Genomic DNA, 56,202 nt, shown 5'->3' with positions numbered 1-56,202 from the left:
GGGCGAACGCCGGCATCCATTCGGACACAGGCAGCGGATCATCGTCCACAACATTGTATGTTCCGGGTTCGGCGGTGATCGCCGCGACGGTTGCCGCGACCGCGTCGTCAATATGGACGAAAGACCAGACCGCCGCGCCATCGCTGATAATTCTTGCCTCACCCTTGCGAAACTGCTCCGCGATCGCACCGTCGGGACGATACCAGGTGCCCGGTCCGTAAAAGAATCCATAGCGCAGCACGACACCCTGTAACGCCCTCGAGCCCAAGACCCGATCTTCATAGGCGCCCATCACGCGCGTACTCTCCCCGATCGGGCCGGGCGCATCGTAGCGAAGCCGGGCCGTCTCGTCGGCGAGTTGCCCCGACGGAGCGCCAAGATAGAAGCCACGCGATTGCAGGATATAGCGTGCGACGCCAAACTCCTGCGCTGCGGCGAACAGATTGCCGCCGCCCTCCTCGTGGAGCCGCGTGTCGTTTGGCATGGACTTGATGATGTCAGCGGGGTTCGCGGGCAGCCATGTAAGCTGGTCAATCACCACATCTGGCGCGGCGGCCGCGATCGCATCGCATACTGCCCCTCGGTCGAAAGCATCAGCGGTGGAAGCAGACGCGCCGACCTCACGCAGTCGATCGACGCCCGGGCCGCCGCGTGTCATGCCCGTGACCTCGTGGCCCAGGGTGCGCAGCGCGCGTACGAGCGGAAGGCCCACCGCACCGGTGGCGCCGGCAACAAAGATTTTCATGAGAGGATGTCCTTCCTTCGAGATATGAGCACCGCGGCGGGGTGCGCTTTGCTTATTTTTCGATGGCCGCGTAGGGCGTGTTGCGGAAGCTGATCGCCATGCGGTCGTAGGCATTCATCAGGCTGATCGCGATTGTGAGGTCGACCAACTCCTTCTCGTCGAAAACCGCGCGCGCCGCCTGGTAGGCGTCGTCCGGCACACCGGTCTGTGCCACGCGCGTCACCGTCTCGGCCCAGGCCAAGGCGGCGCGCTCGGTCTCGTTGAAAAGGTCGCCGCCTTCCTCCCAGGCCTGAACCAGGGCGAGCTTCTCGATCGGCACGCCCCTCTTCGTGAGATCGCGTGTGTGGATGTCGAGCCAATAGCCGCAGTTGTTGATCTGCGAAACGCGGAGATAGACAAGGTCGACCAGCTCGGCCGGCAGGTCGCTCTGCGTGATATAGCCATACACACCTCCAAGGGCCTTGGCTCCGTTCGGCGCGATTTGGTTATAATCCAGACGTCTGGTCATTGGCCTCTTGCCGTGAAGGCTATTTGATGGGCGTAGTCAGCGCTTTGTCATCGGTGTCGATGACGAACACGGCGAGCAGCTTTGCCGGCTCGGTCTTGCTCGCGTTGCGGCTGATCGAATGGGTCGCACCCGGCGCTTCGGACCAGCTCTCGCCTGCCCGATAGATGCGCGTCTCGCCGTCATTCACCTTCGACTCGATCGCACCCGAGATCACATAGGCGTAGATGAAGGCCGACTTCGCGTGGGTGTGGGAGGGGGACGCCGCGCCCGGCGCATAATCGACTTCTACGGCGATCAACGACTTGCCAGAGATATTGGGAATGGCCGCCTCGAAGTTCTTCGTGACGGTTTCCGCTTTGCTATCATGGGCGGATATGGGGCCGGCCATCGAGAGGGCGAGGACGGCGCAGGTGGCGGCGATGATGGTTCGGAACTTCACTGGCTTTTTCCTTCTTCAATATTGAAGCTGTCCTTGCGGGAGGCTCTGGACAAAACGTAAGCGGTCATCGCCTGGGCTTGTTGATCACCGGCGGCTGCATCGCGCAGTGTCGATGCGGCCCGCGACGGTCTGATCAGGCTCCTTTCTGCGAGCGCCGTAACCACTCCTCGAGACTGATGCGGCCGAGACGCGCCTCGCCCAAGGGTACGAGCGACTTCTCCTCGATCCGCCCGCCGCGATATCGGGCTTCGGGATCTTTCACGACCTTCCGTGGGTCGCCGATACCCTTCAAATAGCGGGCAATGATTTCGTTGAACTCCGCTCGTTCCGGGCCTGCGATCTCGATGACGCCATTTCGCGGATTATCGAAGGCCACTTCGGCGACGACGGCGGCAACGTCGTCAGCCGCGATAGGCTGAAGCAGGCCCGGCGCAAGCCTGACGACGCTTCCATCCGAACTCGCATCGGCGATGCGGCCGAGGAATTCCAGGAACTGGGTCGAGCGAATGATCGTATAGGGGATACCGGAAGCCTCGATCAGTTTCTCTTGGGCGACTTTGGCGCGGTAATAGCCTTGGTCGGGTACCCTGTCGGTCCCGACGATGGATAGCGTGATATGGTGCCGAATGCCCGCCGCGGCCTCTGCCGCGACAAGGTTGCGGCCGGAGGTCTCGAAGAATTCCAATACCGCCTGGGGGTCAGATGACGGCGCATTGGAGAGGTCGATCACCACTAGTGCGCCGGCCATGGCTTCTTTGAGCCCTTCTCCGGTGACGGTGTTGACGCCACCTTTGGGCGACGCCGCGATGACCTCCTGGCCGCCCCGGCGCAGAATGGCAACGGTCCTCGAGCCAATCAAACCAGTGCCGCCGATCACGACTATCTTCATGGTCTACTCTCCTTCGTCGGCCGCCGGACGCCGCTGATCATCGTTTCGATGCGCCGCGAGAGGAGACGCAGGGCTCTTTCGTGGGACGTCCGGCAGAAAGCCAGGCTCGCGTGGCGTCGAGACGACGGATCCCGTCCGTCCCGTCGAAAGTCATGCTGCTAAGGCAGAGACAGGAGACATACGGGCCGGTCTTTCCTGGCAGGACATATTGCATGCATCGGCCTTCGAATTGTTGGCGAGGACCGGAATATATGGCCAGCCTTTTGGCCGTTAAACATCGATATCGCGGACTCCTGTATCCAGGCGTCCAAAATGCGTGATCCTCTGTCTGATATCCTCAGAGCCATGCGTATCACCGGCTTCTTGGAACTGGATCGCACCACAAAAAAATAGGGCCGCGGACGCGCGTTCTCACTCAAGTCTGAGGTGGGATGCAGTGAAGTCGCGGTGACGGTCAACGTATCATGTCTGAGAGACTCGTACTGAGCACAGCCTTTGCGCGATAAGCCCAGTTTGCGTATCAGCAGGACTAACCGCAATTTTGCAGAACTGGTCCAGTAAAAATACTGCTCGCAAAAGGCTGATGTTGCGGCGAGGCTGAGCACTCAATTTTGATTATATCCCGACCCGCCTCCTTGACGGGCTTTGCCGCAGCATGGCGGAAGGACTGATATGGACGCGCATGTAATAGATAATCCTGCAGCCAAGCGCTTCGAGCTTGCCATCGGCGGTACCGTCGCCGTCGCTTATTACAAGATCGAAAGCGACAGATTTGTCCTACTTCATACGGAGGTCCCACAGGAGTTTTCGGGGCAAGGAATAGGCACGAAGCTCGCCGAAGGTGTGTTCGAACATCTGCACGCCGCCGGCCGTCGCGTGATCGCAAAATGTCCTTTCATGGCACGCTTCGCCAGCCGTCACCCCGAATATGCCAAAATGCTCGACGGCTGATGGCCGGATAAGGCCCGAGAGATTACGTCCCACCATCGGGATCCATTGCAATGCAGACTATGACATCCAGGAAGATCGGGATGAGTTCGGAAGACGCTAAAGGCTTTCGCGTGCACCCTGTCAAGCAACCGGCCGATCCCGGCCCTCGATCCACGGAGAGGATTAGCGTTGAGGAATTCGGCAGGTGCCACAGCCTCGACAGTTGCCAGATCCGGCAGTTGCAGCTGTTGTTCGGCCCGTTTGCGGACAAGGACGAGTTGTGGGCGAACGTCCGCTGGCCTCCCCGCTTCAGGTAACGAAAACGACCAATCCTTCACCCCACTGGCGTGAGATCCCCCAGATAGTCCTTCTTTCCTGCCGGAGCTCCAAGATGGCGCAGAATCGCGTGCGCCATCGCGATATGGAAAAAGAAATCCGCTAGTACGACGTGTCGAATGTAATCATCTCCGCCGAACCAGCCCCGTGCAACCGACGGAGTCAGTTCATAAACGTGCGTCTGAGCGCTCGACAGATCTTCCGGCTGGATTGTTTGCAGGAAGCTGCGCGTTTCTAACAGACGTCCTTGAAGAGCGGGATAGATCATCGCGACGTCACGCGGCGTCGCCTGGTTTCGATTCATAAGCTTGGTCATGTGCAGCTGGACCTTGTTGCAGTTGACCGCGAATTGTTCACCGAACGTCAGCATGTCGGGAGCGAGCCTGGATGTCAGTACGCTTCCCGGATCAAGGGAATTGGAGCGTTCCAGGTTTTGGGCATGAAGCAAATAGTCGTCCATAACCGTGAGCCCATGCAGCATCACGGGGACGGTGACGTCGTATATCGAAAAGGACATGTTACCCTCCATTCATGTCCGATACCGCCATGCGCCGGGCTTGTCAGCGCCGAAAGGAGCTCCCTCTTTAGCCGAAGTTTCGGCAATCCGCCCAAATTTCGGCGGTTTGTCTTTCGCCGTGCGCATCGCGAACGAAAGAGTATCAAGTGTGCCGGATGGAATTGAAAATTCCATTTGGCCATGCTTTCGATAGCCAGTGGATATCGTCGGCGCGACTCCGGAATCGCGCGGACGACCGCGAATTTTTGGGCGAAACAACTCCTCTTCTCCAACCACAATCATACAAGGACGGACTGTAGACAACGCGTTGCGTCGTCCACACGGACGATTGGAGACGCATTGTAGACTCGCTGTGCATGGCAAGAATCTATGGTGACGCACTTGGCCGTGACTTCATCGCGGCCGTCCTCTGTTGCGTCACCGAAAGCGGAAACTATGCATCATGTAAATAAGAGCATCGAACTTGTTGAAAATGAATTTGCCCGAGATGTGGTCGCCGGATTATCGGCTGATGTGAAGACATTGCCGAGCCGTTGGTTATACGACGAGCGAGGATCTGCGCTTTTCGAAGAGATAACCAAGCTCGAAGAGTATTACGTGACCCGAGCCGAAACCTCGATCCTGCGGGAGCGGCAGGCGGACATCGCCGATTTTATAGGCTCTGGCGCGACTCTCATCGAGTATGGTGCTGGAGCCGGCATTAAGACGGAGCTTGTGCTGGCAGGGCTGCGCGACCCACGCGGCTATGTGCCGATCGATATCGCCGACGCCTTCCTTGCGGAAACGTCGAAGAGGATTGCTTCGCGCTTCCCGTCGCTCTGCGTGCGCCCCATCGAGCGCAATTTCCTGGATGTATTTGAGGTTCCGTTTGATGGCTCCGATGGCCGCAGGACAGGTTTTTTCCCGGGCTCGACGATGGGGAATTTGAACACGATCGAGGCGCAGGCTTTGCTTATGCAGATGGGACGTCACTTGGGCGATGGCGGACGGGCCATTATCGGTGTCGATCTCCAGAAGAACGTAGATACGCTTCTGCGTGCTTACGACGACCGCGCGGGCGTGACGGCCGCGTTTAACCTTAATCTCCTCGAGCGGATCAACACCGAGCTTGGCGGCGACTTCCGTTTAGAGCAGTTCAAGCATGTGTCGCGCTGGAACGAGATCGAGAAAGCCGTAGAGATGCATCTGGTCAGCTTATGCGATCAGCGCGTTACTCTTTGTGCGCAGACGTTCCTCTTCAGAACGTCGGAAACCATCCACACGGAGAGTTCCAGAAAATATACTGCGGAGAGCTTCGAGCGGCTTGCTCGCGCTGGAGGATGGAAGGTTGCAGAGGCTTGGCAGGATGCGGACGCGTTATTCGGCCTGTTCGGACTCATTCGCTACTAAACCGCGAGCCTCAGATGGCAATTCATCCACTATGGGTAGCATAAACGGCCTATTTGCTGCCCATTCATGTGCTGACTGAAATTATCATATTCGGGCCTTGAGGCTACACCGAACCATCCAGCTGAGCGATTGTGCACCGGCCTTCATTTCGGGTGATGGCAATTATTGATGCTCAACAATCCAGTCGAGCCGGAGCGCATAAAACCGTTCACATGACGCGCTGCGCGGAGCGTCCGCGTCAGACAGTGGTGTCCTGAGCCTCCGACCGTCGAGCTGATGCACCGTGAGGCTTTCTGGACGTGGGATGCGAAGCGCTTTGGCGAATATCGCGAGCTGATCTCGACAAACTGATGGGCACGATGGAAGTAGCGTCGGCCCAGTTGTCCGAGTGCCTGTTCGCCGCAGGAGCCAACCTCCACATCGAGGGAGGCGATCTGCCGACCATATACTATGGTCTTACCGGCTCCGGCATGATCATCGTCGATGGCGAAGCAGCAATCGATCTCGTCCCGCACAGGCTCGTCGTGGCGCCGGCGAACAAGTCAATCGAGGTCGTCGCGGACGGTTCATCATTCGGGCGCTCCCGTTCTGCCGCCTGCAGCATCAAGAAAAGCACCTTCGTTCCCGGCTCCGTGCACCGCTACGAGATCGGAGAAGACGAGGCATCGTTTTCGCTTGTCTGCGGTAGCTTCCACGCGGTTTACGGTCCGGGGCTGGATCTCTTTGCTTCGCTCGCTTCGCCGGTAGTTGAAACCTTTGATGCGTATGACCAGCTCGACCAGGTGATGAGCTATGCGATGGTTGAACTCGCTACGGATGAGATCGGTCGGGGACCGATGGCGTCAGCGCTGTTCAAGCTCGTGCTGCTAACCCTGCTTCGTCGCTGTCTGACTTCGTCAAACGCTTGGGTAGAGCGCTTTTCGCTTTTGAGTGACCCGCCGATAGCGCGCGCGTTCGCGGAAATGGCATCACGTCCCGCGGCGGACTTCAGCGTTCAAACCCTGTGCAAATCGGTTGGGTTGAGCCGCTCGGCGTTCATGGCGAGATTCACGGCTGCATTCGGTGAATCGGCGATGTCTGTCCTGAGACGTCTTCGCATGCGGCATGCGGCGAGCCTGCTGGCTGCCAACGCACTGTCCATCGAGCAAGTCGCACTTCAGGCGGGATATCAGAGCCGCAGCAGCTTCACTCGAACCTTCCGGCAGCACTACGGGACCGACCCTTCAGACTATCGGTCAGAAGCGAAACGCGTCTTAGTTGCGTATGAGACCGAGGACGGCGGCGCGCCGAGTGATTAGCCGCCGTCGGGCCTTTGTCTTACTGATCTCAGGATCAGTGCCTCAGAAATTCTCGGTCAAGTCCGGAACATCAAGTTCACTTACATAGTCATAGGCGATCGAGCCCTGCCGCAGCTGGAAGCTGGTAGGCGACGCCTTACGTGTCGATGGCGTCAGGCGGTCAGTCTGGCCACCCACGAACGGTCTCATCAGAAAGCCAGGTGACGAAGGCGGTCAGTCTATCACCTTACATCCACACCTTTCCAGAATGCGATGTAACCTTTGATGGGCGCTGCAGCATCGGAGGGATCCGCGTAATACCATGCCGCGTCTTCATTGGTTTTGCCATCGACGATAAGCGAATAGTAGTTCGCAAGGCCCTTCCATGGACACCGGCTGGTCGTCGCACTCTGCTTAAGATATTGTGTATTGACGGATTCAGGCGGAAAGTAGTGGTTGCCTTCGACGACAACGGTCTTGTCCGATTTCGCTATCACTGTGCCGTTCCATGTCGCGACTGCCATTTCTCATTCCTCTCCATGCGATAATAGCCGATATAGCCCGGGCTGAAACCGTTCGGTTGGGGCGGTCGTCGCCTTATGGAACGTCCTAAGGCCGACTATTGGAGCTGCCTGCCAATTCGGGTGCGCAGTTCCTGCAGGTCTCGTGCGAATATGCGGATGCCCTCGGCCAATTTCTCGGTTGCCATCGCATCTTCGTTCATGATCCAGCGGAAGGTCACCTCATCGATCGGCGCATTAGGCGCCGGATGCTTGATGTCGACCGCGTCCTCGCTGACAAACCAGTGGCAAATGGCATCCGCCGGCTGCCGCAGCGGTTGCTCGGGATGCGCGCCGGGCGAAAGTGCTCTCTCAAGGTGATCGCTGTTCGATTCCAGGGCATCCAGGAGATTTGGCGCGATCGTAAGTCGGTCGCAGCCGGCAAGTGCCTGAATTTGACCGATATTCCTGAATGATGCGGCCATGACGATCGTTTCAATGCCTTCGGTCTTGAAATGATTGTAGATGTCACGAACGGATCGGACACCTGGGTCTTCCTTGGCCGTGAAATCCCTGCCTTCGGCTTTCTTGTGCCAGTCATAAATGCGCCCTACGAACGGCGAGATCAGGAATGCCCCGGCATCGGCGCTCGCGATGGCCTGTGCGCGGTTCAGCAAGAGCGTCATGTTGCACGACACGCCCTCCCGCTGCAGGATCTCGGCTGCGCGTATCCCTTCCCACGTCGCGGCGAGCTTGATAAGCACCCGGTCGCGCTGGACACCGCGTTGCTCGTAGTCGGCTATGATTTGGCGAGCCTTAGCGATTGAGGCCGCGACATTGAAGGAGAGGTTGGCGTCAACTTCCGTCGAGACGTATCCGGGCACGCGGCGCAAAAGCTCGATCCCGACAGAAATCGCCAAGCGATCTGCGGTAGCTGCCGCAATGCGCGACGGGTCGCCGCTACACTTACGTCCCCATGACAGCGCTTCTTGGACGACCTCCTTGTAAGGCTCGCTTTCTATGGCTTTGAGGACGATGGTCGGGTTCGTGGTGCAATCCACTGGCTTCAGCCGCGCTGACGGCCTCCAGATCACCGGTATCGGCGACAATCGTCGACATCGTGCGCAACTGTTCAAGTTTTGATGTCATGTTCATTTCCTTTCCGCGCCGTCGGTTTTGGTGCGAGCCCGTCGTCGGCCCCGGAAACCGTCGTTCGCGAATGCGCGGTCAAACCGGGTTACGTGATTTCTCTTCCTCGAAGGTGATGGCTACGGCTGCGTTCGCCGAAAGGCGGACTTGCTTGCCCTCCACGATGGCGACCAAGCCGAGATCGATAAAATGATCGTGCCCCTTGTGACTGCCCTCACCACTATCGCGCTTTGTCAGTTTGATGCGGCCATCGACAATAGCGTCGACGGTGCCTACATGGACGCCGTCGGCGCCGATCACTTCCATGGCGGGAACGATCTGTTGTTTGGTCATGGGTGTCTCCTTCAGATTGGATCAACACGTCTCGGCTCGCCGGCCTTTTACGCGTCCTCAGCGAGCCTCAGCCCCGAAAACTGCCATCGAGCATGCCCGGGGAAGAAGTTTCGGTAGCTCGCGCGCATATGCCCTGGCGGGGTTACGCAGGAGCCCCCGCGAAGCACGAATTGGCCTGACATGAATTTGCCGTTGTACTCGCCAACAGCGCCCTCTACCGTGCGAAACCGCGGATATGGCAAGAACGCGCTGCGGGTCCACTCCCAGACATCCCCGAACATCTGTTGAAGACCACCAACATGAGGTGATGCCGGCTTGGGACGAAGACGATGCGTGTCGAGGAAATTGCCCTCGATCGCGATCCCCTGAGCCGCGGTTTCCCACTCGACCTCCGTTGGAAGTCGCTTTCCGGACCATGTCGCGAACGCGTCCGCCTCAAAGTAGCTTATGTGAGTGACCGGCGCGGTGGGATCGAGGGGTTGGAAACCTCTGAGCGTCATCGTCCAGTTTTGTCCGCCGCGCTCCTCCCAGTAGAGAGGTTGGGACCATCCTTCGGCCTGCACTTTTGCCCAACCCTCTGACAGCCATAGGAGCGATTTCTTATAGCCGCCGTCATCGATGAAGTCCGCCCACTCGGCATTCGTGACAAGGCGATTGGCGAGCCGGAAAGGTTCGACCAGGGCGCGATGTCGCGGACCTTCGCTATCGTAGGCGAATCCAACGGATCCATGGCCAATCTCAACGATCGCCTCGTCGAACTCGGTGAAGGAGAGCGGAGGTAGAACAGCAGTCTCCACGGTGACAGGCCCAGGATCACGATAAGCCGGATGAAGTGGATTCTGAGCGAAGAGATGCAAGATGTCGGTGAGCAAGAGTTCCTGATGTTGCTGCTCATGATGACAGCCGAGCTCGACCAGCTCTGCAACGCGCCGGCCTGGGCTCGTGCGCAGTAACGCATCGAGGGCATCGTCGACATGCTTCCGATAGTCCAGGATGTGGCTCAACGCCGGCCGTGTGATCATCCCACGTCGCGGCCGTGGCTGCCGCGCCCCGAGCGTTTCGTAATACGAGTTGAAGAGAAAGTTGAAATCCTCATCAAAGGTTTTGTACGCCGGGACAAACGGCTTGAGCACCATCGCCTCGAAGAACCAGGTCGTATGTGCGAGGTGCCATTTAGCCGGACTCGCGTCGGGCATGGACTGTACTGTCGCATCGGCATCCGAAAGTGGTTCACCCAGTCTTTCGCTGGTCTGACGAACGTCGTGAAAGAAAGTCTGAAGGTCATCTGGCTCTAGCGCCGTCTGGAAGAGCTGCGAAGTTTTCATTGCAAGGCCTCTCAAGAGTTTTGCACCGACTACCGAAGACTGAAGGTCGCGATCCAACACGAGGTTAAAGCAAGCTCGCGTCAGAGGAATCCCGAAGCCGTGTTCAAGCGTCCAAAAGCAGTCGGCATCACATGCGGTTGGACCCAGTTACGATCGCTTTCCGAAACGCGCCGGCCTAGTCGATTTCATGTTGCGCCGCTTCACCGGCGCCGGACTGGACCAACCAGCGACGATCATCAACGAGGAGGGCGGAACTGCTCGCCCTCGCCAAGTCCTCACGGACGAACGCGGATGACCGTCTTTCCCGTGCGCCGCTCGGTCGGATTGAAAGCGGCGACGGCTTCGTCAAAGGTCGCGATGTTGCCGATGTTCGTCCGCAGTCGTCCGTCCCGCACCCGCTGGACGATCTCACTCAGTTGAGCACGATCGGACTCGACAACGAAATCGACCGCAAGGCCGTCGGCAGGCCGCGCCTCGGCTGGCCCGACGATGGTCACCAGCGTTCCTCCGGCTCGAATCAAGCCTGCGGACCGCTTCTGGATGTCGCCGCCAATGACGTCGAAGACCAGATCGACTGCGCCGATGTCTTCGAGGACGTCATTGTCGAGGTCGACGAACTCCTGCGCGCCGAAGTCGAGGACCTTCTGACGGTCGGCGGCGCGTCCGGTGCCGATGACATAGGCGCCGGCCTCACGCGCGAGCTGCGTCACCATCGTCCCGACTGCGCCGGCCGCGCCGTGCGCGAGAACGCTCTGCCCCGCCTGAAGACGGCCGTGCTGGAACAGTCCCTGCCATGCCGTCAGGCCCGAGATCGGCAGGCTGGCGCCCACCGTGAAGTCGACGTCGCCCGGCAGCGGCGCAAGGTTGCGTGCCTCGATCGCCACAAACTCCGCCAGGGTGCCGTCGCGATGCCAGTCGGCGAGGCCGAACACACGCTGTCCGACCGACAGTCCCGTCGTGCCATAGCCGAGGGCCGTGACCACTCCGGCGAGCTCGTGGCCGGGGATCGATGGTGTTCGGTCACGGTCGCGGCGATCGGTCCAGGTCGAGGGCCACGTCAGCTCGGTAGGCACGAATCCCGACGCATGAATCTGAACGACGACGTCGTTTATCGCTGCCTGCGGCTCGGGCCGCTGCATCAGCTTCATCCCGCCCGTTCCAGCAGCCTGATCCGTTACCACGATTGCCTTCATCGTCCGCCTTCCTGTGTGTGGTATGTGGTCATCTTTCGAATTTCTTTGCAGACGTCCGAAAATACGACTGCGAAATTCGATGGTCTAGGGACCTGTGGTTATGGAATCGATGCCATCTAGGTGGCGCGCAAAAAACGACGGGCGGTGCAAACATATGCTTCGCACGTCGAAAGGGAGCGTTAGCTGGATGGAAAGTGTTGATTTCGAGGCGGCGCTAGGAGCACTCCCTGAGGGCTACAGCGAAGGGATCTACGAGGGACGGCGCTATGGTGTGAGCCTTCGCCGATCCGACGATGGACGACGTAACAGTCTGTTTGCGCGAGAATTGGCCGGAACAGACATTGTCAGTTTCAACCTATATCGTCTGGGATCGGGCAACGCATCTCTCAAACCATGCGAGATGTCCGCGGAAAAAGTGAGAGACTTTGTCTTGGGGTTTCGATTGGCCGCGTCAAACCCGTAGTGAATCGGAGCGAATGCCCCACAAGTGCATGATTTCCGGGCACTGGGGACGCAAAAAAGACTAGCGCGCGGAAGTCCGGTGCTGTTCGCTAAGATCGGGAGTCAGCTGAGTCTGCGGCTCGCTATCAAGCGAGCCTGATCTTGGGCATCAAATAGCGCTGATGCTTGGTTGCGGCAGTGTTGAAGTGCCGGCTATGAAGTGGCGTCCTCTTGTTCGACGGCTCCGGCAAAGCCTGTTCGGCCAGACTGCCTCGTCTGCAGAAGTAGATCAGTCAGAGAGCTAACGGCCTCGGACAGTCGAAGCACCTCCTGCGCTCGAAGCTCATCTATCTTCTCATGCAAGAGCTCGATTTCTAGTTCGGCCTTGACGTTGATCTTATAGTCGTTTTCGGCCGCTCTTCGGTCGATATCTTGCTGCCTGTTCTGACTCATCATGATGATCGGCGCAGCATAGGCGGCTTGAAATGAGAGCGCCAGGTTCAACAGGATGAACGGATAGGGGTCCCAACTCCTCGCCGCGGCGACGAGGTTGATCGAAATCCATGCAACGAGGAGGACGGTCTGGACAATGATAAACTTCCAGGAGCCCATGACGCTTGCAACCGAGTCCGCAACGCGTTGACCGACTGAAAGCGGCTCCATCGGATCGCCCAGGTCGGCCGGATGAAAGCGCAATGACCGGCGCAGCCGCCGCAATTCGGCGAGCAGTTCATGCTCAGTGGGCTCCATGTTGTCGATTTCCGGTTCTACGGTTTTAATGGCTCTGCTCCTCGCCCGCGCGGCGGACGCGTCGCTGGCACATAGTAAGATTTGGTCTTCGGTCTTCGTGGGAGATCTCAGTGCCGCGTCTATCCCAGCGGTACGTTCAGAAAATAAATTCGGCGACCATTCGGGTAAAGCTATCGTATCCATAACCGGTAGGAATGCTCCGCGAAGTCAGCGTCGATGCCCCGACACTGGAAACGCACAGCGCAGAAATCGCGGACGCGATCGGCCCTGTACCCCGACAGGCACAGAAACCATCGTCGCGGCGACGCCATCCGCACCGTAACGCGCGGGAATAGAAACCATAACAGTCGGACATTTCCCAGCGAAAGGGCATCGACGTAGTCTCGCCCCAGGTTGCGAGTGGCTGGGTTATGGGCGTTTGCGCACGTCGCGCAGGTCTGAACCGCAGTGAAGTCAACGACCGGCATCATGCACGGCGCATGTCACCCCTAATGCTCGAACTGAGAACGTACCCAAGCGATAACTACGGAGAAGAGAATGCTGCTGCCTCGTCGACCAGTTCCCGAACTGCGCGTGCCGACCCTTGCTCATGGCGACTTTGATCTCGCTGCCGACGCACCGAAGCTATTTACGTTGATATCCTTTTATCGCGGTCTCCATTGCCCGGTCTGCCTCAAGTATCTGCGGGACCTGGAATCGCTGATCCCCGAATATGAGCGTCGCGGCACAAAGGTCATCGCCGTCAGCTCTGACGATCACGAGCGCGCTCAGGAAATGGCGCGCAAGGTCGGCACCAACCTGCGATTCGGATATTCGCTGCCGCTCCCGGTTGCCCGCCAATGGGGACTCTATATTTCCTCATCGCGTGGAAAGTCATCGATTAACGTCGAAGAGCCACCGCTATTTTCGGAGCCAGGCGTGTTCCTCGTTCGACCGGACGGTACTTTGTATTACGGTGCGGTTCAAACTATGCCGTTCGCGCGTCCGGTGTTCTCGGAATTGCTGCAGGCGATCGACTTTGCCATCACCAAAGATTATCCGGCGCGTGGCGAGTATGATGGCCCGGTCTGAGCGCCCGTCGGCTTAGCTGCTACCGGACAATGAAGTTCCCGATAACGAATGAGATGCTCCGGCGGTCGTAACCGATGCTTGGAAAGCTTCAGGAGCCAGACCTATTGCGAGGAACGAGGCTCCTCAAGGAGGAAACGATGGATAAGAACATTATCAAAGAGACGATGCTTTCGCTTGAGGGTGTAGCCCTTAAAAGCACCCGCGAAAAATACTTCGACTATATTGCTGATGCACGGCTCGACCGAAGCGAACCGATCGAAAACGATGAGCAGGCCCAGGCGGAAATCGCCAGTGATCTTTCCGAAGCTCTCGACGATACCCTTCACGATCATACCGATAAGCTCGACAAGTTGAGAGAGATCGACTTCGGGCCAAAGTCGACTGTTACTGAAGGAGCGCTCGTGCGGCTTTCTGGTCGATACTTCGTCATCGCCGTCTCCACCAGCAAATTCACATGCGATGGCCAAGAGGTCATGGGGATTTCCACAATGGCCCCGATTTTCGAGGCAATCGAAGGAGCTCGGGCCGGCGAGAGCGTGGAGTTCAACGGAAGGAAGCTTGTGATCGAAGGCGTCGCGTAGCGTGGCTCATTGTATCGCCGGCGAACGAGAGCCCGCCACAATTGAACAAAGGAGAACCATGAGCGAGTCTTTCTCCAAGCTTTCATGGGACGATCTTCGCGTGGTACACGCGATCGGCAAGTGCGGAGCCCTGTCCTCGGCCGCCGAAATGCTCGGCATCAACAGTTCGACCATCGCGCGTCGATTGGCCAAGGTCGAGGAAACGCTGAGCGTAACCCTCTTCGATCGGCGACGAACCGGATATGTGACGACTGCAGAGGGCGACGAATTGCTAGCGCTCGCAGAGCGGGTCGAACTGGACGTCGTGAGTGTGGCCCGCCGCGTCACCGGTCATGTCCAGGGCCATGTCGGCGATTTACGTATCACGACAAGCGATTTCCTTCTCTTGCACTTTCTCACACCAATGATCGCCGAGTTCAAGGTGCTCAATCCCTCGATTCGGGTGGAGGTGACCGTTGGAAACAGTCCGTTGAATCTGGCGCGAGGAGAATCCGATATCGCGGTCAGGGCCACTGAAAACCCGCCTGAAAATCTGTTTGGCCGGAAAGTCGCAACGATTGCCTGGGCGCCCTATGCCCGCCTTCCCAACTCCGCTCCGTCTTGGCGCGACACCGGCGAGCTGTTTGATTGCCAATGGGTTTCCTACGCGGGAAATCTCTCTGGCCTCAAAGCGTCCAAATTCATTGAGGAGCGGGTACATCACGACAACATCGCCTACCGGACCGATTCAGTTGCCGGTGCCGCAGCGGCGATCGTTGCGGGGCTTGGAGTCGGATACCTGCCCTGCATGGTTGGAGATATCACGCCGGATCTTATACGCGTTGGGGCAGTGGAGCCGGAGCTCAACGATGAGCTGTGGCTGCTGACCCATCCGGATATCCGCAAGTCAGGACGAATATACGCGTTCATGACACATTGCGTGCAGGCGATCCGCAAGCGACGCGAGCTAGTCGAGGGCCATTGTGGGACGATTTTGGGTCCCCGACTACCCGAGATCAATTCGGGCCCGGTTCTTTTCCATTCGCTACAGCCTTGAAGGCGATTTCAATGAGTTCCAGGCGGCAACCCTCGGCTCGCTTCCGTCTCTCGATCCCCTTCGGGCGACGACATCAACGTTACTTCTGGTCAGGTCTGACCATACTCCCCATTGAAGGCCCCGGCTTCGGCCCGCGGCCTTCGTACGTCAATAATCAATTGGAAAACGCCGATGCCAAACCGGCCCGAATACATCAACGGTGACGCCTGCCACGTCATGACAGGTTATCCGGAAGATCGCACTACAACTGAGCCAATACGCTATGTCTTCACCCACAGCTCGCTCGGAGCGCTGCTGCTGGCTACGAGCGAGAAAGGGGTCGTTACGGTCCTGCTGGGTGCCGACGCTGTTCCCCTGACCAAGCTTCTGCTGGAGCGGTTTCCGCTGGCCGACGTGCAGCCTGGGCATTGGCCGGAGGACGAGCTCGCAATGCGTGTCGTGCACTTCATCGAACGCCCTTCTCGCGGGCTGAATGTGCCGCTCGACTTGCGTGGTTCTCGATTCCAGCACCGCGTCTGGGAGATCATCAGGGACATTCCCATCGGCGAGACGTCAACCTACGCCGCCATCGCGCGGCAAGTCGGTGCGCCAACCGCCGTGCGCGAGGTTGGCCTCGCGTGCGCGGCGAACGAGTTGGCCGTCATAGTGCCCTGCCATCGGGTCGTCGACGACAATGCGCAGTCGGGCTCACGATACAGATGGGGTCATTCAAGGCAGACCACGTTGTTGGCGCGCGAAAAAGCGAGCTTTGACGACAACGCCGCCGAGCGAGAGGCGTAATAGTGCATCGCGTCCTTAGTGTCTTGTCGACGCGCAGCGCTGCGCGCTCTCGAGGGATACTCTTAACGCTCCAATTAGAGGTCCTCGATGCCGGCAATGGCACATGCTGTCGCGGGAGGCACAATCGGAGTGCCGCACCGCGACGCATGGGGCACTCACAGCTTGCGTTCGGAGATGCCGTGGTGGGCCATTCGCACAATGGCTTCGGTCGTGATGCCGAATCTCTCGAAAACGTCTGTCGCCTTGCCCGACGCACCGAATTCGGTGAGGCCGACAAAGTAACCGCTTTCGCCGAGATACCTGTCCCAGGAGTCCCGGATGCCCGCCTCTACTGCTACCCTGATCCCGGTACTTCCCAAGACAGCGCGCCTGTACTCCTCGGGTTGCTGCTCGAATAGCAGTCTGCAGGGCATGGAGACTACGCGAGTAGGCACTCCCTCCTCTTGAAGGATCTCATGGGACTCGATCGCCAGATGTAGCTCCGACCCCGCGGCAAGGAGCGTTACTATGGGCTCCTCACCGTCCGCTTCCAGAATCACATACGCCCCCTTCGCCGACTTGTTCCCCTGCGAATGGTCACGGCGGATCGGCGGCAGGGCCTGCCTGGAGAGCGCGATCAGCGATGGGCCCTCGTTACGCTCGAGGATCGCTTGCCAGCACTCAGCTGTTTCGATGCCGTCGGCGGGCCGGAACACGGCAAGGTGCGGAATGACTCTGACGGCGCTCAGTTGCTCGACAGGCTGGTGCGTCGGGCCGTCCTCGCCGAGGCCAATCGAGTCGTGCGTCATCACGAATACCGTGGGTGCGCGCATCATCGCGGCCAACCGGATGCTGGGTCTGCAATAATCCGAGAATGCCAGAAACGTCCCGCCGTAAGGTCGCAGGCCGCCGTGCAGGGCCATCCCGTTCATGGCTGCAGCCATGCCGTGCTCACGCACGCCGTAGTGGAGGTACGAACCAGAGAATTTCCCCGGTGCAATTTCCTTCGTGCTGTTCGTCTTCACGTTGTTGGATGGGGTCAAGTCAGCTGATCCGCCGATCAGTTCAGGCATCGCGGCGGTCAAATGCTCAAGGACCAAGCCGCTCGCCTTGCGGGTTGCCATCGGGGTATCCGCAAGGCTCATCTCGTCGAGGGCTCGCGCGATCGCCGTCCGCCACTGTGCGGGCAACACCCCTTGCATTCGACGCTCGAACTCGATTTTGACAGGAACGGGGGAGGCTTCCAATCGGTTCAGCCATTGCTGCCGCGTGGCCTCGCCCCTCGATCCCACGGCGCGCCACGCGTCAATCAGTGACTCGGGAATCTCGAAGGGCTGTGAATTCCATTCGAGAAGCTCACGGGCACCGGAGACTTCGTCCTCTCCCGGCGTGTCGCTATGCGCCTTGCGCGTCCCGGAGATCGTCGGGAACCCGAAGCCGATGACGGTCTTGCATGAAATGAGCGACGGACGATCCGTAACCGCCTGAGCGTTGCGTATGGCCTCCCTGATTGCGTCGGTGTCGTGCCCGTCAATTTCCTGGACGTGCCAGTTTGACGCGGCAAACCGCGCCGCCTGGTCGTCGGAGACGGCAAGCGAGGTGGGTCCGTCGATCGTGACGGCATTGTTGTCGAAGAACGCGATCAGCTTGCCGAGCTTCAGGTGACCCGCAAGCGAAATGGCCTCGTGGCTGATGCCCTCCATCAGACAGCCGTCCCCCATGAAGACGTACGTAAAATGGTCTTGCAGGTCATCGCCGAAAGTCGCGTTGAGGACGCGCTCCGCGATTGCAAACCCGACGGCATTCCCTACACCCTGGCCAAGCGGCCCCGTCGTCGTCTCGATGCCCGGGATGTGCCAGTACTCAGGGTGTCCCGCAGTCTTGCTGCCGATCTGTCGGAACTTTCGTATGTCCTCCATCGTGATGCCTTCGTATCCCGTCAGGTAGAGGATGCTGTACAGCAGAAGGCAGCCGTGTCCATTGGAGATGACGAACCTGTCCCGGTCTGGCCAGGAAGGGTCTTTCGGGTCAAATTTCATGAAGTCGCGGAACAGCACGGTCGCGATGTCTGCCATTCCCATTGGCATGCCCGGGTGTCCACTCTTCGCGTTCTGGACGGCGTCGGCTGCGATAAACCGAATGCAGTTAGCCATATCGCGCAGCAGCGGATCCCGTGGGGCCGGAAATTTCTTGGGCTGTCCGCTCGTCACATCAGTTGGCATAGTCTGAGCCTTTTTTGAGATAGTGTTCGGTAATGCGAGCTCCGGCATTCGTTTGGCGTGTCGTCGACGCAGCCACGGGGTGGCTTCTCGCTCTCACCTGATCGCAATATCAACGGTACGCACAACCCCGAGGCTGGCAGCATTTCCAGCAAAGCCGATCGGGTGAAGCAGGGCCAATGAAACGTCGGAATGGAACCGATAACCATTTCTCTGCCTGTTCTGCACGCGCCGATCTTTTCCCGGGGAAAAGCCCCGATGAAGTTGCCGCCCCCGAGATCTGCTCGCTGGGCGCTTCCGACCGCTTCCGACAGAGTTATCGACCCAGGGTCTCGCATAGCCCCGTTGCTGTCAACTTGGCGGCAGGAATGGAAACCATCTCCACCGGTTATTGGCGTGGCCCCCACAGCCGAGCCTACACTGAGTGCTCGAACACACCGCGGTACCGGCGAAAGCCACCTAGAGGATTTTTCGATGTCTCACCATTTCGACACCCCGCAAGCGAAAGAGGATTCTCGCTTGAACTGTCGCGACATGTCCCTTTTGCGGGGGACGATGGTGATGGCGATGACTTCAGAAGGAATGAGGCAATGACTTTCAGTGTCTTCGACACCATTATCCCCGGCATGGCGCACGGGTTTGCCGTGCTGGATACTTATCTCGACCACGGCAAGGCGTTTGAGGAAGAAAAGGGCCTCCAGTCCGGCGAAGTGTTGCGCGCGCGGCTTGCGCCCGACATGCTGACCTTCGGCGAGCAGTTTAGCGTCGTCGCTAGCAAAGTGGAACGACACGTGTCGTTTCTCATCGGCCAGGATCCCGTTGCTCCCCCTAACGTGGAGCAGACTTATGCCGCCCTCAAAGCCCGCGTGACAGGCGTTCGCTCATTCCTGCAGTCGATAACGCCTGAACAGCTCAGCGGAGCGGAATCTCGTACATACCAGCTCACGCCGCCTATTGTGCGTGGCTGGTTCGGTGGCGCTGATTACATTTTTTACCTAGTGATCCCTGACTTCTACTTTCACGTCACCACGGCGCACGACATCCTTCGCCATCTCGGCGCGCGTGTTGGCAAGCGAGACTACCTCGGATGGCTTAATATGGAGCACCCGGGCGGATACTCTTGAGCGCCAACGCTAGTCAACGGCGTCGGATGGCGGTCGGATGACCGGCCAGTCCCATGGCGCGAACCCCCATCTTCTCAACGCACCAAGCCGCCGCAGGCGCAATCATGGCCCGCCTGCAGGTGGCAGCAAGTTAGACAGGGTGCCAGGACAAACGGCCTTATCAAAGGAGGCGCCAAATGCGTCCGTCAAACAATGAGAGGACAACCTTCCTGGTATTGTTCCAGTACGATATCAATCGGGGAGTCATGTGTAACTACAACGACATCCAGCGAGAGCTCGAGCGGCTCGGCGAGGACGTGGTCGAGTTTCGGACCGGCACTTGGTTCGTTGAATCGCAACTGACCGCTGGGGAGATCAGCACACAGTTGCGCGATAACCTCAGCGGTGCCGAGAGCCTGTTCGTCGCGGCGCTCGGGTTGGACGTCGCCTTTTTCGGCATCCTGCCCGAGAAGATCGCCGCGGTTGCGCGCCACTCGACTGAGGCTAAGCCGCGCGTCTAGGCGCGGCGCTCCGAGAATGACCTGCTTCTCCATCTCATGCGGAATGCGAAGGGGATAGCTAGCCGGCACTTGATACGAACCGATTGGAACCAACGTGAACAACTTAGACTCCGAACAGGGGCTCGAAGTCCCCTCACTGTCTGCAGAGATTCCCGCGTCGCGAGAAGGCGTGTCGTCCGAATTCGACGTTGACCTTTTCGTGATCGGCGGGGGATCCGGCGGGATTCGCGCGGCTCGCGTCGCCGCAAGCCACGGCGCGCGCGTGATGCTCGCGGAGGAATCCCGCCTAGGCGGGACATGCGTCATCAGGGGCTGCGTGCCCAAGAAACTCTTTGTCCACGCGAGCCGTTTTGGCGACGCCCTCGACGAGGCGGCGGACTTCGGCTGGAAGATCTCGCTTCCCCGTTTTGATTGGCCTTCGCTGGTGGCGGCAAAGGACAGGGAAATCGCTCGTCTGGAGGGCTTGTACGCGCAGGGGCAATCCAAGTCGGGCGTAGAGGTAGTCCATTCGCGCGCGACGCTGGAGGACGCACACATGGTGCGCCTCGCCGACGGGCGCAGCGTCCGCGCCGGCATCATCTTGATTGCGACTGGCGCCAAGCCCGAGCTTCTGCCATTCGAGGGCATGGAGTTGGGAATTACCTCTGACGAAGCCTTTGACCTCAAGGAGTTCCCGCGACGCGTTGTCGTCGGTGGTGCCGGCTATATTGCGATGGAGTTCGCGGGATTGTTCGAGGCACTTGGCAGTGACGTCACGGTCGTGTGCCGCGGAAGCAACGTCCTGCGCGGCTTCGACGAAGACGTGCGTCAAGCGATTACGGCGTCTTACACGAATCGCGGGATCAAGGTGCTGCTGGGTGACAGCATCAAGCGCATGGCGCCCGGGAAGGCAGGCGGAGATGGAGAAAAGCCGGCCACGATCGATGTCGTCACGGAGCAGGGCGCGCGCCTCAATGCCGATCAGGTGCTAATGGCCTTCGGGCGAGCGCCCAACACGATCGGGCTTGGACTGGACCGCGCTGGAGTAAAGACAGATGAGAAAGGTGCAATCATCGTCGGCGCGAGCTCGCGCACCAGCGTGCCCAACATCTTTGCCGTAGGCGATGTCTCGAACCAATTCAAGCTGACGCCGGTGGCGATCCGCGAAGGCCATGCCTTCGCCGACAGCGTCTTTGGGGGCAAGCCCTGGAGGGTCGACTACGCCAACGTGCCGACGGCCGTATTCACGACCCCGGAGATTGGAACGGTCGGACTAACGGAACTGGAGGCACGCTCCCAATACGCTGTCGTTGACGTCTACAAAGCGCGCGTCCGCCCGCTGGCGGCGGGTGTAACCGGAGACTGCGAGATCGCACTGCTCAAGCTTGTGGTCGACGGTGAGAGTGACCGCATTCTCGGCGTGCATCTCTTCGCCGAAGACGCAAGCGAGATGATCCAAGTCCTGTCGATTGCATTGGAGAGCGGCGCGACGCGGGCGGACTTCATGTCGACCATGCCCGTGCATCCCACATTCAGCGAGGAACTCCTTGCAATGAACACACCGACGGTCCGGTACGATCGCCGGTAGTCGACAGAACCGTTGACTCCGGCTCTTTCGGACCGGTCGGAAGATCGGCAATGGTCGCGCGCTTCTTCCATGGCAACGGTCTTCTGATCGGTCCCGCAACGCTTCAAACCCGCCCTCAGCAAGTCATGTTTATCCACCCCAAATAACGAAGGAATCGAAAATGAAAAACCTCAGTTTCACCGTGCTTTTGGCGCTCTCGATCCTCACTCCCGCGGGAGCCTGGGCCGCCGAGTACGAGGTCAAAATGTTGAACAAGGGCAGTGACGGACAGGCGATGTCGTTCGAGCCGGCCTTCCTGCATATTCAGCCGGGGGACACGGTGCATTTCAAGCCGGTCGATAAAGGGCACAATGTCAATACGATACCCGGCATGCTTCCGGATGGGGCGGCGGAGCTGAAGGGCGCCATTTCCAAGGCCTTGGATATAACTTTTCAGGAGCCCGGCCTCTACGGTTATCGCTGTCAGCCTCATTTCGGAATGGGAATGGTCGGCCTAATCGAAGTCGGCAACACGCCGGTGAACCAGGCTGCAGCGCGGCAGGCGAAAATGCCCCCGATGGCCAAAAAGCGAATGGATACCCTGGTTTCGCAGGTGCAATGACATTTGTGACTGCCACCTGAGTGCCGGCGCTGCGATCCGCCGCGGCGTCGGCCGGTTAAGGTGGGTATTGCGGGCCGGCCATCGCCATGCTCCTCCCAAATGACTGGGGCAAGCGTAGCCTGTCCGCAGCCTAAATAGTCAACTGAAGGACCGGCAATGAGCGACGTCACCGATGCCATAAATGAAATCGAGGAGCGAATCTCCATTGCGCGAGACGGGTTGCGACAGTTGAGGGAGCTGGCGGCGGCCGAGCAGGACGAGACCCTCATCGCGCAACGGGTGGCGGAACACGAGGATGAAATCGCGCGACTGACATTGCTGCTCGCTGAATTGGAGAGCGGAGCCACAGCCTTCCTTGCGTAGCCGCGTGAGTGATCTTTCGCCCTTGCAACCTATCTAGAAGCTCTTGGGATTTGAATATCGACTTGTTTTCCTAAACATGGATGCGTCCACTTCCATTCCGCGTGTCCCGTTCATACGGCCTTTTCGGGGAACGTCGCTCCGAGGGAAGCCGGGTTGTGATCTTCTGTATTCACAGACAAGCATCCGTGACGGGCGCAGTGATCACGTCTTGGTAAAATCTGCTTCATCAGGCGAATACGTCGGTCGATGGCATTTTGGCGTCGCCGAATGCGGACGGCCATTCGCCGAAGGCCTGTTTCGCAGTGACGATGATCGAGGTGCGCTGATGAAGAGTTGGCCTCCAGCCTGTGCGAACGGCGGAAACCGCAACACCTCTGGGAGCAGTTAAAATGCATGTCTGGCGAGCATGTTACCGCGTTTGAGACACGCCTTTTGGATTTCCGGACGCAGCGTACTGTGCGGGGACAGTGTTTTCTGGGGGGACGGGTTATATCGTTGACGCGACGAGAGGATTTCGGAGTGGCTATAGTCGAACTGAAGAAACTGTTTGGGGAATACACGATCGCCCGGCTCCCTGTGCTCGCGCCGATCCCCTCTTGGAGCGACGGCGCGGGCTTCGTCAACATAAGCCGTGGCGAAGACGAGTTGTCTGTGATCTGCTTGAGGGAGCGCGTGCCCGCGACCGTGAAGAGTGAAGGCGAGTGGGCCTGCTTCAAGGTGGTCGACCCGGTCGTGTTCGGGGAGACGGGCAGCGTCCTCTCCGTCGTGAAGCCGGTGTCGGAGAACGGCATCGGCGTGCTCGCGCTCTCTACTTTTAACGGGAACTATCTTCTGGTGCCGAGCCGCGACGCCGCGGCCGCAGTTGGCTTCATCACCGCCGCCGGGCACCGCGTCGCATAACGGATGCAGCAGAGCGCGAGAGATGGATCAGTTGGCGCTCAGGACGGATATACGCTGCGATGCACTTGTGGATGTCGACCTATGGCAAGGTGTCTGCTCCCGATCGATGAGTGCGCGCAGTTGAGCGTCACGGGATGATGTAATGAAAACGATAACAAGCGGTCATTTCTAAACCATTCGGCGGAAGACTAACTTCAACTGGTACCGTACGCAATCTGGCGCTCGTCGGGCAAGCCGAAGGGCTAGCTTAATCTGGGCTCGACGACTGCCGGTATTTCGACGGTGCGAATTCGATCAGGACCTATCAACCCCCGCCCGGAGGACCCGCCATGCCGTTCCGTTTCGTCACCAAATCCATCCACGCCTACCTCATCGACTATCCCGTCGCGATTATCCTGCTGGTCGCGCCGTTCGTTTTGAAGCTTGGTCAAAGTGGTCCGGTCGCCATGTGGCTTTCCGTCATCACAGGGGTCGCGGCGCTAATATTGCCCCTGCTGACCGACCATGCGACCGGCCTCATCAAGATAATTCCCTATTCGATCCACCTTTGGGTCGATCGGGCAGTTGGAATAGTATTCCTTGGCGCGGTCTTCGCGTTCGATTTCACCGGCATCGACGGATGGTACTACGGCGTTCTCGGCGTCGCTGTTCTTCTCACCACTTCGGTATTCAATGCCCCTGAGCGATCGATCTCGATGCATGGTGCAATGGGCAGCCGCGACGCAATCTGAACCGCCCGCTGCCCGGCGACTGTGATATCTCGCCGGGCATTCTTGCTTTAGCCACTTCGGTGAGCCGCTCCGCGGAGCCGGAGCAGCGTAGGCTAGGCATCTTTGCGGTCCGTGGTCTTCGCCCCGTGGTCGTGGCCCACGGGTCGCCGCCGCGTTAAGCCGAGCCGGCGGCGCCTGAGATGGGTCACGGCCGGTGCAGTGAAACATGCACTGGGGCGCTGACCATGCTCACCGGCGCGCCGGTCTCGGCTTGTCAAACGATGAACCCTGGCGCTCTCTTGTTTTAGCCGCGGGAGTAAACCAGATACGAGCGGCCAGCGTTTGCCCTGGCGTTACCATTGACGGGCAGCGCTGCTCGGATCAAGCATTTTGGAGGAAGATCTTCATGGTCGACAAAGTCGCCGCGACATCAGCCGTATCTCCTTCGTCTGCCACGCACGCGAATCACAGCACCTCGATAGACTCCGAACCTGACAGAGCCTTGGTCGCGGAGCGGCAGGCGCAGATCACTGCGGGTTTCGAGCGATTGAAAGAGGAGCGCGCAGCCGCGAAACGAAAGGAAGATCCTGAATCTGATTCTTGCGAAAAAGATCGGGCTTCGGAGCGGCACACCAATCATCCGGCCGCGCGTATTCATCCCCACGAAGCAAATACTGATGAGGAACGCCTCTCGGGAGAGAGTGTCCGTATAGGAACGGGAAATTTGGACGATGCCGTTCCCTTCGGCGAGCATATTGGATTTGTGTGAGGGGCGGGACTGCAGGTGTCGGCGTGATCACGCCGTGCTCCTCGGCCCCTGCAAAGCGACCCTTCGACGAGATTTCGCCGCTCATGCGATTCGTCGCGTTCGCTTTAATGCTGAACCTGCGTGGCAGCGGCTGAAGCCCAATTTTTGATGTGTGACTTGCACGCCGATCGGGGATATTAGTTCAGCCCTACATGTGGATCACCATGTGTTCGGTGTAGCCGAAATGGATATAGGCTGCCTCCATCGGGAGCTCGGAGACATAGCGGCCGCGGGGTTAGGTCAAACTCACGCGTTTTGGATCAAATTCATTGGCTTCCAACACTTCCTCCGGGATGTCGTCGAACGAAGCGTAGTTCAAGTTGTAGAGCCGCGAATAGAGCTTGCCATTCTTCATCAGCTGGCGGTGGTTGCCGCTCTCGATGAGCTCGCCATTTTGCAGGACGATGATCCGGTCAGCTTCGCGGATCGTCGCCAGCCGGTGGGCGATGACGAGGCCGGTGCGGTTTTCGAGAAGCTTCACCAGCGCCTTCTGGATCAGCATTTCCGTATAGCTGTCGATGTTCGCCGTCGCCTCGTCGAGGACCAGGATCTTTGCGTCAGCGACGAGCGCGCGGGCGAAACTCAGAAGCTGCCGCTGCCCGAGCGAGAGGTTGCCGCCGCGCTCACCGAGAATGCTGTCGTAGCCTTGCGGAAGCCGCATGATGAAGTCGTGCGCTCCGACGGCCTTCGACGCTTCGATCACCTGTTCGCGCGTTGCCTCTGTCTTGTGGTAGCGGATGTTCTCGAACACCGTGCCGGTAAACAGAAACGGCTCCTGCAACACCATCGCAATCTGGTCACCGAGCGAATCCTGCGTCAGCTCGCGAACATCATGCCCGCCGACCAGAACCTGGCCCTGCTGCACATCGTAAAACCGGTGGATCAGCGACATGCAGCTCGATTTGCCGGAACCGGTCGGCCCGACGAGGGCAACCGTCTCGCCCGGATTTACCTTGAAGCTGACGGTCTTGAGGATGGGATGTTTTGGATTGTAGCCGAAAACGACATCGCGGAATTCGACCGAGCCATCCATGTCCCTTGAAAGCACCTTGGCGTTCGGCGCATCCTTGATGTCGACGGCCACGTCGAGGACCTCGGTCAGGCGCTGGCCGGAAGCCATGGCGCGCTGCATGACGGAATATTGCAGAGTGAGCGAGCGGATCGGGTCGAAGAAGCGCTGGATATAGAAGAGGAAGGCAACGAGAACGCCGACGTCCAGCGCCTGGTTCAGGACGCGCGCGCCGCCAACGACGATAACCAGCGCCATCGCCACGCCGGTTAGGGAATCGACGATCGGCACCATCACCTGGGCGTAACGGGCGGCCGTCAGGTGCGTCTTCAGGTTCGCATGCGCCTTGTCGTCATAGAGCGTGAAATTGACGCTCTGGCGGTCCATGCTCTGGACCGCGCGCACGCCATGGATTGCTTCGGCGAGCGCACCGGCCGCGACCGAATTCGTCTCGTGCGCCGCCATGAAGGATTTGCGCGCGAGCGGCAGCCAGAAGAGGCGGACGACGAAAAGCACGGGCAGGACGGAAAGCGTCAGCAGACCGAGCTTGAAGTCGAGGTAAAGCATCACGCCGACGATGCCGAAGAGCAGCACAATATCGCCGACGGAAAGCACCGACGTCTCGAGAAATTCCTGCATGGAGTTCACGTCGCCCTGCAGGCGCGACATCAAGCGGCCAACCTCGGTCTTGTCCATGAAGGACAGCGAGACGCGCTGAAGATGCGAGAACATCGCCTTGCGGATATCGAAGAGCACGTTTTCCGCCACGCCGCCGACCAGTGTTTCCTGCGCGTAGCTGGCGGCATAGTTGACGAGGATGGCGCAGAGGAAAGCGATGATCGACCATGTAAGTGCGGCCGAATTGCCGCCTTGCCGCATGCCATGGTCGATCGCATAGCGGATGATCAGCGGGATGAGGAGTTGCATCGCCGTGAACGTCAAAACGGCGGCGACCGACCAGACGATCTTGTCGCGATAGGGATCGACGAAGGCCCAGATGCGCTTGATGATGTTGCCGTCGAAGGCCTTGCCGAACATTTCCTCCTCGACGCGATGCGAGCCGACGACGGCCCGCGGCGGGCGGCGTCCGTCCTCGCGCGGATCCGGGCGCTCGGTTTCCATTTCTTCGGCCATGTAACACTCCTTGGTCCCGAGGCGAGCTCACAGCTGCCCGGGTTTATTTGTCGGCGTGCCCGCGCACCCCTCATCCGGCTGCCGCCACCTTCTCCCCGCTGGGGAGAAGGGACATGCCGCGCCGTCTCGTTCCCCCTTCTCCCCTCGGGGAGAAGGTGCCCGAAAGGGCGGATGAGGGGGCGGCACCGCATGCCGCTGCTTAATACTACGCGCTCAGCGCGTCGTCGCCCGGCCGCACCTGCAGGTCGTAGAGCGCCTTGTACCGGCCGCCGGCGGCGATCAGTTCCTCGTGCGTGCCGCGCTCGACGATGCGGCCGTCCTCGACGAAGAGGATCTGATCGGCATGCATCAGCGAGCTCAGCCGGTGCGCAACGATGATCGTCACGCGGTCGGCGGCATATTTGCGCATCGCGGTGCGGATACGCTGCTCCGTTGCCGCGTCGATCGCGGCAGTCGAATCGTCGAACACCATGACGGCCGGCCGGAGCATCAGCGCACGGGCGATCGACAGGCGCTGGCGCTGGCCCCCGGAAAGTGAAACGCCACGTTCGCCCACCACGGTGCCGTAACCGGTCGGCAGCCCAAGCACGTAGTTGTGCAGCTGTGCGCTTTCGCTCGCCCGCTCGATCCGCTGCTCCTTCGCCCACGGGTCGCCATAGGCGATGTTGTTCTCGATGGTCGTCGTGAAGAGAAATGAATCCTGCTGCACGACAGCAACGGAGCGGCGAAGCGATTGCAGGGTCGCCTTGCGGATATCCTGCCCGTCGATGGTGATCCGGCCCTTCGTCACATCGTAAAAGCGCGGGATCAGATGCGCGATGGTCGATTTGCCGCTGCCGGGCGGCCCGACGATTCCGATCGTTTCGCCGCGCTTTGCCTCGAAGGTAATGCCGTGCAGCACCTGATGCATTTCCGAACTCGGATAGGCAAAATCGACATTCTCGAAGCGGAGCGTACCTTCCGTCACTTTCAACTCTTTTGCATCAGGCGCATCGCACACGGCGATCTCGAGGTCGAGCAGGTTGAAGAGGCGCGTGCCGCAGGTCGAAGCACGGGCAAAGGCATTGACCATCAGACCGAGCTGGCGCACCGGCATCTGCAGGATGGTCATGAAGGTGAGGAAGGAGGCAAGAGTGCCGACGGTGATCTCGCCCGCCATCACCTTCTCGCCGCCGACCCACAGCACGAGTCCCATCGAGGCGAAGAAGGAGAAGGTCATGGCGCTGGTACTGGTAACGCGAATACCGACCCGCTGGTGCGCGAGCGCCAGTGCATTCTTCGACGCCGTCTCGAATTTGGAAAGCTCGTGCTCCTGAGCGGCAAAGGCACGGACGACGCGGATGCCGCCGAGATTTTCCTCCATGATGCGGGTGAGCACCGAAAGCCGCTCTTGCAGGTCCAGCCATGTGGCCCGAAGCCGGAGCTGCGTCACGGACGATCGCCAGCCGACGAAAGGCACGAAACTCAGGGCCAAAAGGCCGAGAACGGCATCAGTCGAAATCAGCATGTAGGCGCCGATGCCGATCAGCATCGAAAGCAGGAAGACGCGCACGAGCGCCGTCGAGAAATACATCCGCACGCCTTCGAGATCGAGCAAGCCCACGGTGATCAGGTCACCCGAATGAACCGTGTCGTGAAAGCTGAAGGAGAGCCGCTGGATCTTCTCGTAACAGGCGAGCCGTAGCTCGTAACCCATGTGGTGGCCCACGGACTCGCTGTAATAGTTCTGGATCATCGTGAAGATGCCGCGCAACACGCTGGCGCCCAGCAGAAGCAGCGCCGTCGTCAGCAGCGCATCCTGGGCCATCTGGCCGGCCGCTCCGCCGGTCAGTGCAACCTGCGTGTGGTCCACGGCCCGGCCGAGTAGGCGCGGGATCAGAAGCTGGAATGTGGATGCTACAAGGGTTGCGCCGATGGCGAGGCCCGCTTGCCAGGGGTGACGAAAGGCCATGACGGTAATGCGGACCAGAGTATAAAGGCCTTTGCCCCAGCCTGCCGCATTCACAAGCGCAAGCGAAGCCAAAGGCTTCGTCGCGCGTATCGACGCATCGCTGCTCACGGTAGTAATTCCAAAATGTATGGGTCGGACGCTGGCCCGAAAAGAAGACGATTTGGTGAAGGGATTGTTAGCGCGCTTACTTTTGCCGATTCTACCTGAGCGTTCAAGTAAAGAATTCACCATCTGGTTATTTTATCGTGAGCGTCCCTCCTTAAAAGACGGCCGATCAGGCCGGGACAGCGATATGTGCTTCGCTGTCCCGGCCCGCCTGGTGCGTCATCACCGGGCGGATCTAGCCGGCACGCTGCCGAAAAGCGGTCCCAGCCCTTCCGCTACCGTCAGATGCGCGATGACCGCATCTCGCAGCTTCGGATAGGGTAGTTCGGCGAGCATCGCCGTCTGGACGGCGGCCATCACCTCGCCGGCTTCGGAGCCGATCATCGTGAAGCCGAGGATACGGTCGTCTTCGGCGCTGACCACCGCCTTCATGAAACCTTTGGTTTCATCGGTCGCTTCGGTGCGCAGGACGCTGCTCATCGGCAGCTTCGCGACACGGATCGGAATACCCTTGCGCAGCGCTTCGCCTTCGCTCAGGCCGACGCGGGCGAGTTGCGGGTCGGTGAACATCACATAGGGAACCAGCCGCTCGTCCGTGCGGCGGTTGCCGCCGGCCATGTTGTCCCTGACGATCCTGAAGTCGTCAACCGAGACATGGGTGAATTGCGGGCTGCCTGCGGCTTCGCCGATCGCCCAGACGCCCGGAGCCGTCGTTTCCAGCCGTTCGTTGACGCGGATGAAGCCGCGGGCGTCCAATTCGACACCGGTCCTGTCGAGGCCGATATCGGCGGTATTGGCAACGCGACCGACCGTCACAAGCAGATCGCTGCCGTCTATCACCTGTTCGCCCGCGGGACCGTGAACCGTCACGGTCACCTTGTCGCCGGAAAGACCACGGACGCTGGTCGCCTGCGTTTCCAGCAGCACGTCGATGCCTTCCGCCGCCAGAATGCTCTTCATTTCCTCGGCGACGTCAGCGTCCTCACGGCTCATGAGTTGACGCAACGGCTCGATCACCGTCACGCGGCTGCCGAAACGGCGATAAGCCTGGGCCATCTCAATTCCGATATAGCCGCCGCCGAGCACGATCAGATGCGATGGCAGATAGTCAAGTTCCAGCGCCTCGATGTGGGTCAGCGCCCTGGCGGCTTCGAGGCCCGGAATGTCAGGTATCGCCGCATGCGAGCCGACGTTGATGACGACCTCTTCTCCCGTCAGCAGGCGGGTTCCGCCCTCGTTGAGCGTAACGGCAATGGTCTTCGGCGCCACGAAACGGCCGCTGCCCATGATCAGCTCCGCGCCGCTCTGGCGATAAGCATTCAGATGGAAGTCGATCTCGCGCTCGACCATGTCCTGCTTGCGGCCGCGCACCTTCCTCATGTCGGTCGTCACCGGGCCGGTGACTGTGCCGAAATGATCGGCATTGCGGACCAGATGCGCCACCCGCGCGCTCCAGACTTCGTTCTTGCTGGGTAGACAAGCGACCGCCGGGCATGAGCCGCCGACCCAGCGGCGCTCGACGACGGCGACTTTCTTGCCGGAGCGGGCGAGGTGCCAAGCAAGTAGCTTGCCGCCTTGGCCGCTGCCAAGGATCACGATATCGAAATGTTCTTCAGTCTGGGACATGAGTAAATCCTCCTGAGTTGCCATCCGTTGAAGCGGCCCAATTGCTGAGTTCAGAACGGCCGTTGATTACAGTGGCACTTTACGAAGACGCTGTGAGTTGTGTAATATTACCATAGCTCAATAACATGCTTATTCGTCTCATCATCGTAGGTTCGAAATGTCACCTCCCATCGATTGGCTGAGCCGTCTTCTCCACATGGTGCCCGTCAGCGGCCGCGTGGAGGTCCGCTGCCTCTACGGCGCCCCGTGGCAGGTGGTCTATGATCCTTCACCACCTGGAGAGATCCCCTATCATGTCGTCCTTGCCGGCTCCGCGATTGTTGAGGATTTCGCCGGCGGTCCGCGGCGGCGTCTCCATGCGGGCGATATCGTGCTGCTTCCGACCGGTGCGGCCCATCGGCTGCACGACGGCAGCGGCGCCACCCCCCTTCCGGTGCGATATCGGCCCGGCGTCAATCAAACGTTCAGCGACAATGCGGGAACGGAGGATCGGCTGGATCTGCTTTGCGGCCGCTTCATTCTCGCCTCTCCGCATGACCGATTGCTGGGCAGCTACCTGCCTTCAGTCATGATCGTACGTGGGCAGGCGCAGTCTCGGGAGGGCGAGGAGGGGGCGACGAGCGACCAGCTGGCAGCCCTCGTTTCCCTCATGCGCGGGGAATCGGATCGCGAGAGCCTGGGCGGGCAGGCAATGCTGAATGCATTCTCGGCCGCGCTCTTCACATTGGCGTTGCGCATGGCGGGACAAACGCAGGAGGCACCGGTCGGCCTGCTGGCACTTGCCGGTCATCCGCGCCTTGCGCCGGCGCTCGCAGCCATGTTCCAGAGGCCGGAGGAGCCATGGACGCTGCCGGCGCTCGCGCGCCTCTGCAATATGTCGCGGGCGACGCTGGCGCGGCATTTTCAGGAGAAACTCGGCCGCAGCGCGAGCGATCTGCTCCTGGATATCCGCATCACAATTGCCGCGAACAGGCTGAAGCAGCCGGGCGCTTCGACGGCGGCAGCAGCCGAGGCCGCCGGTTACCAGTCCGAGGCCGCATTCCAGCGGGTTTTCAAACAGCGGATGGGTCTCACGCCGGCGCAATGGCGCCGCGCATCGCTGGCGTGAGGGAGGCTTCGGAAAAAAAACTTGCCACCCGCCCTTTTTCGCGCTTTGATACACGACTAGTTTAATAGACTATACCGCCGCGTGCGGCATGGCCTGTGCGCCTTTTGCCCGGTTCGGCGCGAACCAATAGGCTTCACTCGTTGTGACTAGCGAACCTAATCAACGCATGAGCTGGTATTCCTGCGTTGAAACCTTGATCGAGACGCGATGCGGGCACAGCCCGCAAGGGAGTTGAGATGACGGTTGAGAGCCTTTTTGCCTCGAAAATCAATGCGGCCGCCCCTCGTTCGGCCATACTGCGGATCGCGATCGTCGGCCGTGGCTTTTCCGGCATGATGAGCGCAATTGCCTTGATGAAGACGGTGCGGACGCCGTTTCATCTGCAGCTTTTCGATCCGAATTCCGCGGTCAGCGGGGGGCAGGCACTGTCGTCGGCGCGCGCTTCGACGATCCTCAACAGCCGTGTCCGCGATCTCTCGGTGGCGCTCGGCGATGCTGATGATTTCAATGACTGGCTCTGTAGCAACGCGGAATTCCGCGCTGCCGTGCCCGCGGCGATCCCGGGTTTCCGCCAGATTTTCGTGCCCAGAGAGCTTTTCAGCGATTACGTCTATCAGCGCTTCTCCGAAGCGCTCGCAGCCCGCAAGGATATCACCGTACAGGTCACTCCCGAGCCGGTTGGCTCTATCCGCAGAGGCCAGGCAAACCGCTTCCTCCTCGAAACCGCCACGCCCACCAATCGGCTCTTCGACACCGTTATCCTGGCGACGGGCTATGGCCTGTCCGAGCGCGAGCCGGAAGCGGAGGATCACTCGCCGGTGCGGGCGCAACGCCTCGTCGCCCGGCCGCATACGGTTCTGCTCGGAAGCGGCATTCGCGTCGTCGATCAGTTGCTGCAACTGCGCGACGGCGGCTACACCGGGCAGATCACCATTGTCTCGAAACACGGTTTCCTGCCGCAGAGCCATACGCCGAATTCCGCCGATCCGGTCTTTCCCGCAGAGGAGCTGCCGCAAAGCCTGCCGGACATTGTGCGTTTCATTCGCACCGCCTGCCGCCAGGCGGAGGAGCAGGGCCGTAGCTGGCAATCGGTGATGAACGGCCTGCGCAAGCATGCACGATCCCTTTGGCGTTCGCTGCCTGCACATCAGAAACGACAGTTCAACCGGCATCTGCGTGCGATCTACGACAGCCATCGCAATCGCCTGCCCGAGGCGATGTACCTGCGCCTGAAGCAGGAGCTAGCTTCCGGCAATACCGGTCTTCGCTGCGGCACTGCCGGGCGCAGGGGACTCAGCGGCATCTTCTTCACGCCGGCCGGATCGAACGTCGAGGAGGTGATTTATGCGGAACGCGTTTTCGATTGCCGCTGCAGGCGACCGGATCTGGCTATGCCGTTGATACAGAGCCTCATCACCTCGGGCCTGGCGGCGCCGGACGAGCTTTCGCTTGGCCTTGCCGTCAATGAGCGCGGCGAGCCATGCCTCGAGGACGGATCGACGGTGAATGGCCTCTTCGCAATCGGTCCGCTCGGCCTTGGCAGCCTGCCGGATATCGATCTGGTTCCTGAGATCGTCAGTCAGGCATATGCAGCCGCCAACAGGATTGGCCAGCAGCTCTATCCTCAAAGCAGAGCTATTTGAAATTATTTCGCTTTCCCTGGGAACCATTTCTCGCTTTACGCAGTTTAAAGCGTCTGGTGTGGTGTCGTTTGGGGGCATTATGGAAGTTGTTGATCGATATGACGCGTCTCTCGTGGATGAGGGTCGCTTTCGGTTGCTTGTGGATGCCATCACTGACTATGCCATCTACATGCTGAGCCCCGATGGATACGTCGTGAGCTGGAATGCCGGAGCCCAGCGGTTCAAGGGCTATCAGCAGGCGGAGATTATCGGTCAGCATTTCTCGCGCTTCTATCTCGACGAAGACCGGGCGGCGGGCCTACCCCAAAGGGCACTTGCGATTGCGGAACGCGAAGGACGCTTCGAGGGTGAGGGCTGGCGTCAGCGTAAGGATGGCAGTCGCTTCTGGGCCCACGTGATCATCGATCCGATCCGGAGTCCCGTCGGAAAGCTGGTCGGCTTCGCCAAGATCACACGCGACCTGACGGAGCGCAGGGAGGCCGAGGGCGCGCTGAAGCGCAGCGAACAGCAGTTCCGTATTCTGGTCCAGGGCGTCTCCGACTACGCGATCTACATGCTTGATCCGGATGGAAGCGTCAGCAGCTGGAATTCCGGCGCCGAACGTATCAAGGGCTATTCGGCGGAAGAGATCATCGGCAAGCACTTTTCAACGTTCTATACCGAAGAAGATCGCGCAGCAGGTGACCCGCAAAAGGCTCTCGAAGCGGCCCGAAAGCATGGCCGTTTCGAGAAGGAAGGTTGGCGCCAGCGCAAGGATGGCAGCCGCTTCTGGGCAAGCGTCGTTCTCGACGCTATCAAGGACGATTTCGGCCGTGTCATAGGCTTTGCCAAAATCACTCGTGACATTACCGAGAAGCGGGAAACGCAGCGAGCGCTCGAGCAGGCTCGTGAGGAGCTGTTCCAAGCCCAGAAAATGGAAGCGATCGGCCAGCTTACCGGGGGGATCGCCCACGACTTCAACAATCTGCTGATGGCCGTATTGGGCAGCCTCGAGATACTGAAGAAGCGTCTGCCGAAGGAGCCTGGGATCCTGCCGCTCGTCGACAATGCGATCCAGGGCGCTCAGCGCGGCGCCGCCTTGACGCAGCGAATGCTTGCCTTTTCACGGCGCCAGGAGCTCGCGTTCGAAAGCATCGATGTTACGAGCCTCATGGACGGTATGGCGGACATGTTGCGCCGCGCGCTGGGGCCGCTGATGATCCTGGACATCCAAGTGCCACAAAGCCTTCCTGGAATCGCCAGCGATCCGAACCAGCTCGAAGCGGCCGTTCTCAATCTCGTCGTGAATGCGCGCGATGCGATGCCGGATGGCGGACGCGTGATCGTGAGGGCGGACGAGCGGACGATCGAGAGCAAGAAAGGGACACTGGCTCCCGGTGCTTACCTCTGCCTGTCGGTCATCGACCACGGCGAAGGGATGGACGAAAAAACGCTCGAACAGGCGACGACGCCCTTCTTCACGACAAAGGGCGTTGGGAAAGGCACTGGCCTTGGTTTGTCGATGGTTCAAGGGCTTGTTGCGCAATCAGGCGGCGAGCTGGTGTTGAAAAGCGACGTGGGCGAAGGCACCGTTGTCGAACTGTGGTTCCCGGCAGTCTTTGCCCAGGAGGCCGGATCCGCGGGAGACATCGAGGAACCGGCGGTGCAGCCCGGCTCGGAGCGCGCTCTCCGCATCCTGGCCGTCGATGACGACAGCCTTGTCCTGATGAATACGGTTTTGATGCTCGAGGACCTTGGCCACCAGGTCATTGACGCGACGTCAGGCGCCGATGCGCTGGCCATCCTCGCCGCCGAGCCGGTTGATCTTGTGATCTCCGATCATGCCATGCCGCTTATGACCGGTGCACAGCTCGCAGAGGCAATCCGCCGCAGATGGCCGGAAATGCCCATCGTCCTTGCAACCGGCTATGCGGACATCCCTCCTGGCGGCGGTCTCACCGATCTGCCGCGGCTCGGCAAGCCGTTTTCACAGGCACAACTTGCGGAAGCGATCAGCCGGACGATTGCTTCGGCCTGTTCGCACGGATCTCACTACGGATCACAAAAGCCAGCAGTCCCGCTACCATCAGCGCAAGGGCAAACCATGTGATCGCATAGCTGAGGTGACTGTTCGGAAACACGACCCGCGTCAGCCCGCCGACTGGCAACCCACCGAGATTGGGTGTCGCATCGGCATCTATGAAATAGGGAGCGGCGTTAGCGACATTCTTGTCTGCCGTGATTGCCGCGACGTCGCGGGAATACCAGCGGCGCGCCGCTGGATCGTTCGATTGCAACAACGAGCCTTTCGGTTCGGTCATCCGCAGCAGTCCGGTGATCGTGACCGGAGTGGAAAGCTGGCTCGCGGGCCGCGTGGCGGGATCGCGCTTGTCCGTCGGCACGAAGCCGCGATTGATCAGGATCGCCGTGCCATCGGAAAGTACCAGCGGGGTCATGACCCAGTAGCCAGGCCCCAATTCGGTTGAGGCGTAGACTAACGTTTCCTTGCCGTTCTGCAGCGTGCCGGTTGCTGTAACATGGCGGTATTCGTCATCGGCAGCATTGGCCGGCCTTCCGGTCGGCGCCGGAATCGGCTCCGCATGCACGCGTTGATCGACGCGGGCGATGAGGTCGAGTTTCCAGGAGAGCCGCTCCACCTGCCAGATGCCAAGCGCGACAAAGCCTGCGATCGACAGGAGCATGAGGCCGCAGAACATTGCGAGCTTGATCGGCGATCGACGCCTGTGTTGGGGTTTGGCGAAGGTGTCTGTCATGGTTCCAAAACCGGAACGGGCGGCGTTGCCGCCGCCCGTTCGATGCCGTTATGGCATGTTCTTCATCATTTCCGGAGACATGGGCATCATGTTGGCGTTGAGGTGATACATGACCCAGAGCGAGCCGCTGAGGGCGATCACCACGATGAGGAGGGTGAAGATGAACGCCATCATGTTCCACCCACCTTCCGACTTCGTATCGAGATGCAGGAAATAGATCATGTGCACGACGATCTGGATGGCGCCGAAGATCATGATCAGCGCTACCGTCGTGGACTTACTGTCGAAGACGTTGCCCATGACCAGCCAGAAAGGTATCGCCGTGAGGATCACGGAGAGAACAAAGCCGGTCATGTAGCTCTTGAAGGTGCCGTGGCTGGCCTCATGGCCATGTCCGTGTCCATGATCGTGATGGGCGTCGTGACCGTTCCCGTGCGTGGTTACATTCGAGCTCATCCGACAACTCCGATCAGGTAAACAAAGGAAAAGACGCCGATCCAGACAACGTCAAGGAAGTGCCAGAACATGCTGAGGCACATCAGGCGGCGCTTGTTTTCGGCGATCAGGCCGCGCTGGCGGACTTGGATCATCAGTGTGATCATCCAGACGATACCGACCGTTACGTGCAGTCCGTGGGTACCGACCAGCGTGAAGAAGGCCGAGAGGAAGGCGCTGCGCTGCGGGCCGGCGCCTTCAAGGATGAGGTTTGTGAATTCGTAGAGCTCAAGCCCGACGAAGACGGCGCCGAAGATGCCGGTGATCGCAAGCCATTTCAGCGTCGCCCCCATATTCTGCTTCTGCATCTGCAGCATTGCAAAGCCATAGGTGATCGAAGACAGCAGCAGCATCGTCGTGTTGACGGCGACGATCGGCAGCTCGAAGAGGTCGGCAGGCGAAGGTCCGGCCGCATAGTTGCGGCCGACCACGGCGTAGGTGGCGAAGAGGACTGCAAAGATCAGGCAGTCGCTCATGATGTACATCCAGAAGCCGAGCATCGTGCTCCCTTCGGGATGATGCTCCTCCGTCATGTAGAAGACGGGCGCCTTGTCGGCCTCGGTGGCGGTGTTAGCGTAGGTCGTCGTCATGGTTTATACCTGTCCTGCGAGCAGCTTGGTGCGCTCCGCTTCGGTGGTGATGACTTCTTCCTTCGGGATGTAGAAGTCACGCTTGTAGTTGAAGGTGTGGCCGATCGCGATGGCGATCATTGCGACAAAGGTAACGGCGGCCAGCCACCACATGTACCAGATCATGCCGAACGAGAAGGCAATGGCTAGGACGCCGAGGATAAAGCCGGTACCCGTATTCTTCGGCATGTGGATCGGTATGAAGCCTTCTGTCGGGCGCTTGTAGCCGCGCTTTTTCATATCCCACCAGCTGTCGTGATCGTAGATGATCGGCGTGAAAGCAAAGTTATATGCGGGCGGCGGAGACGAGGTCGACCATTCCAGCGTACGGCCGTTCCACGGATCGCCGGTCACGTCGCGCAACTCCTCGCGCCTGACGAAGCTGACGACAAGCTGGATGAGGAAGCAGGCAATTCCGATCGCAATCAGAACTGCGCCGAAGGCGGCGATGACGAACCAGATCTGCAGGGACGGATCGTCGAAGTGGTTCACGCGGCGGGTAATGCCCATCAGGCCGAGGATGTAGAGCGGCATGAACGCAAACCAGAAGCCGATCTGCCAGAACCAGAAGGACATCTTGCCCCAGAACGCATCGAGCTTGAAGCCGAAGGCCTTCGGGAACCAGTAGTTGATACCGGCAAACATGCCAAACAGCACGCCGCCGATGATGACGTTGTGGAAGTGGGCGATAAGGAAGAGTGAGTTGTGCAGCACGAAGTCGGCCGGCGGCACGGCAAGCATCACCCCGGTCATGCCCCCGATCACGAAGGTGATCATGAAGCCGATCGTCCAATACATCGGCAGCTCGTAGCGGATACGGCCGTGATACATCGTGAATAGCCAGTTGAACATCTTCGCACCCGTGGGAATCGAGATGATCATGGTCGTGATGCCGAAGAAGGCGTTGACGCTGGCGCCCGAGCCCATGGTGAAGAAGTGGTGCAGCCAGACGAGGTAGGAGAGGATGGTGATGACGACGGTGGCGTAGACCATCGAGGCATAGCCGAACAGCCGCTTGCCGGAGAAGGTCGCCACGACCTCGGAGAACACGCCGAAGGCGGGAAGGATGAGGATGTAGACTTCGGGATGGCCCCAGATCCAGATGAGGTTGATGTACATCATCGGATTGCCGCCGAGGTCGTTGGTGAAGAAGTTCGTGCCGGCGTAGCGGTCGAGAGACAGCAGGGCGAGAACGGCGGTCAGGACCGGGAAGGATGCCACGATCAGGACGTTGGTGCACAGTGCCGTCCAGGTGAAGACAGGCATCCTCATCATCGTCATTCCCGGCGCGCGCATCTTGACGATGGTGGCGATCAGGTTGATGCCCGACAGCAGCGTCCCGATACCGGCGATCTGCAGACCCCAGATGTAGTAGTCGACGCCCACTCCTGGACTGTAGGCCGCATCGGAAAGCGGCGGATAGGCGAGCCAGCCGGTACGGGCGAATTCACCGACGAAGAGCGAAATCATGACGATGATTGCGCCGGCCGTGGTCATCCAGAACGAGAAGTTGTTGAGGAACGGGAACGAGACGTCGCGCGCCCCGATCTGCAGCGGCACGACGAAGTTCATGAGACCCGTCACCAGCGGCATCGCCACGAAGAAGATCATGATGACGCCGTGGGCCGTGAAGATCTGATCATAGTGGTGCGGCGGCAGATAGCCGGCGTTGCCATTGAAGGCGACCGCCTGCTGCAGGCGCATCAGGATCGCATCCGAAAAGCCGCGCAGGAGCATGATCACCGCCAGCACGATGTACATGATGCCGATCTTCTTGTGATCGATGCTGGTGATCCATTCGTTCCAGAGCGAACCCCAAAGACGGAAATAGGTGAGGAGACCGAGGACGGCGAGGCCGCCGATTGCGACGCCGATGAATGTCATGACGAGGATCGGCTCATGGTACGGGATCGCGTCGAGCGTCAGCCGTCCAAAGACGAACTTCATAAGGTCGGGATTGGAAAACATGATGTAAGCCTGTTCGTTTGATATCGTCGACGCCAGGCGTCAGTTGCTGTTGCTCGGATGCGCGTGGTCGCCGCCGGACATGTCCATGCCGGGCATGGATGACATGTCCGAATGAGACATTGGCATGTCGTGGGCAGTTTCCGCCTTGGGCGCATCGTCACTTTGTACTGAGGCCTCAGGCCCGAAGTAGCGTTCCTGATTGGGCGAGCCGAACTCGTCGATCGGAGCTGCATCCTGGATCAGGCGCTCGCGATTTTCGTGGCTCTCCTTGCCAGCGCCGCCCATCATGTCGATGTGCATCATCTCGTTCATGCACATCTTGCCGGGAGTGGCGCACAGGTTGAGGATGGCATTGTAGAGACCGTTGTCGAACGATGCATAATACCGAGCGGGTTCGTTCTGGCTGGGCTTTTCAAGCTTCAGGTAGGCGTCTCGGCTGAGTGGCGTGCCTTGTGTCTTCGCGTTTTGAACCCACTGGTCGAAATCGGCCTGGCTGAGACCATGGAACTTGAAGTGCATGCCGGAAAAGCCGGGGCCGCTGTAGTTCGCCGATAATCCCTCGAATTCGCCCGGATGGTTGATAACGGCGTGAAGCTGCGTCTGCATGCCCGGCATCGCATAGATCTGACCTGCCAGAGCCGGTATGTAGAACGAGTTCATAACCGAAGAGGCCGTGATCTTGAAATTGATAGGCGTGTCGACCGGAGCTGCCAGCTCGTTGACCGTCGCGATGCCCAGATCGGGATAGAAGAACAGCCATTTCCAGTCGAGCGCCACGACTTCCACGTTCAACGGCTTGGCGTCTGCCGGAACGGTTCGCTCCGAATCAAGCCGGCCGAGCGGCCGGTACGGATCGAGCTGGTGAGTGCTGATCCAGGTCACCGCGCCCAAGGCGATAATGATGGCGAGCGGCGCCGACCAGATGACAACTTCGAGACGGGTCGAATGATGCCAGTCGGGATCATATGTCGCCTCAGTGTTCGACTGGCGATACCGCCAGGCAAAGAACAGCGTGAGGAAGATGACCGGTACGATGATCAGCAGCATCAGGACGGTGGAGACGATGATGAGATCACGCTGCTGAACAGCGATATCGCCGGAGGGGGCCATAACAACCATATTGCAGCCGGCAAGCAGGAGGATCAGGGGCAATACGGATAAGCGGCTTGAAATCTTTAATAGTCTTGGCACTTTTGAAAGCTCTTCTCGTTTCGACCATGCAGCCACTAAAGGAGGCTGGCCGTTAGCGGTATGGGGTGTTTCGTCGCACTGCAGCAAAGATGCCGGAACAGCCCGAAACGCCCCCTGCGCTATTCGACGCAGATGCCTCCGGTACGATTGGCGGGGACATGGGCGCGCAACGCGAATCGACGAGTCCTGTCCTGCTGGCACGCGCGTCGCCCGGCACATTTCCATACGCAGATACAATTTCCCTGCGCAGATACAATTTCGAAAACACGAGATGAACTATTTACGGCATTCGGACTTGATAACCTTGCAGGTTTCATCAAGATCATCCTGAGGCAGTTTGCCGCAAGCACATTGACGAGGAGGCGTTAAATGGCTGGAGTGCACTACGGACCGTCATCGACCGCGCTGGAACGGGACGCGCGAAAATATCACGACGACAGACCTGTTTCGCCGGGCAGTATTGCCATCGGCGTGGTCATCGGGCGCATGTCCGAATTCTTCGACTTCTTCGTCTACGGTCTCGCATCGGTCCTTGTCTTCCCGCAGCTAGTCTTTCCCTTCGCGCCCGACCGTTTGACGGCGACGCTCTATTCCTTTGCAATCTTCTCGCTGGCTTTTCTTGCCCGTCCTGTCGGTTCCGTCGTCTTCATGACGATTGACCGCTTTTACGGCCGCGGCACAAAGCTGACGATCGCGCTCTTCCTTCTCGGCGGATCGACTGCCTCTATCGCCTTCCTGCCGGGCTATGATCAGATCGGCTACTGGTCTGTGGCGCTCCTTGCGCTCTTTCGTCTTGGTCAGGGCTTTGCTCTTGGCGGCGCCTGGGACGGTCTTGCGTCGTTGCTGGCGCTGAACGCGCCGCCCAGGCACCGTGGCTGGTACGCGATGATCCCGCAGCTCGGCGCGCCGATCGGCTTTGCGCTGGCAAGCATCCTGTTCGGCTACTTCATCACCAATCTCTCAAATGACGATTTCCTCTCCTTTGGCTGGCGCTATCCGTTCTTCGTCGCCTTCGCCATCAACGTCGTGGCGCTCTTCGCACGCTTGCGCCTGGTCATGACGAAGGAGTTCGGCACGCTTCTCGAACAGAATGAGCTGGAGGCCGCGCCTATCCTCGAGGTTTTTCGGATTCACGGTCGCGATATCCTGCTCGGCGCTTTCGTACCGCTCGCGAGCTTCGCGATGTTCCATCTCGTGACGATCTTCCCGCTCGGTTGGGTGAGTCTGCACGGTACCCAGTCGCTGGACGCGTTCATGGTCGTCCAGATCATCGGAGCCCTGGTGGGCTTAGCCGCGATCATCGCTTCGGGCCTGATTGCCGATCGTATCGGCCGCCGCGGCCAACTCGCCGTCTGTGCTCTGCTGATCGCGATCTTCTCGTTCATCGGTCCGATGATGATCGCTGCCGGCGATACCGGCCTTGATGCTTTTGTCATCATCGGCTTCGGCGTTCTTGGCCTGTCGTTTGGCCAGGCGACGGGCTCGATCTCCTCGCGATTCGGCCGCGGCTATCGCTACACGGGCGCCGCCTTTACGTCGGACCTCGCCTGGCTCGTGGGTGCCGGTTTTGCACCGCTTGTGGCACTCAGCCTGGCCAGCCGCTTCGGCTTGCCTTTCGTGGGATATTACCTGCTGTCGGGCGCCATCTGCACGCTTGCTGCGCTTGCCTTCAGCAAGGCGCTGGAGCAGCGCGAATAGAATGCGAACGCATAGGGCCGGATGACGAAAGTGGTTTCAGTGCGCGCGTCTGGGATCTCCCGCGCGGGGTGAGCGCACCGACTGCCCCTCTCCGAGATTGGCTGATTTCCTTGCAATTTCTCTCGATCGAGAGAAACAATTTTGCGGCGATCATCCTTTCGCTATGGATACGCGGCGGGCAAGGAGGCCGGCCCGGATCTGATCGGCCTTACTTGCGGGTGGTTGCGGGTGGGCCGTGGGCTTGTCGTCGGCTCGCTTGAGGCTGAGGTAACGTTCTTGGGCGGCCTGACGGTCCGCGGCCGACAGCTCCTCGACCGGCGCGCCGTGGATGTTGTGGCGCATGGAGCCGGGTTGTGCCGAGGCAAAATAGTAGCGCTTGGAATGAAGGTAGGCGCCGGTCGCCTTCCTCAGTGCGGTCACGCCGGCATCGGGTTTGAGCAAGGGTCGAATCTCATTCCAGAGCCCAAGTGCAAATGGGCGGATTTCATCACCGACCTTGACCGGGAGAACGTCGATCGGGCGAACAAGCAGGGCGTTAATCGCCTCTGCTTTTCGAATGACGGCCTCGTTTGCCGTAATCGGGCTGATGCTGGCCGTCCAGGGTTTGGTCATCGATAGGCTCCCATTTTTCTCGTGTCATAGGAAAGAACGATGAATGCTGTATGATACGGATCGTAGATCCTAATTACCTGCATGCCCTTCTCTTGGCTGCCTCCGACATATGTGAATCAAGAGTGGGCCTGGCAACGGCAGATCGCGGAGTTTGAACCGGGCACGGTATATAGCCGCCGAGAATGCCGGCAGTTTGAACATTGCTTCGAGGGTTGCTCGGAGGAATCGACCGCGTAGATTGCGAGTTGACCGATGAATGCTTTGCCGCTGCGATCTCCAGGTTTCCCGATTAAACGAGTACCATGGGCCTCTATGCGGCCAAACGATGGACGCGGCTCCCTCGAAATCTACCTTTCACCGCTTCAGCCAAAAACCGAGCGCGCCAGACGTCCCTTGTGGCGCGCGGTGAAAGATACATCAGGCCGGCAAGCGGCATATACGCAAGTGCTGCGATCAGCGGAAAGATCAGAAAGAGTGTCGTGACGTTCACGACAATCTGTCCAAACGTAAGTCCGTAGAATATCCAGATCGCCCTTCGGTAAACCCGTTCCGGAATGACGCGGAACTGCACGAGCGGACTTGACCTCTGAATGAAAGGACCCAGATAAGACATACCCTAGAACCTGGAGGAGGGAAAATGAGCATTCGCACGATTACTCTCGTTCTCGCGGGCGGCCTCGCCTTGTCAGGCTGCCAATCTGGTTCAACATCCCAAGGGGGACGGTATGGGGAGTTCGGCTGCATGGCCGGATCCGTTGGCGGCGCGGTCGTCGGCGGTCTCCTCGGAGCGACCATCGGCGCGGGAACTGGTCAGCTGTGGGCCGTTGGCGGCGGCGCGGTGCTGGGTACTGCGGCTGGCAGCGCCTTAACCTGCAGCTGATGCGAAGGGCCGGATGATGAAAAGAGTAATCCTGTTGACGGCATTCGCATGCGCCCAGACCGTTGCGGTCTGGGCGCAGGATCGACCGCTGGCCATGAACCAAGGCCAAATGAATCAGATCGACCGTGATGGCAACGGCGCGGTGGATCGATCCGAATACCAGGCGTTCATGACCACGGCTTTCTCGAACCTCGACAAGAACAAGGACGGCAGTCTCAGTCCCGACGAGGCGAGGGTTCTCAATGCCAAGCAATTTGCCGCCGCCGATGCCAACCGAGACGGCAAGGTAACCCAGAACGAGTTCCTGAACAGGGTGATGGCGGACTTCAAGACGGCCGATCGTAACGGGGACGGCAGCCTGCAATAGAACGCGCGTATCAATTTTCGATTTGAGTGAGCCGACTGAAACCGCGTCGCGGTCGCCGTGACGCGGTTTCAGTCGCATGTGTGATCCACAAAAAGCGGCCATCGCCGGGAACGATCAAAATAGATGTGCCGCTGGTTCCGCGGGGACGACGGCAATGGCCGCGCCGCCGCCTGCCATAGTGTCGCACCGGCGAGATCGCTCTTGAACCTGTTGCGCCGCAGCATTACATCGCCGGTGATCGAAGCGATTCACCTCCTCCCGAAGCGCTTCGGCTTGACTGACAGCACTCCTCCTCCCAAGCTGTCGGTCACCTATCGAAGCCCGGCGCATCTCCTCCCCGCGCCGGGCTTTTTCATTGCCACGAATGATTGAGCGGACGAAGACGACGTCACGCCGCTTGCGGCCATCGGCGCACCACCGAGCGGCCGCCGGGCGCATGGTCTTACGCCGCAACCAGCAATGCGCGCAGATCGGTCTTGCGCCGAACCAGATCGGCGACGCTGTAACGATCGAACACCGCAACAAAGGCCTTCGTCGCTTCTGCAAGAACGGGAGGCATGCCGCAGGCGGGCGCGACGGGGCATTCCGAACATTCGAGCAGACCAGTTAGACCTTCGGTATGCCGCAAGAGAGCGCCCAAGTTGATATCTTCGGCGGGCTTGTGCAGCCGAACACCGCCGTTCCTGCCGCGCACGGATTCGATAAAACCAGCATTTGCGAGATCTTGAACGACCTTCATGAGGTGGTTCTGGGATATTCGAAAAGTTTCGGCAATTTCGCGGATCGAGCATAGCTCGCCCTCGCGCGCGCCCAGAAACAAAAGCGCGCGAATTGCATAGTCGGTATAGCGGGTCAGTTTCATCATCATGCCTGCGTCAAAAAGACCGGTCCGGAAAAGATGCATTTCATTAGCATGTTTTATCCGATCGTTATAGATGCATTCCAGATGCATGTTTTTGGCATGGATGCGCTGATGGAATTGGTAACCGAACAACAGATCTCCGCAGTACTCGGCAGATTTTACCAACGGGTCCGTAAGGACGAGCTGCTGGGGCCTGTCTTTGCAGCGGTCGAGGATTGGGATGAGCACCTCGAGCGGCTTGGCGTATTCTGGTCATCAGTGATGCTGATGAGCGGCCGCTATAAGGGCAACCCCATTTCGATGCACCTGCTGCATGCCGACCGCATCCGACCCGAGATGTTCGACCGGTGGCTCGGACTTTGGGAGATCACCACGAAAGAGATTCTGCCGCCGCAGTCTGCGGCCACCATGCAGGCTAAGGCCAGACGCATCGCCGGCCGCCTAGCCGCCGCAATCCATGGCTCTCGACCGGGTTCTGCTGATCCACGTCAAGAGCGGCACCATTCGACACCCGGATAAGACGCTTTCACCTGGGACCGTCCTTGATGAAAGCCATCCCGGAGCGATCCCGCCCGAAACCCCGCATCATCTAGAGCTCATCGGTTCCGTAACACTCGCGATCGAGTTCTACGATCGGAAACCCGCAACTTTCCAGCAAGTCTAAGAAAGGACATCGCATGCCGAAACCTCTTTCTCCTCACACCATTGCGCTCGTAAAACAAGGCGTTCCGGCGCTGGCAGTCCATGGAGGCGAAATTACAAAACGCATGTATGCGATCCTGCTCCAGGACGATCACATCCGCGAGTTGTTCAATCACGCAAATCAGGGCGAGGGCGGATCGCAGGTCAAAGCGCTCGCGACGGCAATCCTGGTCTACGCCCAAAACATTGAGAACCTGGGTGGTCTCGGACCAATCGTGGAACGGATCGCCCACAAGCATATTGGCTATAACATTCTGCCTGAACACTACCCCTTCGTTGCCAAAGCCCTGCTTTCTGCGATTGCCGACGTGCTGGGCGAAGCGGCGACGCCGGAGCTCATCAGCGCCTGGGGAGAGGCCTATTGGTTTCTGGCCGAGATTCTCAAGGAACGTGAATCACAAATTCGATCTGAAATCACGGCGGCGGCCGGAGGATGGGATGGCTGGCGTTCATTCACGGTGAGCGAGAAGGTGAAAGAAAGCGAGGTCATCACGTCCTTCGTTCTCCGCCCGACCGATGGCGGTTCGGTCATCAGACACAGGCCCGGGCAATACCTTACCTTCCGCATCAAGCTTCCAGATGGCACGCAGATCAAGCGAAATTACTCCATCTCGTGCGGTCCCAATGACGAGCATTATCGCATTTCGGTGAAGCGGGAAGCCGCCGGACAGGGCGGATCGATCTATCTGCACGATCATGTACAAGTGGGCAGCACGCTGGAGGCGACGCCGCCAGCCGGCGATTTCTATCTTCCCGAAGAACCGGCGCGGCCCGTCATTCTCCTGTCGGGCGGTGTGGGCCTCACCCCCATGGTCAGCATGCTCGAAGCCATCGCCTCCGAATATCCGGACTTGGAAGCGCATTTCGTGCACGGGGCACTCAACAGCTCAACCCAGGCAATGGATCGCCACGTAAGATCGCTTGCAAAGACACATGGGCGTGTTGCCGTTCGAACCTTCTATAGTGAACCCTCGGGCGCCGATGCCGCCGGCCATTCGCATGACCATGATGGTCTTGTTACGGTGGGTTGGCTTCAGGATAACACGCCATTCGCATCCGCGGACTTCTATCTCTGCGGCCCCAGGCCGTTTCTGGGTGCATTGGTCGGAGGTCTCGCCCGCGCAGGCGTGCCGCAGGACCGCATTCACTATGAATTCTTTGGTCCGGCGGATGAACTTCTCGCCGCTTAAGGATACCGCCGGGACGAGTTACTCGTCCCGGCTTCACCATGCGTTCGCGACTGTTCCTGCCGGAAAGTCGCAACAAGCGACAAGATACCTCCCACGATGAGCAGGCGATTTCTCCGGTGATCAATCGACGATGCGTTGCCAGGTGTTTGTCTCGAGCGAGTGCTCGATCGCGTCGATGATGCGCTCGTTTGCAAGGCCGAACTGAAAGTTCGGAAAGCAGTCTGAATCGTTGATGATGCCGTCGATGAGATCGCGAACCTCGATGACCTTGACGTCGAAATAGCCGAGGCCCCCGCCAGCGAAATCGAAGCCGAAAAAGGCCGAGAATTGCGGCACCTGGCTGCCGGCATAGATCGTTTTGAAGCCGCGATCCGGCTTCGGGTCGTTGAACCGGGAAATCTTCAACTCATTGAAGCGTTCGCCGTCCATGATGATGGTGCCTTGCGTGCCGGAGACTTCCCAATAGACGCCGAAGACCTTGCCGGCGGCGACGCGCGAGGCTTCGATTGTGCCGCCGGCGCCATTCTTGAAGCGCACCAGAGCCTGGATCTGGTCTTCGTTTTCGACCACGGCGCGTGGTGCGTCAACTCCAGCCCTGGCGCCATAACCGGAACCGTCTTGGGGAACGGGGCGCGTCGGAAAGAAGGTCTGTGTCTGGGCGATGACGCTTTCGACGTCGCCCACCAGATATTGGGCCACGGAAATCACATGGCTGCCGAGATCGCCGAGTGCTCCGGAACCGGCTTCCTTGCGGGTGCAGCGCCAGGAGAACGGCAGGTCCGGATCGTTGAAGAAGCCCTGGTCGAACCATCCCCGGAAGCGCATCGGCGTGCCAATGTCGCCTCGATCGATCAGTTGTTTGGCAAGCATGGCGGCGGGCGTCTTGATGTTGTTGAAGGCAACCATCGTCTTGACGCCTTTGGCCTTGGCGGCGGCGGCCATTTCTTCGGCTTCCGCGAGCGTGACCGAGAGTGGCTTTTCGCAATAGACATGCTTGCCGGCGGCGATCGCTGCCAGCGCCATCTGATGGTGCATGGCATTGGGCGAAGTGATGTCGACGATGTCGACGTTCGGATCGCTGACAAGCTTGCGCCAGTCGCCTGTGCTCTTTTGAAAACCGAAGCGGGCGGCGGCTGCCGCCGCAAGCTCGACCGTGGCGTCGGCCAGCATGTAGAGGTGCGGAACGGCGGCCAGGTCGCGGTAAAGCAGTCCCGCGCGGCGATATGCGTCGGCATGGGCCTGTCCCATGAAACCGGAACCGATAAGGCCGATGCTGAGTGTTTTCCTGGTCATGGCTTTCTCTCCCGGTCAGCTGTTTGCGCGACGAAGGTGCTGAGGATATGGGCGAAAGCCCGCGTCACGGCAGGGCGCGGTGGGGCGATGGCCGGATCCTGCTCGGCCTCGACCACCAGCCAGCCGCGATAGCCGCTGGTCAAGACGAAGCGTGCGAGCGGGCCGAAATCGACGATGCCATCGCCCGGCACAGTGAACATGCCGGCGCGCACGCCGCCATTGAAGCTCAGGTCGCTCCTGCGGACGTCATCGATGACGGAACCTCGCACGTCCTTCAGATGAATGTGAACGATCCGATCGCCGAAACGCTCGGCCAGTCGCATGTAGTCGAAGCCGCCCGCTATCGCGTGCCCAGTGTCAAGCAGCAGGCCAATCTCGTCGCCTGCCCGGTCGAAGAGGGTGGATATTTCATCGAAGGTTTCGGCCACCATCATCAGATGATGGTGGTAGGCGAGGGCGAGCCCGTATCCACCGGAGAGCCACTTGCCGAATTCAGTCAGCCGTGCGGCATAGGCGGGGACATCCTCTCTCGGCATGATGGCGCGCTTCGACATCGGCTCATCGAGCGGTAAGCCAGACGCCATCATCGCGACTTCGCCATAAACCATGACCTTGCAGCCCATCGAGCTCAAGAGGTGAGCGTGAGCGTCGACTGCCGCCATTTCCGCGTCGACGCCGCGTTCGGCGAGTTCTCCGGAGTGCCAGCCCGATGCCAGACTGAGGCCGCGGCGTTCCAGCAGTGGCCGCAAGGCTTCCACGTTACGCGGGAATTTCCGACCCAGCTCGACGCCCTGATAGCCCGTCTCAGCGGCGTCGTTCAGGCAAGTCTCGAGCGATATGTCCGCGCCGAGATCCTCGAGCACGTCATTTGCCCAGGATAGCGGGCTCACGGCGAGGCGAACGCCGCGAGGCAGTCCTGCAAGCTTCTTGGTTGTCATGTCTGTCTCCTCGTCCGAATCGAGACAAGCGCCGCGGGTGCTTTCCCCGGCACCGCCGGAGGTCCTGAGGATTGAGCGGCCGCATCCATGCATGAAGGACATCTGTCCGGCATCGTTGATCGAGCTGAAGCCAGCCGGGTCAAGGTAGTGAACCTTGCCAGGCGCTGATACGCAAGCAGAGGGAGGAGCAATCAATGAGCACCGCGGCACAATCTGCTATAACGGCCACGGGACGCGCTGGGTTCTGGCGCAGGAGACGGATGGCGAGCTGCTGCGATCAAGCTGCTCGCCCGTCCGGGACTTTATCAATGAGGCCAATCATGCGCTTTGCCATCAACCATATCACGGCCCCGAACCTGTTCTTGAGGCGTTCTTTGCTACGGCAAGGGAGCTTGGTATTTCCGAGGTCGAGATCCGCAACGACCTGCCGGATATCGTCGGGACGACCGATCCTGGGGCGGTCAGGACTGCGGCCGAAAATGCCGGGGTCACGATCGTTTCGATCAATGCCCTGTATCCCTTTAACGTCTGGTCTGACGATCTGCCGACGAGGGCGCTGAAGCTGGCGGACTACGCAGCAGCGAGCGGCGCCAAGGCCTTGGTGATGTGCCCGCTCAACGACGGTAACGAGGTTTCGTTCGATGCCGTGGTAGCCGCTCTGAAGGCGATGAAGCCGATCCTCGAAGAACGGCGACTGACGGGCCTCGTGGAACCGCTCGGATTTCCGATATCGTCCCTTCGCACCAAGAAGGAAGCCATTGCGGCAATCGAAGCGGCGAACGGCAAGGGCGTTTACAAGCTCGTGCACGACACCTTCCATCATCACCTTGCTGGCGAGACGCAGTTCTACCCGGAGTGGACGGGATTGGTGCATATCTCCGGCGTGGTCGATCCGCGTGTGGCGGTTGACGACATGCTCGATGCCCATCGCGTGCTCCTGGATGCCTCCGACCGGCTGGAAAACATCGCCCAGATCAAGGCGCTGACGGCAGCGGGCTTCGAGGGCCCCTACAGCTTTGAGCCCTTCGCGACAGAAGTGCATGCGCTACCTGACCCGAAATCTGCGGTTCAGGCAAGCATCGGGCATATTAGGCGATCTCTCTAACTTATGAATGTTTGCTGCAAAGTGCTTCTTCGAGCGTATGCATCAATTGCGTAACGTCGACCGGCTTTCCCAAAAAGGCGAAAGCGCCACCGTCCATGACGGCCGATCGGGTTCGCTCGTCCTTGTAGGACGTCATGAAGATCATCGGAGGCCGGGCAGGATCATGGCTGAGCAAAGCCTGCAACTCGATGCCGCTCAGGCCGGCCATCTTCACATCGACAAGCACGCAGTCGATCGTTCTGCGGTCCGCTTCGGAAAGAAAAGCTTCAGCAGAAGAAAAAAGCCGACTCCTATAACCGCATGACTTTAGGAGATCGTCGAGGGCTTCCCTGATAGCCTCGTCATCATCGACGATTGCGATAGTGGATGTGTTGGACAATTACAGAATACCTTGCTGCGGGCCTTTTCGCTTAACTATGCTCCCGCGCGCAACAAATTAACATCATACGTGAGTCTAGGTTCCAGGCATTGCCGTCTGGGCGATCTCTGCGAGACGGACCAGGTCGGCCAGCGATTTTGCCTGCATCTTGCGCATGACATTGCCTCGATGAAGCTTCACCGTAATCTCGCTGATGCCGAGATCGTAGGCGATCTGCTTGTTCATCAATCCTTTGACGACGGCGCGCATGACCTCCCGCTCCCTGGGAGTGAGAGATTGCGCAAGTGCGACGACGGCTTCGGTGGCGGCGGCTTCCTTTCGCTCAGCGGCGTTCCGTTCTATGGCAGCGGTTACGGCATCGAGAATGTCTTGATTGCGAAAGGGCTTCGTGAGGAAATCCACCGCTCCTGCCTTCATCGCCTTCACGCTCATGGGGATGTCGCCGAATCCCGTCATGAAGATGATCGGCAGCCGGCTTCCCATCTGCTCGAGTTGTGCTTGGAAATCGAGGCCGCTCAATCCGGGCAATCGGACGTCGAGAAGAATGCATCCGGGTCTTGCAAGGTCTGCACGATCAAGGAAGTCTGCGGCGCTTTCGAAAGCAACGGCCTCCATACGCATCGACCGAAAGAGATCGACCAGCGCCTCCCGCATTGAGAGATCGTCATCAACAACGTAAACGACGGACGTCATTGACGGAACTTGCTGTTTCCGTTCAGACATTATCGTCCTCTATGGGCAGTATAATCTCGAAAACCGCACCGCCTTCGGGGTGATTGAATCCATCAAGTCGGCCACCTTTCGCCTCCAACATGCTGCGGCAGATCGTTAGACCCATGCCCATGCCGGAAGCCTTGGTAGTATAGAAGGGGGTGAAGAGTTTGGCGATTGCTTCCTCGGGAATGCCCGGCCCGTTGTCGCGTATCGAGATGCAAACAGAATGCTCGTCCTTGCGCTCCAGCGTCAACTCGATCCTGCGCGGATGGTGGCGGCAGTCAGCCATTGCCTGCATGGCGTTGGTCATCAGGTTGATCAGCACCTGTTGAAGTTCGAGCCGAACCGCGTTCACCGCTTGCAGATCTGCTCCCGCGATGGTCTCAAAGAAAATGGCGCTTCGCTGAAACTCATGTTCCATGAGCGCGTGGGTTTCTTCCACGAGCTTTTCGAGATCGATCCACTCGGCCGGCCGCTCTGTCTGCGACAACATGGAACGGGTGTTCTGGATGATATCGCTGGCCCGCTGGCTGTCGCGGATCATCCGCTCGGCCGAACGATGAACGGCGGCAAGGTCGGGCGGATCACGATCCAGCCAGCGCAGCAGCGTGCGCGAGTTGACGACGATCGCGCCGAGCGGTTGGTTGAGCTCGTGGGCTAGCGAAGCGGAAAGAGCACCAGCGGTGGCGGCACGCGACGCTCGGGTCAATTCTGCCCGCGCTTCCACGAGCGCCTGCTGAGTGAGCTCGCGCTGCGTTATGTCGATCATGCCCACGACGACACGGTGAAAGGCGTCATCATCCTCCGGGAAACGGATGCTGATGAGGACCAGTTTCGTCTCGCCGGCGTCGGTCGTAACATTGCCTTTGCTTTCGAAATGCGTGTCTCCGCAAAAGATCGCTACCAGTTGATCAATGAAGGAGTTGTCGGGCACGATAAAATTGCGGCCAGCCCCAGGCTCGCATGCCTTTGGTCCAAGCAATTCCCGAGCGCCTTCGTTTGCAGCAACGGTACGAATAAATCCGATACATCGAACGATCTCTTCCGGATTTGAGCGGAGATAATCGCGAAGATCCTCAACAGCGGCGGCTTTCAAGTTCATAAGATGGGCGCGAACCATCGTATAATCGCGCTCCCAAAGGGCAACACGAGCCTCATTGAAGATCGCGCGATAGCGGGCTTCACTTTCTCGAAGGGCAGCGTTCTTGCCGATGAGTTCGGCACGAAAGGCTTCGCTGCGAAGAAGAAGCGCCGCCGTGATCGACAGTGCCGCAATCGAAACGACCATGCGCGAAAGCGCGGAGATGTCAGAATCGACGCCATGGGAATAAAAATAAGAAAAGAGAGTCAGCGCACCACAAAGGCAGGCAATCGCTAAGATGCCGGCCCGGGTCATGATGTCGCCTGCAAGCAGCAGGACAATTACATAGAGGACGGCAATGGCAATTCTCGTGCTGGTGAAGGTATCGACATAGAAAACTGCCACCGCCAGAACGCCCGCGACGAAGCCCAATGCAGCGTCATGCCCGACAGTATTGCGTCGATTAAAAAGCCGGGAGATCCGAAGATCCAACATTCTGCCCATCCATCCAAAATGTTGATCGCAACCTTAATACGCCGGGCATTGGTTCAAAGCTATACAAAGGTCTGGGACTGATATGCCTCAGAGTCGCGAGACGTCCGGCCCGGACAAGCTCTTCCTCCGTGCGGCCGTCACCAGCAATGGAAGCTAGTCCGTTCCAACTGCCGACCATCCTGGTACACCCAATCCGAACCAGTATTTGCCGGTCCGCCTGACCAAAAAAAAGACCGCCCCGGGGCAAAGGGGCGGTCTGGCGGATCAATGGGAGGAGATCCGCAGACTTCGGGCGGAGGGGGACGCCGCGAAGTCGTGGTAGCTGCGGTCGCTACCGGCCTCGGGAGGGATCGAGGCGACGAGTTAAAGATAAAACGATCCGGCGAATGTCGTAATTATACTTAGGTTTGGGTTCGCGCGGACGCACTGCAGCCCGAAATTGCTTGTTGCCTCGGCGAGAACGTCTGGAGGAGGCACGACCCGCTTCCAACTGCCGTGTCTTTCGAATCTAGGCACGCGTGGCTGACGACGAAAGAGCGGCATCAAACGGCCGCAAGTCTTGGAAGGGCGGACGGCGCCTGCAAGAGCAGCCTTGTCGCCGATGGGAGCTTATTCAGAGCGCTGCGATTACTGCTTCAGATCGTACGCTTGGCCGGAGTCGCGAAGTTCTTTAAGGGTCTTGCCCAGGCAACTGCCTCCCTCTTCGCCACCCGTCGCCTTTGCCTGTCCGTCCAAGGTGATCGTACCGGCAAGTCGATCCGATGCCACATAGGTCGCCACACCTTCTTGCGAAATCCTCGAGATATAGAAGACATGCTGCGTGTCTTTGTACTTGCAATGGATGACGAGCGGAAACTGAGCAAGAAGGTCGTCTTGGGCGCGAGCATCAGTGTTAGGAAGTGGAAGTGATGCGCCGGCTACCAGTGCGACAACCAGTTTGAGCAAGCCATTTGACCGTCGGCGGGATGCGTTTGTCATCGATCCAAACCCCCTATGTGCTATTGAGATGAATGTCAAAAAGCGCCTCTTGCCATTCGTCGGCAGAAGCCGTGTGGCCTCCGGATCTCATTGCGCTTCGGCCCTTAGTTCGTGAGTGCTACTAGCGCGTCCCGGTCCAGTAGCCGGACCGATCGCTGCAGTTTCCCGTTAAGGCGAACGATACGTCTTTCGCGAAGCTTGGTGAAGGAACGGGCGACGGTTTCGATTGTCAGTCCAAGATAGTCGGCGATGTCACTGCGAGACATCATCATGTCAAATTCAGGTTCTCCGGGATGACGTTCGGCCATCTCCTGAACGAAGGCCGCAACGCGTTTCAACGCGCTTTGTTCTGTCATGACGAGTTGTTTCTCCTGGGCTTTCGCAAGATTTGTCAGGGCGATATTCAGGAGATCCATTGGGACGACCGCATCTTGGTTGGCAGGAAACGGCCGTATGCGTGTTTCGCAGACCGCTTCCGCGAAATCGCTTCGAACCTGTCCCTTTTCGAGCCCGAACCACTCGCCTTTGCTGCAGAACGACAAAATGTGTCTGTGCCCGTTAGACATCAGCCGATAGATCCGGACGGCTCCGGCCTCGACTTGGTAGATCGCCAGCGCATGTTCGCCTTCACTATAGATGGTCTGATCGGCTTTAAGCCTGATGGTCTGATCTTTCGACGCTGCGGACACGACCGTGTAGTGACCGGGGAATGCCGGAGACTTTTGCTTCCCGACGATATGGCTTTGAAACATTTGGGCTGCCCCCCATACACGTCGTAGGATACCGAATTGCCGCAAGCGCGCCTATTCGAAGAAGCCCTTACGTACTGCTACGGAAGCTGGAAATCACGGATAGGTGTATAAAGTGGTCGCCCTCTTGATGAGTGTCGCAGGAGGTTTCGATGGCATCGAAAGGCGAAGGAGACAGCGAGGCAGACCCTGGAAGAGTCCGCGAGCAGCTTGCCCGCATACTCGCCAGTTCGGAATTCCAGGCTCCGGAGCGCGGACGCCGCTTCCTGGAATATGTTGTCGAAGAGGCGCTCGAAGAACGATGCGAGCAGCTGAAGGCTTATACGATTGCACAGGCGGTGTTCGGACGTGATGCCACTTTCGATGCGCAGAACGATCCCGTTGTTCGCATCGAGGCTGGTCGCATTCGCCGCGCGCTCGAACGATATTATCTCATATCGGGTGGCAACGATCCCGTGCGGATCACCATCCCGAAGGGCGGCTATGCTCCAAGCTTTGAGAGCCGTGGACAAGACTCCAGCGCGAAAGGTGCTGCCCCAGTAAACTGCAAGGCTCCGGCGCTTCAACGCAGGGATGGGCGGCCGATGACCTATCGGGGTCTGCTCCTGCCGATCGGTGTTGCCGCGATCTTCGGGATCATCGCCGTGCTTGCTCTCATCCGCCCCCTTGAGGATTACCTCACGCCGTCAGCAACATCGCCGGCGCCTGCTGCATCAGCACTGAGGGAGGAAGTCAAAATCGTTGTTGAACCGCTCGCTATGCTCGGCGGGCCCAGGGGCGCCGAGATCGCGAAAGGCCTCGTCGATCAGCTCATTACGCAACTTATGAAGGTGGATGGGATCGTCGTACTTGCTCCAAGCCGTTCCGTCGAGGGATCGGCAGGATCGCTCGTCAACTTGCAGGGAAGTATTGCGGTCGACGGCATGATCCTTCATCTGCACGTCCGCCTGGTAAAGAGTTCCGATGGCACGGTCGTTTGGGCAAAGGAGTATGATCGGGACCTGCGCGGTCAGACCATTCTTGACGTCGAGGATGACATCGCCGCGCAGATCGCCGAAGAGATCTCCAAGACCGGCGAAATCCGCGGCGCGTTGCCGGCCTTGTAGCGGTTGCGCGACGCCGATCGGACGCCCCTTCGCCGGGGACTATTCCGGCCTGCTATAGGTGCCGGTCCTCACTGCGCTGGTGCGGGGTCGATGGCGATGCCCGAGGCGCGCAGGCCGTTGAAGATTTTCTGCTGGTCTTCCGGCCGTTGCAGGCGAAGCGAGACTTCCCGGCGGATGTTGTGCATCAGCTCGGGTGCGTGGACCGCCAGCCAATCCCGTTGCTGCTTGGCGTCGGCCGTCTTGCCGGCGGCGCCGAGGATCGACAGCAGCACGAGGCGATGCATGGGATTATATTGCAGATCGGACATGCGGGACCACAGTTCGGCGGCCTGAACGTCGTTTCTCATGAAGGCACACAAGGCCATGCCGACCTCGTAATATCCCTTGGGGCCGGCGTTCTTGTTGACGGCGCTGGACACCAGCTCGCAGCCGGATTGCCATCTTCCGGACATCGCCAGCCGCAAGCCGTACTCACCGGCGA

General features: G+C 59.4%; 54 protein-coding genes and 5 pseudogenes (1 of these 59 only partly in view). 26 read left to right on the top strand and 33 right to left on the bottom strand.

Features of this window, described 5'->3' with window-relative positions:
- The 4 genes from HGP14_RS29540 to HGP14_RS29525 all read right to left on the bottom strand — a co-directional run.
- Positions 1–745, bottom strand: partial view of an NAD(P)-dependent oxidoreductase gene (locus HGP14_RS29540; protein WP_168833410.1) — the 5' portion only. Its footprint begins 200 nt before the window's first position; only the first 745 of its 945 coding nucleotides appear in the window; its start codon is at positions 743–745; its stop codon lies off the left edge, out of view.
- A 52-nt stretch (positions 746–797) separates the two neighbouring features.
- Positions 798–1,253, bottom strand: coding sequence for a carboxymuconolactone decarboxylase family protein (locus tag HGP14_RS29535; protein WP_168833409.1), 456 nt, complete (start codon positions 1,251–1,253; stop codon positions 798–800).
- A 19-nt stretch (positions 1,254–1,272) separates the two neighbouring features.
- Positions 1,273–1,692, bottom strand: coding sequence for a cupin domain-containing protein (locus HGP14_RS29530; RefSeq protein WP_312862218.1), 420 nt, complete (start codon positions 1,690–1,692; stop codon positions 1,273–1,275).
- Between the two features lie 133 nt (positions 1,693–1,825).
- Positions 1,826–2,581 carry an SDR family oxidoreductase gene (locus tag HGP14_RS29525; RefSeq protein ID WP_168833408.1) on the bottom strand — a complete coding sequence of 252 codons (756 nt, stop codon included), beginning with the start codon at positions 2,579–2,581 and terminating at the stop codon, positions 1,826–1,828.
- A 672-nt stretch (positions 2,582–3,253) separates the two neighbouring features.
- Here HGP14_RS29525 and HGP14_RS29520 point away from each other — a divergent pair.
- Positions 3,254–3,532, top strand: a complete 279-nt coding sequence (locus HGP14_RS29520) for a GNAT family N-acetyltransferase (protein WP_168833407.1) — start codon at positions 3,254–3,256, stop codon at positions 3,530–3,532.
- A gap of 313 nt (positions 3,533–3,845) precedes the next feature.
- Here the strand turns inward: HGP14_RS29520 and HGP14_RS29515 are convergent, their stop codons facing one another.
- The gene (locus tag HGP14_RS29515; protein ID WP_168833406.1) at positions 3,846–4,364 is read right to left on the bottom strand and encodes a DUF1993 family protein; all 519 of its coding nucleotides are present in this window, start codon (positions 4,362–4,364) and stop codon (positions 3,846–3,848) included.
- 435 nt (positions 4,365–4,799) lie between these two features.
- On the opposite strand from HGP14_RS29515, the gene egtD reads away from it, so the two are divergent.
- On the top strand, positions 4,800–5,753 hold the full coding sequence (egtD, locus tag HGP14_RS29510) for an L-histidine N(alpha)-methyltransferase (protein ID WP_168833405.1): 954 nt from the start codon (positions 4,800–4,802) through the stop codon (positions 5,751–5,753).
- Between the two features lie 350 nt (positions 5,754–6,103).
- On the top strand, positions 6,104–7,051 hold the full coding sequence (locus HGP14_RS29505; protein ID WP_281408138.1) for a helix-turn-helix transcriptional regulator: 948 nt from the start codon (positions 6,104–6,106) through the stop codon (positions 7,049–7,051).
- 42 nt (positions 7,052–7,093) lie between these two features.
- Here HGP14_RS29505 and HGP14_RS36330 read toward each other — a convergent pair whose 3' ends face one another.
- The 7 genes and pseudogenes from HGP14_RS36330 to HGP14_RS29470 form a co-directional block, all read right to left on the bottom strand.
- Positions 7,094–7,228, bottom strand: a complete 135-nt coding sequence (locus HGP14_RS36330) for a hypothetical protein (protein WP_281408137.1) — start codon at positions 7,226–7,228, stop codon at positions 7,094–7,096.
- A gap of 44 nt (positions 7,229–7,272) precedes the next feature.
- On the bottom strand, positions 7,273–7,554 hold the full coding sequence (locus tag HGP14_RS29500) for a DUF427 domain-containing protein (RefSeq protein ID WP_168833403.1): 282 nt from the start codon (positions 7,552–7,554) through the stop codon (positions 7,273–7,275).
- A 95-nt stretch (positions 7,555–7,649) separates the two neighbouring features.
- Positions 7,650–8,679, bottom strand: a pseudogene (locus HGP14_RS29495) (transaldolase).
- 78 nt (positions 8,680–8,757) lie between these two features.
- Entirely contained in the window at positions 8,758–9,012 is a 255-nt protein-coding gene (locus HGP14_RS29490) for a DUF2171 domain-containing protein (protein ID WP_168833402.1), read from the bottom strand.
- A 47-nt stretch (positions 9,013–9,059) separates the two neighbouring features.
- The gene (egtB, locus tag HGP14_RS29485; RefSeq protein ID WP_168833443.1) at positions 9,060–10,337 is read right to left on the bottom strand and encodes an ergothioneine biosynthesis protein EgtB; all 1,278 of its coding nucleotides are present in this window, start codon (positions 10,335–10,337) and stop codon (positions 9,060–9,062) included.
- A gap of 275 nt (positions 10,338–10,612) precedes the next feature.
- On the bottom strand, positions 10,613–11,530 hold the full coding sequence (locus tag HGP14_RS29480; protein ID WP_168833401.1) for an NADP-dependent oxidoreductase: 918 nt from the start codon (positions 11,528–11,530) through the stop codon (positions 10,613–10,615).
- 654 nt (positions 11,531–12,184) lie between these two features.
- The gene (locus tag HGP14_RS29470) at positions 12,185–12,904 is read right to left on the bottom strand and encodes a DUF1003 domain-containing protein (protein WP_246704659.1); all 720 of its coding nucleotides are present in this window, start codon (positions 12,902–12,904) and stop codon (positions 12,185–12,187) included.
- 354 nt (positions 12,905–13,258) lie between these two features.
- Between HGP14_RS29470 and HGP14_RS29465 the strand changes: the two genes are divergently transcribed.
- The 4 genes from HGP14_RS29465 (at position 13,259) to HGP14_RS29450 (ending at position 16,189) form a co-directional block, all read left to right on the top strand.
- Positions 13,259–13,792, top strand: a complete 534-nt coding sequence (locus HGP14_RS29465) for a peroxiredoxin-like family protein (RefSeq protein ID WP_168833399.1) — start codon at positions 13,259–13,261, stop codon at positions 13,790–13,792.
- Positions 13,793–13,929: 137 nt separating this feature from the next.
- Positions 13,930–14,373: a hypothetical protein gene (locus HGP14_RS29460; protein ID WP_168833398.1), complete on the top strand. Its 444-nt coding sequence runs from the start codon at positions 13,930–13,932 to the stop codon at positions 14,371–14,373.
- A 58-nt stretch (positions 14,374–14,431) separates the two neighbouring features.
- Complete coding sequence (locus HGP14_RS29455) at positions 14,432–15,409, top strand: LysR family transcriptional regulator (protein ID WP_168833441.1); 978 nt, start codon at positions 14,432–14,434, stop codon at positions 15,407–15,409.
- 171 nt (positions 15,410–15,580) lie between these two features.
- Positions 15,581–16,189 carry a methylated-DNA--[protein]-cysteine S-methyltransferase gene (locus HGP14_RS29450; protein WP_168833397.1) on the top strand — a complete coding sequence of 203 codons (609 nt, stop codon included), beginning with the start codon at positions 15,581–15,583 and terminating at the stop codon, positions 16,187–16,189.
- Between the two features lie 155 nt (positions 16,190–16,344).
- On the opposite strand, the gene tkt is transcribed toward HGP14_RS29450, so the two are convergent.
- Positions 16,345–18,390 (bottom strand): transketolase, encoded by a 2,046-nt coding sequence (gene tkt / locus HGP14_RS29445; RefSeq protein WP_168833396.1) that lies wholly within the window; start codon positions 18,388–18,390, stop codon positions 16,345–16,347.
- A gap of 587 nt (positions 18,391–18,977) precedes the next feature.
- On the opposite strand from tkt, the gene HGP14_RS29440 reads away from it, so the two are divergent.
- The 3 genes from HGP14_RS29440 to gorA all read left to right on the top strand — a co-directional run bounded on the left by HGP14_RS29440 (position 18,978) and on the right by gorA (position 21,578).
- Positions 18,978–19,511, top strand: a complete 534-nt coding sequence (locus tag HGP14_RS29440) for a DUF1993 family protein (RefSeq protein ID WP_168833395.1) — start codon at positions 18,978–18,980, stop codon at positions 19,509–19,511.
- A 176-nt stretch (positions 19,512–19,687) separates the two neighbouring features.
- A complete protein-coding gene (locus HGP14_RS29435; RefSeq protein WP_168833394.1) occupies positions 19,688–20,011 on the top strand; it encodes a hypothetical protein in 324 nt (107 codons plus the stop codon).
- Between the two features lie 169 nt (positions 20,012–20,180).
- The gene (gorA, locus tag HGP14_RS29430; RefSeq protein WP_168833440.1) at positions 20,181–21,578 is read left to right on the top strand and encodes a glutathione-disulfide reductase; all 1,398 of its coding nucleotides are present in this window, start codon (positions 20,181–20,183) and stop codon (positions 21,576–21,578) included.
- Here the strand turns inward: gorA and HGP14_RS36810 are convergent.
- Positions 21,577–21,700, bottom strand: a pseudogene (locus HGP14_RS36810) (IS481 family transposase); the annotation flags it as partial. The gene gorA and the pseudogene HGP14_RS36810 overlap by 2 nt on opposite strands.
- A 38-nt stretch (positions 21,701–21,738) precedes the next feature.
- On the opposite strand from HGP14_RS36810, the gene HGP14_RS29420 reads away from it, so the two are divergent.
- Positions 21,739–22,179 (top strand): pseudoazurin, encoded by a 441-nt coding sequence (locus HGP14_RS29420; RefSeq protein WP_168833393.1) that lies wholly within the window; start codon positions 21,739–21,741, stop codon positions 22,177–22,179.
- Positions 22,180–22,335: 156 nt separating this feature from the next.
- Positions 22,336–22,542, top strand: a complete 207-nt coding sequence (locus HGP14_RS29415; RefSeq protein ID WP_168833392.1) for a hypothetical protein — start codon at positions 22,336–22,338, stop codon at positions 22,540–22,542.
- A 250-nt stretch (positions 22,543–22,792) separates the two neighbouring features.
- Here the strand turns inward: HGP14_RS29415 and HGP14_RS35840 are convergent.
- Positions 22,793–22,911 (bottom strand): annotated as a pseudogene (locus HGP14_RS35840) (IS21-like element helper ATPase IstB); the annotation flags it as partial.
- A 150-nt stretch (positions 22,912–23,061) separates the two neighbouring features.
- Between HGP14_RS35840 and HGP14_RS29410 the strand changes: the two are divergent.
- The 3 genes from HGP14_RS29410 (at position 23,062) to HGP14_RS29400 (ending at position 24,921) form a co-directional block, all read left to right on the top strand.
- The gene (locus tag HGP14_RS29410; protein WP_312862216.1) at positions 23,062–23,442 is read left to right on the top strand and encodes an ACT domain-containing protein; all 381 of its coding nucleotides are present in this window, start codon (positions 23,062–23,064) and stop codon (positions 23,440–23,442) included.
- 329 nt (positions 23,443–23,771) lie between these two features.
- A complete protein-coding gene (locus tag HGP14_RS29405; RefSeq protein ID WP_168833390.1) occupies positions 23,772–24,173 on the top strand; it encodes a hypothetical protein in 402 nt (133 codons plus the stop codon).
- A 385-nt stretch (positions 24,174–24,558) separates the two neighbouring features.
- On the top strand, positions 24,559–24,921 hold the full coding sequence (locus HGP14_RS29400) for a hypothetical protein (protein ID WP_168833389.1): 363 nt from the start codon (positions 24,559–24,561) through the stop codon (positions 24,919–24,921).
- Positions 24,922–25,195: 274 nt separating this feature from the next.
- On the opposite strand, the gene HGP14_RS29395 is transcribed toward HGP14_RS29400, so the two are convergent.
- The 3 genes from HGP14_RS29395 to HGP14_RS29385 all read right to left on the bottom strand — a co-directional run bounded on the left by HGP14_RS29395 (position 25,196) and on the right by HGP14_RS29385 (position 30,785).
- Complete coding sequence (locus HGP14_RS29395; RefSeq protein WP_168833388.1) at positions 25,196–27,103, bottom strand: ABC transporter ATP-binding protein; 1,908 nt, start codon at positions 27,101–27,103, stop codon at positions 25,196–25,198.
- 205 nt (positions 27,104–27,308) lie between these two features.
- Positions 27,309–29,162 carry an ABC transporter ATP-binding protein gene (locus HGP14_RS29390; protein WP_168833387.1) on the bottom strand — a complete coding sequence of 618 codons (1,854 nt, stop codon included), beginning with the start codon at positions 29,160–29,162 and terminating at the stop codon, positions 27,309–27,311.
- A gap of 219 nt (positions 29,163–29,381) precedes the next feature.
- Positions 29,382–30,785 carry a dihydrolipoyl dehydrogenase family protein gene (locus tag HGP14_RS29385; protein WP_168833386.1) on the bottom strand — a complete coding sequence of 468 codons (1,404 nt, stop codon included), beginning with the start codon at positions 30,783–30,785 and terminating at the stop codon, positions 29,382–29,384.
- Between the two features lie 157 nt (positions 30,786–30,942).
- Here HGP14_RS29385 and HGP14_RS29380 point away from each other — a divergent pair, with 157 nt between their 5' ends.
- The 3 genes from HGP14_RS29380 to HGP14_RS29370 all read left to right on the top strand — a co-directional run bounded on the left by HGP14_RS29380 (position 30,943) and on the right by HGP14_RS29370 (position 35,625).
- Positions 30,943–31,893, top strand: coding sequence for a cupin domain-containing protein (locus tag HGP14_RS29380; protein WP_168833385.1), 951 nt, complete (start codon positions 30,943–30,945; stop codon positions 31,891–31,893).
- 236 nt (positions 31,894–32,129) lie between these two features.
- Positions 32,130–33,536 carry an FAD/NAD(P)-binding protein gene (locus HGP14_RS29375; protein WP_168833384.1) on the top strand — a complete coding sequence of 469 codons (1,407 nt, stop codon included), beginning with the start codon at positions 32,130–32,132 and terminating at the stop codon, positions 33,534–33,536.
- Between the two features lie 79 nt (positions 33,537–33,615).
- Positions 33,616–35,625 (top strand): PAS domain-containing sensor histidine kinase, encoded by a 2,010-nt coding sequence (locus HGP14_RS29370; RefSeq protein WP_168833383.1) that lies wholly within the window; start codon positions 33,616–33,618, stop codon positions 35,623–35,625.
- Here HGP14_RS29370 and HGP14_RS29365 read toward each other — a convergent pair.
- From HGP14_RS29365 to cyoA, 5 genes are read right to left on the bottom strand one after another with little or no spacing between them, the layout of a single operon-like run.
- A complete protein-coding gene (locus HGP14_RS29365) occupies positions 35,528–36,289 on the bottom strand; it encodes an SURF1 family protein (protein ID WP_168833382.1) in 762 nt (253 codons plus the stop codon). The two genes, HGP14_RS29370 and HGP14_RS29365, sit on opposite strands and share 98 nt — an antisense overlap.
- 48 nt (positions 36,290–36,337) lie before the next feature.
- Positions 36,338–36,745, bottom strand: coding sequence for a cytochrome o ubiquinol oxidase subunit IV (gene cyoD, locus HGP14_RS29360; RefSeq protein WP_168833381.1), 408 nt, complete (start codon positions 36,743–36,745; stop codon positions 36,338–36,340).
- Positions 36,742–37,374 carry a cytochrome o ubiquinol oxidase subunit III gene (gene cyoC, locus HGP14_RS29355; RefSeq protein WP_168833380.1) on the bottom strand — a complete coding sequence of 211 codons (633 nt, stop codon included), beginning with the start codon at positions 37,372–37,374 and terminating at the stop codon, positions 36,742–36,744. The genes cyoD and cyoC overlap by 4 nt, the downstream gene beginning before the upstream one ends.
- A 3-nt stretch (positions 37,375–37,377) precedes the next feature.
- Positions 37,378–39,381 (bottom strand): cytochrome o ubiquinol oxidase subunit I, encoded by a 2,004-nt coding sequence (cyoB, locus tag HGP14_RS29350; RefSeq protein WP_168833379.1) that lies wholly within the window; start codon positions 39,379–39,381, stop codon positions 37,378–37,380.
- Positions 39,382–39,420: 39 nt separating this feature from the next.
- Entirely contained in the window at positions 39,421–40,572 is a 1,152-nt protein-coding gene (gene cyoA, locus HGP14_RS29345) for a ubiquinol oxidase subunit II (protein WP_168833378.1), read from the bottom strand.
- Between the two features lie 369 nt (positions 40,573–40,941).
- Here cyoA and HGP14_RS29340 point away from each other — a divergent pair, with 369 nt between their 5' ends.
- Positions 40,942–42,270 carry an MFS transporter gene (locus HGP14_RS29340; protein WP_168833377.1) on the top strand — a complete coding sequence of 443 codons (1,329 nt, stop codon included), beginning with the start codon at positions 40,942–40,944 and terminating at the stop codon, positions 42,268–42,270.
- Between the two features lie 150 nt (positions 42,271–42,420).
- Here HGP14_RS29340 and HGP14_RS29335 read toward each other — a convergent pair whose 3' ends face one another.
- A complete protein-coding gene (locus HGP14_RS29335) occupies positions 42,421–42,882 on the bottom strand; it encodes a ProQ/FINO family protein (protein ID WP_168833376.1) in 462 nt (153 codons plus the stop codon).
- Between the two features lie 637 nt (positions 42,883–43,519).
- Here HGP14_RS29335 and HGP14_RS29330 point away from each other — a divergent pair.
- The 3 genes from HGP14_RS29330 to HGP14_RS29320 all read left to right on the top strand — a co-directional run bounded on the left by HGP14_RS29330 (position 43,520) and on the right by HGP14_RS29320 (position 44,501).
- Positions 43,520–43,762, top strand: a complete 243-nt coding sequence (locus tag HGP14_RS29330; RefSeq protein ID WP_168833375.1) for a hypothetical protein — start codon at positions 43,520–43,522, stop codon at positions 43,760–43,762.
- Between the two features lie 16 nt (positions 43,763–43,778).
- Entirely contained in the window at positions 43,779–44,129 is a 351-nt protein-coding gene (locus HGP14_RS29325; RefSeq protein WP_168833374.1) for an EF-hand domain-containing protein, read from the top strand.
- A 201-nt stretch (positions 44,130–44,330) separates the two neighbouring features.
- A complete protein-coding gene (locus HGP14_RS29320) occupies positions 44,331–44,501 on the top strand; it encodes a hypothetical protein (protein WP_168833373.1) in 171 nt (56 codons plus the stop codon).
- Positions 44,502–44,571: 70 nt separating this feature from the next.
- Here HGP14_RS29320 and HGP14_RS36545 read toward each other — a convergent pair whose 3' ends face one another.
- A complete protein-coding gene (locus tag HGP14_RS36545) occupies positions 44,572–45,219 on the bottom strand; it encodes an Rrf2 family transcriptional regulator (RefSeq protein WP_312862215.1) in 648 nt (215 codons plus the stop codon).
- 39 nt (positions 45,220–45,258) lie between these two features.
- On the opposite strand from HGP14_RS36545, the gene HGP14_RS35285 reads away from it, so the two are divergent.
- Together HGP14_RS35285 and hmpA are read left to right on the top strand one after the other, a co-directional pair.
- Complete coding sequence (locus tag HGP14_RS35285; protein ID WP_205927400.1) at positions 45,259–45,510, top strand: hypothetical protein; 252 nt, start codon at positions 45,259–45,261, stop codon at positions 45,508–45,510.
- 158 nt (positions 45,511–45,668) lie between these two features.
- Positions 45,669–46,883, top strand: coding sequence for an NO-inducible flavohemoprotein (gene hmpA, locus HGP14_RS29305; protein WP_168833371.1), 1,215 nt, complete (start codon positions 45,669–45,671; stop codon positions 46,881–46,883).
- Positions 46,884–47,003: 120 nt separating this feature from the next.
- On the opposite strand, the gene HGP14_RS29300 is transcribed toward hmpA, so the two are convergent.
- Entirely contained in the window at positions 47,004–48,176 is a 1,173-nt protein-coding gene (locus tag HGP14_RS29300; RefSeq protein WP_168833370.1) for a Gfo/Idh/MocA family protein, read from the bottom strand.
- Positions 48,173–49,114: a myo-inosose-2 dehydratase gene (gene iolE / locus HGP14_RS29295; protein WP_168833369.1), complete on the bottom strand. Its 942-nt coding sequence runs from the start codon at positions 49,112–49,114 to the stop codon at positions 48,173–48,175. Before iolE ends, HGP14_RS29300 begins: the two co-directional genes overlap by 4 nt.
- 320 nt (positions 49,115–49,434) lie before the next feature.
- Here iolE and HGP14_RS29290 point away from each other — a divergent pair.
- Positions 49,435–50,219: pseudogene (locus HGP14_RS29290) on the top strand (TIM barrel protein).
- A 1-nt stretch (position 50,220) separates the two neighbouring features.
- Here the strand turns inward: HGP14_RS29290 and HGP14_RS29285 are convergent.
- From HGP14_RS29285 to HGP14_RS29265, 5 genes are all read right to left on the bottom strand, one after another.
- On the bottom strand, positions 50,221–50,598 hold the full coding sequence (locus HGP14_RS29285; RefSeq protein ID WP_168833368.1) for a response regulator transcription factor: 378 nt from the start codon (positions 50,596–50,598) through the stop codon (positions 50,221–50,223).
- 75 nt (positions 50,599–50,673) lie between these two features.
- Positions 50,674–51,321, bottom strand: coding sequence for a response regulator transcription factor (locus tag HGP14_RS29280; protein WP_168833367.1), 648 nt, complete (start codon positions 51,319–51,321; stop codon positions 50,674–50,676).
- Complete coding sequence (locus HGP14_RS29275; protein WP_246704657.1) at positions 51,314–52,888, bottom strand: sensor histidine kinase; 1,575 nt, start codon at positions 52,886–52,888, stop codon at positions 51,314–51,316. Before HGP14_RS29275 ends, HGP14_RS29280 begins: the two co-directional genes overlap by 8 nt.
- Positions 52,889–53,515: 627 nt before the next feature.
- Positions 53,516–53,866, bottom strand: a complete 351-nt coding sequence (locus tag HGP14_RS29270) for a hypothetical protein (RefSeq protein ID WP_168833365.1) — start codon at positions 53,864–53,866, stop codon at positions 53,516–53,518.
- Between the two features lie 104 nt (positions 53,867–53,970).
- Positions 53,971–54,618: a helix-turn-helix domain-containing protein gene (locus HGP14_RS29265; RefSeq protein ID WP_168833364.1), complete on the bottom strand. Its 648-nt coding sequence runs from the start codon at positions 54,616–54,618 to the stop codon at positions 53,971–53,973.
- A 149-nt stretch (positions 54,619–54,767) separates the two neighbouring features.
- On the opposite strand from HGP14_RS29265, the gene HGP14_RS29260 reads away from it, so the two are divergent.
- The gene (locus HGP14_RS29260; RefSeq protein ID WP_168833363.1) at positions 54,768–55,721 is read left to right on the top strand and encodes a hypothetical protein; all 954 of its coding nucleotides are present in this window, start codon (positions 54,768–54,770) and stop codon (positions 55,719–55,721) included.
- Positions 55,722–55,789: 68 nt separating this feature from the next.
- Here HGP14_RS29260 and HGP14_RS29255 read toward each other — a convergent pair.
- Positions 55,790–56,202, bottom strand: a pseudogene (locus HGP14_RS29255) (hypothetical protein); the annotation flags it as partial.

The sequence above is a fragment of the Rhizobium sp. P32RR-XVIII genome (genome assembly GCF_012641395.1).
GTDB lineage: Bacteria > Pseudomonadota > Alphaproteobacteria > Rhizobiales > Rhizobiaceae > Rhizobium.
Note: the sequence above shows the minus strand (reverse complement) of the source record. Positions and strands in the feature narration are given on the sequence as shown.

Excerpts from the sequence above, each read along its gene's own strand:
- egtD (WP_168833405.1), top strand. The coding sequence starts at position 4,800 with ATGCATCATGTAAATAAGAGCATCGAACTTGTTGAAAATGAATTTGCC.
- HGP14_RS29395 (WP_168833388.1), bottom strand. The coding sequence starts at position 27,103 with ATGGCCGAAGAAATGGAAACCGAGCGCCCGGATCCGCGCGAGGACGGA.
- cyoB (WP_168833379.1), bottom strand. The coding sequence starts at position 39,381 with ATGTTTTCCAATCCCGACCTTATGAAGTTCGTCTTTGGACGGCTGACG.
- HGP14_RS29465 (WP_168833399.1), top strand. The coding sequence starts at position 13,259 with ATGCTGCTGCCTCGTCGACCAGTTCCCGAACTGCGCGTGCCGACCCTT.
- HGP14_RS29455 (WP_168833441.1), top strand. The coding sequence starts at position 14,432 with ATGAGCGAGTCTTTCTCCAAGCTTTCATGGGACGATCTTCGCGTGGTA.
- HGP14_RS29280 (WP_168833367.1), bottom strand. The coding sequence starts at position 51,321 with ATGTCTGAACGGAAACAGCAAGTTCCGTCAATGACGTCCGTCGTTTAC.
- HGP14_RS29370 (WP_168833383.1), top strand. The coding sequence starts at position 33,616 with ATGGAAGTTGTTGATCGATATGACGCGTCTCTCGTGGATGAGGGTCGC.
- HGP14_RS29440 (WP_168833395.1), top strand. The coding sequence starts at position 18,978 with ATGACTTTCAGTGTCTTCGACACCATTATCCCCGGCATGGCGCACGGG.
- HGP14_RS29330 (WP_168833375.1), top strand. The coding sequence starts at position 43,520 with ATGAGCATTCGCACGATTACTCTCGTTCTCGCGGGCGGCCTCGCCTTG.
- tkt (WP_168833396.1), bottom strand. The coding sequence starts at position 18,390 with ATGCCAACTGATGTGACGAGCGGACAGCCCAAGAAATTTCCGGCCCCA.
- HGP14_RS29400 (WP_168833389.1), top strand. The coding sequence starts at position 24,559 with ATGGTCGACAAAGTCGCCGCGACATCAGCCGTATCTCCTTCGTCTGCC.
- iolE (WP_168833369.1), bottom strand. The coding sequence starts at position 49,114 with ATGACAACCAAGAAGCTTGCAGGACTGCCTCGCGGCGTTCGCCTCGCC.
- HGP14_RS29415 (WP_168833392.1), top strand. The coding sequence starts at position 22,336 with ATGAGCGACGTCACCGATGCCATAAATGAAATCGAGGAGCGAATCTCC.
- HGP14_RS29340 (WP_168833377.1), top strand. The coding sequence starts at position 40,942 with ATGGCTGGAGTGCACTACGGACCGTCATCGACCGCGCTGGAACGGGAC.
- HGP14_RS35285 (WP_205927400.1), top strand. The coding sequence starts at position 45,259 with ATGAGCGGCCGCTATAAGGGCAACCCCATTTCGATGCACCTGCTGCAT.
- HGP14_RS29275 (WP_246704657.1), bottom strand. The coding sequence starts at position 52,888 with ATGTTGGATCTTCGGATCTCCCGGCTTTTTAATCGACGCAATACTGTC.
- HGP14_RS29500 (WP_168833403.1), bottom strand. The coding sequence starts at position 7,554 with ATGGCAGTCGCGACATGGAACGGCACAGTGATAGCGAAATCGGACAAG.
- HGP14_RS29300 (WP_168833370.1), bottom strand. The coding sequence starts at position 48,176 with ATGACCAGGAAAACACTCAGCATCGGCCTTATCGGTTCCGGTTTCATG.
- HGP14_RS29405 (WP_168833390.1), top strand. The coding sequence starts at position 23,772 with ATGCCGTTCCGTTTCGTCACCAAATCCATCCACGCCTACCTCATCGAC.
- HGP14_RS29525 (WP_168833408.1), bottom strand. The coding sequence starts at position 2,581 with ATGAAGATAGTCGTGATCGGCGGCACTGGTTTGATTGGCTCGAGGACC.
- cyoD (WP_168833381.1), bottom strand. The coding sequence starts at position 36,745 with ATGAGCTCGAATGTAACCACGCACGGGAACGGTCACGACGCCCATCAC.
- HGP14_RS29480 (WP_168833401.1), bottom strand. The coding sequence starts at position 11,530 with ATGAAGGCAATCGTGGTAACGGATCAGGCTGCTGGAACGGGCGGGATG.
- HGP14_RS29420 (WP_168833393.1), top strand. The coding sequence starts at position 21,739 with ATGAAAAACCTCAGTTTCACCGTGCTTTTGGCGCTCTCGATCCTCACT.
- HGP14_RS29490 (WP_168833402.1), bottom strand. The coding sequence starts at position 9,012 with ATGACCAAACAACAGATCGTTCCCGCCATGGAAGTGATCGGCGCCGAC.
- HGP14_RS29265 (WP_168833364.1), bottom strand. The coding sequence starts at position 54,618 with ATGTTTCAAAGCCATATCGTCGGGAAGCAAAAGTCTCCGGCATTCCCC.
- HGP14_RS29325 (WP_168833374.1), top strand. The coding sequence starts at position 43,779 with ATGAAAAGAGTAATCCTGTTGACGGCATTCGCATGCGCCCAGACCGTT.
- HGP14_RS29505 (WP_281408138.1), top strand. The coding sequence starts at position 6,104 with ATGGGCACGATGGAAGTAGCGTCGGCCCAGTTGTCCGAGTGCCTGTTC.
- HGP14_RS29470 (WP_246704659.1), bottom strand. The coding sequence starts at position 12,904 with ATGGATACGATAGCTTTACCCGAATGGTCGCCGAATTTATTTTCTGAA.
- HGP14_RS29515 (WP_168833406.1), bottom strand. The coding sequence starts at position 4,364 with ATGTCCTTTTCGATATACGACGTCACCGTCCCCGTGATGCTGCATGGG.
- egtB (WP_168833443.1), bottom strand. The coding sequence starts at position 10,337 with ATGAAAACTTCGCAGCTCTTCCAGACGGCGCTAGAGCCAGATGACCTT.
- HGP14_RS29380 (WP_168833385.1), top strand. The coding sequence starts at position 30,943 with ATGTCACCTCCCATCGATTGGCTGAGCCGTCTTCTCCACATGGTGCCC.
- hmpA (WP_168833371.1), top strand. The coding sequence starts at position 45,669 with ATGCCGAAACCTCTTTCTCCTCACACCATTGCGCTCGTAAAACAAGGC.
- HGP14_RS29335 (WP_168833376.1), bottom strand. The coding sequence starts at position 42,882 with ATGACCAAACCCTGGACGGCCAGCATCAGCCCGATTACGGCAAACGAG.
- HGP14_RS29535 (WP_168833409.1), bottom strand. The coding sequence starts at position 1,253 with ATGACCAGACGTCTGGATTATAACCAAATCGCGCCGAACGGAGCCAAG.
- HGP14_RS29520 (WP_168833407.1), top strand. The coding sequence starts at position 3,254 with ATGGACGCGCATGTAATAGATAATCCTGCAGCCAAGCGCTTCGAGCTT.
- HGP14_RS29270 (WP_168833365.1), bottom strand. The coding sequence starts at position 53,866 with ATGACAAACGCATCCCGCCGACGGTCAAATGGCTTGCTCAAACTGGTT.
- HGP14_RS29385 (WP_168833386.1), bottom strand. The coding sequence starts at position 30,785 with ATGTCCCAGACTGAAGAACATTTCGATATCGTGATCCTTGGCAGCGGC.
- HGP14_RS29365 (WP_168833382.1), bottom strand. The coding sequence starts at position 36,289 with ATGACAGACACCTTCGCCAAACCCCAACACAGGCGTCGATCGCCGATC.
- HGP14_RS29460 (WP_168833398.1), top strand. The coding sequence starts at position 13,930 with ATGGATAAGAACATTATCAAAGAGACGATGCTTTCGCTTGAGGGTGTA.
- HGP14_RS29435 (WP_168833394.1), top strand. The coding sequence starts at position 19,688 with ATGCGTCCGTCAAACAATGAGAGGACAACCTTCCTGGTATTGTTCCAG.
- HGP14_RS29450 (WP_168833397.1), top strand. The coding sequence starts at position 15,581 with ATGCCAAACCGGCCCGAATACATCAACGGTGACGCCTGCCACGTCATG.
- cyoC (WP_168833380.1), bottom strand. The coding sequence starts at position 37,374 with ATGACGACGACCTACGCTAACACCGCCACCGAGGCCGACAAGGCGCCC.
- HGP14_RS29260 (WP_168833363.1), top strand. The coding sequence starts at position 54,768 with ATGGCATCGAAAGGCGAAGGAGACAGCGAGGCAGACCCTGGAAGAGTC.
- HGP14_RS29375 (WP_168833384.1), top strand. The coding sequence starts at position 32,130 with ATGACGGTTGAGAGCCTTTTTGCCTCGAAAATCAATGCGGCCGCCCCT.